The sequence below is a fragment of the Microbacterium sp. NPDC056052 genome, assembly GCF_042266785.1.
Classification (GTDB): Bacteria; Actinomycetota; Actinomycetes; order Actinomycetales; family Microbacteriaceae; genus Microbacterium.
Genome location: NZ_JBHJWV010000004.1, coordinates 1 through 55928 on the forward strand (window position 1 = coordinate 1; position 55928 = coordinate 55928).

General features: G+C 71.1%; 53 protein-coding genes (1 of these 53 running past the window's edge). 23 read left to right on the forward strand and 30 right to left on the reverse strand.

Annotated elements, in window-relative coordinates:
• Positions 1 to 323: 323 nt before the first annotated feature.
• Entirely contained in the window at positions 324 to 668 is a 345-nt protein-coding gene (locus tag ACFC1J_RS08940) for an ArsR/SmtB family transcription factor (RefSeq protein ID WP_375904498.1), read from the reverse strand.
• Between the two features lie 100 nt (positions 669 to 768).
• On the opposite strand from ACFC1J_RS08940, the gene ACFC1J_RS08945 reads away from it, so the two are divergent.
• Together ACFC1J_RS08945 and ACFC1J_RS08950 are read left to right on the forward strand one after the other, a co-directional pair.
• Entirely contained in the window at positions 769 to 2067 is a 1299-nt protein-coding gene (locus ACFC1J_RS08945) for an FAD-dependent oxidoreductase (RefSeq protein WP_375904500.1), read from the forward strand.
• A gap of 21 nt (positions 2068 to 2088) precedes the next feature.
• A complete protein-coding gene (locus ACFC1J_RS08950; protein WP_375904502.1) occupies positions 2089 to 2499 on the forward strand; it encodes an arsenate reductase ArsC in 411 nt (136 codons plus the stop codon).
• A gap of 29 nt (positions 2500 to 2528) precedes the next feature.
• Here the strand turns inward: ACFC1J_RS08950 and ACFC1J_RS08955 are convergent, their stop codons facing one another.
• From ACFC1J_RS08955 to ACFC1J_RS08970, 4 genes are all read right to left on the reverse strand, one after another.
• Positions 2529 to 3002: a DUF3237 domain-containing protein gene (locus ACFC1J_RS08955; RefSeq protein ID WP_375904504.1), complete on the reverse strand. Its 474-nt coding sequence runs from the start codon at positions 3000 to 3002 to the stop codon at positions 2529 to 2531.
• On the reverse strand, positions 2999 to 3487 hold the full coding sequence (locus ACFC1J_RS08960) for a MarR family winged helix-turn-helix transcriptional regulator (RefSeq protein WP_375904506.1): 489 nt from the start codon (positions 3485 to 3487) through the stop codon (positions 2999 to 3001). Before ACFC1J_RS08960 ends, ACFC1J_RS08955 begins: the two co-directional genes overlap by 4 nt.
• Complete coding sequence (locus tag ACFC1J_RS08965; protein WP_375904508.1) at positions 3484 to 4791, reverse strand: FAD-dependent monooxygenase; 1308 nt, start codon at positions 4789 to 4791, stop codon at positions 3484 to 3486. The genes ACFC1J_RS08960 and ACFC1J_RS08965 overlap by 4 nt, the downstream gene beginning before the upstream one ends.
• Positions 4792 to 4968: 177 nt before the next feature.
• Entirely contained in the window at positions 4969 to 5655 is a 687-nt protein-coding gene (locus ACFC1J_RS08970) for a TetR/AcrR family transcriptional regulator (RefSeq protein ID WP_375904510.1), read from the reverse strand.
• 141 nt (positions 5656 to 5796) lie between these two features.
• Here ACFC1J_RS08970 and ACFC1J_RS08975 point away from each other — a divergent pair, with 141 nt between their 5' ends.
• The 6 genes from ACFC1J_RS08975 to ACFC1J_RS09000 all read left to right on the forward strand — a co-directional run bounded on the left by ACFC1J_RS08975 (position 5797) and on the right by ACFC1J_RS09000 (position 13430).
• A complete protein-coding gene (locus ACFC1J_RS08975) occupies positions 5797 to 7536 on the forward strand; it encodes an amidohydrolase (RefSeq protein WP_375904512.1) in 1740 nt (579 codons plus the stop codon).
• Positions 7533 to 9200 carry an ABC transporter substrate-binding protein gene (locus ACFC1J_RS08980; protein ID WP_375904514.1) on the forward strand — a complete coding sequence of 556 codons (1668 nt, stop codon included), beginning with the start codon at positions 7533 to 7535 and terminating at the stop codon, positions 9198 to 9200. The genes ACFC1J_RS08975 and ACFC1J_RS08980 overlap by 4 nt, the downstream gene beginning before the upstream one ends.
• Positions 9201 to 9261: 61 nt before the next feature.
• Complete coding sequence (locus ACFC1J_RS08985) at positions 9262 to 10218, forward strand: ABC transporter permease (RefSeq protein ID WP_375904516.1); 957 nt, start codon at positions 9262 to 9264, stop codon at positions 10216 to 10218.
• The gene (locus ACFC1J_RS08990; protein ID WP_375904518.1) at positions 10215 to 11081 is read left to right on the forward strand and encodes an ABC transporter permease; all 867 of its coding nucleotides are present in this window, start codon (positions 10215 to 10217) and stop codon (positions 11079 to 11081) included. Before ACFC1J_RS08985 ends, ACFC1J_RS08990 begins: the two co-directional genes overlap by 4 nt.
• Entirely contained in the window at positions 11078 to 12763 is a 1686-nt protein-coding gene (locus ACFC1J_RS08995; RefSeq protein WP_375904520.1) for an ABC transporter ATP-binding protein, read from the forward strand. Before ACFC1J_RS08990 ends, ACFC1J_RS08995 begins: the two co-directional genes overlap by 4 nt.
• 43 nt (positions 12764 to 12806) lie before the next feature.
• Positions 12807 to 13430 (forward strand): histidine phosphatase family protein, encoded by a 624-nt coding sequence (locus ACFC1J_RS09000; RefSeq protein WP_375904522.1) that lies wholly within the window; start codon positions 12807 to 12809, stop codon positions 13428 to 13430.
• 159 nt (positions 13431 to 13589) lie between these two features.
• Here the strand turns inward: ACFC1J_RS09000 and ACFC1J_RS09005 are convergent, their stop codons facing one another.
• Both ACFC1J_RS09005 and ACFC1J_RS09010 read right to left on the reverse strand, forming a co-directional pair.
• On the reverse strand, positions 13590 to 14993 hold the full coding sequence (locus tag ACFC1J_RS09005) for an aspartate aminotransferase family protein (RefSeq protein ID WP_375904524.1): 1404 nt from the start codon (positions 14991 to 14993) through the stop codon (positions 13590 to 13592).
• Between the two features lie 21 nt (positions 14994 to 15014).
• Positions 15015 to 16514: a CoA-acylating methylmalonate-semialdehyde dehydrogenase gene (locus ACFC1J_RS09010; RefSeq protein WP_375904526.1), complete on the reverse strand. Its 1500-nt coding sequence runs from the start codon at positions 16512 to 16514 to the stop codon at positions 15015 to 15017.
• Between the two features lie 225 nt (positions 16515 to 16739).
• On the opposite strand from ACFC1J_RS09010, the gene ACFC1J_RS09015 reads away from it, so the two are divergent.
• Complete coding sequence (locus ACFC1J_RS09015; RefSeq protein ID WP_375904528.1) at positions 16740 to 18413, forward strand: PucR family transcriptional regulator ligand-binding domain-containing protein; 1674 nt, start codon at positions 16740 to 16742, stop codon at positions 18411 to 18413.
• 29 nt (positions 18414 to 18442) lie between these two features.
• On the opposite strand, the gene ACFC1J_RS09020 is transcribed toward ACFC1J_RS09015, so the two are convergent.
• From ACFC1J_RS09020 to ACFC1J_RS09035, 4 genes are all read right to left on the reverse strand, one after another.
• Complete coding sequence (locus ACFC1J_RS09020; protein WP_375904530.1) at positions 18443 to 18853, reverse strand: VOC family protein; 411 nt, start codon at positions 18851 to 18853, stop codon at positions 18443 to 18445.
• Positions 18854 to 18999: 146 nt separating this feature from the next.
• A complete protein-coding gene (locus ACFC1J_RS09025; RefSeq protein ID WP_375904532.1) occupies positions 19000 to 19344 on the reverse strand; it encodes a cupin domain-containing protein in 345 nt (114 codons plus the stop codon).
• The gene (locus ACFC1J_RS09030) at positions 19341 to 20735 is read right to left on the reverse strand and encodes an NAD(P)/FAD-dependent oxidoreductase (RefSeq protein ID WP_375904534.1); all 1395 of its coding nucleotides are present in this window, start codon (positions 20733 to 20735) and stop codon (positions 19341 to 19343) included. The genes ACFC1J_RS09025 and ACFC1J_RS09030 overlap by 4 nt, the downstream gene beginning before the upstream one ends.
• A gap of 113 nt (positions 20736 to 20848) precedes the next feature.
• Positions 20849 to 21316 (reverse strand): Lrp/AsnC family transcriptional regulator, encoded by a 468-nt coding sequence (locus ACFC1J_RS09035; protein ID WP_375904536.1) that lies wholly within the window; start codon positions 21314 to 21316, stop codon positions 20849 to 20851.
• A 100-nt stretch (positions 21317 to 21416) separates the two neighbouring features.
• Between ACFC1J_RS09035 and ACFC1J_RS09040 the strand changes: the two genes are divergently transcribed.
• Both ACFC1J_RS09040 and ACFC1J_RS09045 read left to right on the forward strand, forming a co-directional pair.
• Positions 21417 to 22865 carry a gamma-aminobutyraldehyde dehydrogenase gene (locus ACFC1J_RS09040; protein ID WP_375904538.1) on the forward strand — a complete coding sequence of 483 codons (1449 nt, stop codon included), beginning with the start codon at positions 21417 to 21419 and terminating at the stop codon, positions 22863 to 22865.
• A 157-nt stretch (positions 22866 to 23022) separates the two neighbouring features.
• Positions 23023 to 23799: an alpha/beta hydrolase gene (locus tag ACFC1J_RS09045; protein WP_375904540.1), complete on the forward strand. Its 777-nt coding sequence runs from the start codon at positions 23023 to 23025 to the stop codon at positions 23797 to 23799.
• 101 nt (positions 23800 to 23900) lie between these two features.
• Here ACFC1J_RS09045 and ACFC1J_RS09050 read toward each other — a convergent pair whose 3' ends face one another.
• The 11 genes from ACFC1J_RS09050 to ACFC1J_RS09100 all read right to left on the reverse strand — a co-directional run bounded on the left by ACFC1J_RS09050 (position 23901) and on the right by ACFC1J_RS09100 (position 34322).
• Positions 23901 to 24602, reverse strand: a complete 702-nt coding sequence (locus tag ACFC1J_RS09050; protein ID WP_375904542.1) for a type 1 glutamine amidotransferase domain-containing protein — start codon at positions 24600 to 24602, stop codon at positions 23901 to 23903.
• A 99-nt stretch (positions 24603 to 24701) separates the two neighbouring features.
• The gene (locus tag ACFC1J_RS09055; RefSeq protein ID WP_375904544.1) at positions 24702 to 25571 is read right to left on the reverse strand and encodes a LysR family transcriptional regulator; all 870 of its coding nucleotides are present in this window, start codon (positions 25569 to 25571) and stop codon (positions 24702 to 24704) included.
• A gap of 110 nt (positions 25572 to 25681) precedes the next feature.
• Complete coding sequence (locus ACFC1J_RS09060; protein WP_375904546.1) at positions 25682 to 26599, reverse strand: ABC transporter substrate-binding protein; 918 nt, start codon at positions 26597 to 26599, stop codon at positions 25682 to 25684.
• 71 nt (positions 26600 to 26670) lie between these two features.
• A complete protein-coding gene (locus tag ACFC1J_RS09065) occupies positions 26671 to 27405 on the reverse strand; it encodes an ABC transporter permease (protein WP_375904548.1) in 735 nt (244 codons plus the stop codon).
• On the reverse strand, positions 27402 to 28103 hold the full coding sequence (locus tag ACFC1J_RS09070; RefSeq protein WP_375904550.1) for an ABC transporter permease: 702 nt from the start codon (positions 28101 to 28103) through the stop codon (positions 27402 to 27404). The genes ACFC1J_RS09065 and ACFC1J_RS09070 overlap by 4 nt, the downstream gene beginning before the upstream one ends.
• Before the next feature lies 1 nt (position 28104).
• Positions 28105 to 28992 carry an ABC transporter ATP-binding protein gene (locus tag ACFC1J_RS09075; protein WP_375904552.1) on the reverse strand — a complete coding sequence of 296 codons (888 nt, stop codon included), beginning with the start codon at positions 28990 to 28992 and terminating at the stop codon, positions 28105 to 28107.
• Positions 28993 to 29006: 14 nt separating this feature from the next.
• Positions 29007 to 29339 carry a DUF427 domain-containing protein gene (locus tag ACFC1J_RS09080; protein ID WP_375904554.1) on the reverse strand — a complete coding sequence of 111 codons (333 nt, stop codon included), beginning with the start codon at positions 29337 to 29339 and terminating at the stop codon, positions 29007 to 29009.
• A gap of 133 nt (positions 29340 to 29472) precedes the next feature.
• On the reverse strand, positions 29473 to 30891 hold the full coding sequence (locus tag ACFC1J_RS09085; RefSeq protein WP_375904556.1) for a dihydrolipoyl dehydrogenase family protein: 1419 nt from the start codon (positions 30889 to 30891) through the stop codon (positions 29473 to 29475).
• Between the two features lie 103 nt (positions 30892 to 30994).
• Positions 30995 to 31609, reverse strand: coding sequence for a hypothetical protein (locus ACFC1J_RS09090; RefSeq protein WP_375904558.1), 615 nt, complete (start codon positions 31607 to 31609; stop codon positions 30995 to 30997).
• Positions 31610 to 31754: 145 nt separating this feature from the next.
• On the reverse strand, positions 31755 to 32915 hold the full coding sequence (locus ACFC1J_RS09095; protein ID WP_375904560.1) for a lactonase family protein: 1161 nt from the start codon (positions 32913 to 32915) through the stop codon (positions 31755 to 31757).
• A 120-nt stretch (positions 32916 to 33035) separates the two neighbouring features.
• Positions 33036 to 34322: an adenylosuccinate synthase gene (locus ACFC1J_RS09100; protein ID WP_375904562.1), complete on the reverse strand. Its 1287-nt coding sequence runs from the start codon at positions 34320 to 34322 to the stop codon at positions 33036 to 33038.
• Positions 34323 to 34518: 196 nt separating this feature from the next.
• Between ACFC1J_RS09100 and ACFC1J_RS09105 the strand changes: the two genes are divergently transcribed.
• Positions 34519 to 35355 (forward strand): hypothetical protein, encoded by an 837-nt coding sequence (locus ACFC1J_RS09105; RefSeq protein WP_375904564.1) that lies wholly within the window; start codon positions 34519 to 34521, stop codon positions 35353 to 35355.
• A gap of 106 nt (positions 35356 to 35461) precedes the next feature.
• Positions 35462 to 36421, forward strand: a complete 960-nt coding sequence (locus tag ACFC1J_RS09110) for a DMT family transporter (RefSeq protein WP_375904566.1) — start codon at positions 35462 to 35464, stop codon at positions 36419 to 36421.
• Positions 36422 to 36430: 9 nt separating this feature from the next.
• Here the strand turns inward: ACFC1J_RS09110 and ACFC1J_RS09115 are convergent, their stop codons facing one another.
• From ACFC1J_RS09115 to ACFC1J_RS09145, 7 genes are all read right to left on the reverse strand, one after another.
• Positions 36431 to 37858 carry a mechanosensitive ion channel domain-containing protein gene (locus ACFC1J_RS09115; RefSeq protein ID WP_375904568.1) on the reverse strand — a complete coding sequence of 476 codons (1428 nt, stop codon included), beginning with the start codon at positions 37856 to 37858 and terminating at the stop codon, positions 36431 to 36433.
• A gap of 1 nt (position 37859) precedes the next feature.
• Positions 37860 to 40007, reverse strand: a complete 2148-nt coding sequence (locus tag ACFC1J_RS09120; RefSeq protein ID WP_375904570.1) for an adenylate/guanylate cyclase domain-containing protein — start codon at positions 40005 to 40007, stop codon at positions 37860 to 37862.
• 130 nt (positions 40008 to 40137) lie between these two features.
• Complete coding sequence (locus ACFC1J_RS09125) at positions 40138 to 41442, reverse strand: acyltransferase (RefSeq protein WP_375904572.1); 1305 nt, start codon at positions 41440 to 41442, stop codon at positions 40138 to 40140.
• Between the two features lie 81 nt (positions 41443 to 41523).
• A complete protein-coding gene (locus ACFC1J_RS09130) occupies positions 41524 to 42195 on the reverse strand; it encodes a response regulator (RefSeq protein ID WP_375904574.1) in 672 nt (223 codons plus the stop codon).
• A complete protein-coding gene (locus tag ACFC1J_RS09135) occupies positions 42192 to 43445 on the reverse strand; it encodes a sensor histidine kinase (protein ID WP_375904576.1) in 1254 nt (417 codons plus the stop codon). Before ACFC1J_RS09135 ends, ACFC1J_RS09130 begins: the two co-directional genes overlap by 4 nt.
• 100 nt (positions 43446 to 43545) lie before the next feature.
• Positions 43546 to 44649 carry a heparan-alpha-glucosaminide N-acetyltransferase domain-containing protein gene (locus tag ACFC1J_RS09140; protein WP_375904578.1) on the reverse strand — a complete coding sequence of 368 codons (1104 nt, stop codon included), beginning with the start codon at positions 44647 to 44649 and terminating at the stop codon, positions 43546 to 43548.
• A gap of 224 nt (positions 44650 to 44873) precedes the next feature.
• The gene (locus ACFC1J_RS09145) at positions 44874 to 45335 is read right to left on the reverse strand and encodes a hypothetical protein (RefSeq protein WP_375904580.1); all 462 of its coding nucleotides are present in this window, start codon (positions 45333 to 45335) and stop codon (positions 44874 to 44876) included.
• A gap of 453 nt (positions 45336 to 45788) precedes the next feature.
• Here ACFC1J_RS09145 and ACFC1J_RS09150 point away from each other — a divergent pair, with 453 nt between their 5' ends.
• The 10 genes from ACFC1J_RS09150 (at position 45789) to ACFC1J_RS09195 (ending at position 55499) form a co-directional block, all read left to right on the forward strand.
• Complete coding sequence (locus ACFC1J_RS09150) at positions 45789 to 46754, forward strand: AAA family ATPase (protein WP_375905283.1); 966 nt, start codon at positions 45789 to 45791, stop codon at positions 46752 to 46754.
• A gap of 209 nt (positions 46755 to 46963) precedes the next feature.
• Positions 46964 to 47866: a DUF58 domain-containing protein gene (locus tag ACFC1J_RS09155; protein WP_375904582.1), complete on the forward strand. Its 903-nt coding sequence runs from the start codon at positions 46964 to 46966 to the stop codon at positions 47864 to 47866.
• Entirely contained in the window at positions 47850 to 48341 is a 492-nt protein-coding gene (locus tag ACFC1J_RS09160; RefSeq protein WP_375904584.1) for a hypothetical protein, read from the forward strand. Before ACFC1J_RS09155 ends, ACFC1J_RS09160 begins: the two co-directional genes overlap by 17 nt.
• Entirely contained in the window at positions 48332 to 49318 is a 987-nt protein-coding gene (locus ACFC1J_RS09165; RefSeq protein WP_375904586.1) for a VWA domain-containing protein, read from the forward strand. The genes ACFC1J_RS09160 and ACFC1J_RS09165 overlap by 10 nt, the downstream gene beginning before the upstream one ends.
• On the forward strand, positions 49315 to 50454 hold the full coding sequence (locus ACFC1J_RS09170; RefSeq protein ID WP_375904588.1) for a VWA domain-containing protein: 1140 nt from the start codon (positions 49315 to 49317) through the stop codon (positions 50452 to 50454). The genes ACFC1J_RS09165 and ACFC1J_RS09170 overlap by 4 nt, the downstream gene beginning before the upstream one ends.
• Positions 50451 to 51251, forward strand: a complete 801-nt coding sequence (locus ACFC1J_RS09175) for a hypothetical protein (protein WP_375904590.1) — start codon at positions 50451 to 50453, stop codon at positions 51249 to 51251. The genes ACFC1J_RS09170 and ACFC1J_RS09175 overlap by 4 nt, the downstream gene beginning before the upstream one ends.
• Before the next feature lie 236 nt (positions 51252 to 51487).
• On the forward strand, positions 51488 to 52408 hold the full coding sequence (locus ACFC1J_RS09180) for a hypothetical protein (protein ID WP_375904592.1): 921 nt from the start codon (positions 51488 to 51490) through the stop codon (positions 52406 to 52408).
• An 85-nt stretch (positions 52409 to 52493) separates the two neighbouring features.
• Positions 52494 to 53252 (forward strand): Pr6Pr family membrane protein, encoded by a 759-nt coding sequence (locus ACFC1J_RS09185; RefSeq protein WP_375904594.1) that lies wholly within the window; start codon positions 52494 to 52496, stop codon positions 53250 to 53252.
• Positions 53253 to 53328: 76 nt separating this feature from the next.
• Complete coding sequence (gene argG, locus ACFC1J_RS09190; RefSeq protein WP_375904596.1) at positions 53329 to 54777, forward strand: argininosuccinate synthase; 1449 nt, start codon at positions 53329 to 53331, stop codon at positions 54775 to 54777.
• An 89-nt stretch (positions 54778 to 54866) separates the two neighbouring features.
• Complete coding sequence (locus ACFC1J_RS09195; RefSeq protein WP_375904598.1) at positions 54867 to 55499, forward strand: SatD family protein; 633 nt, start codon at positions 54867 to 54869, stop codon at positions 55497 to 55499.
• 9 nt (positions 55500 to 55508) lie between these two features.
• Here the strand turns inward: ACFC1J_RS09195 and ACFC1J_RS09200 are convergent, their stop codons facing one another.
• A protein-coding gene (locus ACFC1J_RS09200) for a helix-turn-helix transcriptional regulator (protein ID WP_375904599.1) crosses the window boundary here: on the reverse strand, positions 55509 to 55928 show its 3' end. The gene runs 456 nt beyond the window's last position; the window shows 420 of its 876 coding nt (coding positions 457-876); its start codon lies off the right edge, out of view; its stop codon occupies positions 55509 to 55511.

A 55928-nucleotide genomic window follows, 5' to 3' on the forward strand; every position in this document is an offset into this window, starting at 1 on the left:
TGGACCAGCCCCACCGGCGCCACCTACACCGACCAGCCACCCACACCCGTCACCTTCACCATCGAAGACCCCGACCCACCCCCGGAACCCGACCCAGAAACACCCGGATTCTGACCAGCACGGTGTTCACCCCGACGTCGCCCGCGAGCGCGGCCAGCGCTGCGCGCCCGGATCCTCGAGGGCACGCGTCCTGAGCGGAGCTCAGATCAGCCGGAGCACGGCAAGAGCGTCCGGAGCACAGGCCAAGCCATTCCGAGCGCAGCCAGAGCGTCCGGAGCACAGGCCAAGCCATCCCGAGCGCAGCCAGAGCGTCCGGAGCACACTCAGAGCATCCGGAGCGAGGCCGCCGCCGCGTCCAGCGCACCGTCCGCGATCGCGAAGTACGCCCACTTGCCGCGCTGCTCCCGCGTGACGAGCCCGGCCTCCGCGAGCAGCTTCATGTGGTGCGAGACCGTGCCCTGGGACAGCCCGACCGGCTCGGTGAGATCGCAGATGCACGCCTCGCCGCCCTCGCCGGCGCCGATCAGGGAGAGCAGCTTCACGCGCGTCGGATCCCCCAGTGCCTTGAACACGCGCGCGATCCGCTCGGCCTCCTCGCCGCCGACCCGAGGCTCACGGCCGGTGGCGCAGCAGGCCTCGTCGGCGACGATGGTCACGGGGAGCGTCATGCATCCATCCTTTCACGTATTGACATTCGTCGATAGATGACCGACGGTAGTCACATTGAAGTCTCTCAATCTGAGACTGTTCCCGATCCGAGGAGTGCCGATGTCCGACCTGCCCGTCGTCGTCGTGGGCGCAGGCCCCCAGGGTCTCGCCGCCGCCGCCCATCTCGTCGAGCGCGGACAGGACGTGATCGTCCTGGAACGCGGCGAGACCGCGGCCGCCGCCGTGTCGGAATGGGGGCACGTGCGACTCTTCTCGGCATGGCCGGAGCTCATCGACGCCGCCGCACAGCGCCTCCTCGAACGCCGCGGCTGGGCCGCCCCCGCCGAGGGGTATCCGACCGGCCGCGAGTGGATCGACCTCTACCTCGATCCCCTCGCCGCAGCGCTGGGCGACCGCGTCCGCACCGGCACCACGGTGACCGGCATCACCCGAGCCGGACGCGATCGCGTCGTCGATTCGGGTCGCCACGACGCCGCCTTCACCGTCCGCACCGTGGACGCGGACGGACGGGAGGGGCGCATCGACGCACGGGCCGTCCTCGACGCGTCCGGCACCTGGGCGACACCGGGTCCGGCCGGTGCCGACGGCCTTCCGGCGCTCGGCGAGCGCGCGGCCGGCGACCGGATCTCCTACCGGATCCCCGACGACGTCTCGGCGCTCGCGGGGAAGCACGTGCTGGTCGTGGGCGCCGGCAACTCCGCCGCACACGCCGTGCTCCGACTCACCGAACTGGCGCGCACGGAACGGGAGACCAGGGTCACCTGGGTGCTCCGGCGCGGCGACATGGGCGCGGTGTTCGGCGGCGGTGACGGCGACGGGCTGCCCCAGCGCGCCGCGCTCGGCGTCCGCGCGCGACGGGCGATGGAGAAGGGCCTCGTCGAGGTGGTCACCGGGTTCCGTGTGGCAGAGCTCCGCCCGGACGCGGACACCCTCACCGTCGTGGCCGGCGACGGGTGCGAGATCCCCGGCATCGCCCACGTCTTCGCCCTGACCGGCTTCCGCCCCGACACGTCCTTCCTGTCCGAGCTGCGGATCCACCTCGACCCCGCCCTCGAGGCGGTGGCCGGCATCGCCGCGGAGATCGACCCGAACATCCACTCCTGCGGATCCGTCGGCGCGACCGGCGCGCGCGAGCTCGCCCAGCCGGAACCCGGGTTCTTCATCGTCGGGGCGAAGAGCTACGGCCGCGCGCCGACCTTCCTCGCCCTCACCGGCTACGAGCAGGTGCGCAGCGTCGCCGCGCACCTCGCCGGCGATCACGAGGCCGCGGCCCGCAACGAACTCGCCCTCCCGAGCACCGGCGTGTGCGGAGGATCCGGCGACTTCGACGCGTCCGGCGGAAGCTGCTGCGCCACCCCCGTCCTGCAGATCGGCGCCCGCCCGGTCGTCGTAGGCTGAACCCGAGACGAGGAGAGACGCATGACCGCCGAAGCCACCCCCGCCGTGCTGTTCGTGTGCGTGCACAACGCGGGCCGCTCGCAGATGGCCGCGGGCTTCCTGCGCGAGATCGCGGGCGACCGCATCGAGGTCCGCTCCGCCGGATCCCTGCCCGCCGAGCAGATCAACCCCGTCGCCGTCGCCGCGATGGCCGAGCTCGGCATCGACATCGCCGCGGAGCAGCCCAAGATCCTCACCACGGAGGCGGTGCAGGACTCCGACGTGGTCATCACGATGGGCTGCGGCGACGCGTGCCCGTTCTTCCCCGGCAAGCGCTACGAGGACTGGACGCTCGACGACCCCGCAGGCCAGGGCATCGAGGCCGTGCGGCCGATCCGCGACGAGATCCGCCGGCGGATCCAGCAGCTCGTCGGCGAACTCCTGCCCGCCTGAGGCGGGTCCTCGATCGCGCCGCGGGCGCCTCAGACGATCCGGTGCACCCGGTAGCGCACCTCCGACCCGTCGCGCCGGCACACGGCGACGAACAGGGTGCGCTGCAGCTCGGCGAGCCCGGGAGCGGCCGCCTCGACCTCGAAGGTCGTCCGGAAGTAGTACGCGCCCGGATCCACCGGCTCACCCCGCCCCAGCCGCGCGAGGACGTCGGCCGACCCGCTCCGCACCCCGCGCGTGCGGATGAGCAGAGGCCCCGCGGCGGCGACGGCCGAGTACTCGGCGTCGACGCCGATCGTGCCGTCGGGCGCGATGAGCTGGCGGTCGGATCCGCCGGCGAGGATCTCGGCGTCCAGGACGCCGGCGATGCGGCCGCCGAGGATCGGCACCACGCGTCGGTGCCCGGCCGAGGTGACGCCGTGATCGCGCGGAGGACCGACCTGCACCGTGACGTCGAACGCCGGCTCGAGCCGTGGCTCCGGGAGCTCTGCGAACAGGTCGCTCATCGCGTTCCCCCTCGCAGCGCGGCGGCGAGCTTCTCGAGGGCCGGGACCGCCGCGGTCACCGCCGCGCGATCGAGCGGATCCAGCGTCTCCAGCGCGTCCCGGAGGAGCTCGCCCGCGGCCTGGTCGAAACGGCCGAAGAGATCGAGCGCGCGCGGCGACAGGACGACGACCACACGGCGGCCGTCGCCGTCGGCCCTGCGCCGCTCGACCAGGCCGTCCGCCTCCATCGCGCCGAGCAGGTTGCTGACCGTGGAACGGTTCAGGTGCAGCGCCTCCGCGAGCTCGGCGGGACCGCGCTCCGCACCGCCCGGGGACGGCAGCAGCGCACGCACGACCTCGATCTGCGCATCGGGGATGTCGGGCAGCTCGCCGCGCTCGCGCGCCGCCGCCAGCAGGGTGCGCCGCAGCGGGGAGATGACCGCGGCGAGGCGGCTCTCGGCGTCGCCGGCAGCCGTGCCGGATCCGGCCTCGGAGCGGCCGCTCACGACGGAACCCCGACGCTGAGCGAGGCGCGCTCGTTGAGCGTCGACGGGGCGAACCCCGCGGCGCGCTTGTAGGCGTTCGCGATCTCCTCGCGCTCGGTCCGCGGGATCACATCGTCGATGCGCGCGAAGCCCCGCGGGGCGCGCTCGGCCGCGAGCAGCATGACCCGCTCCGGACCGGTCGCCCTGGTCCCGGCCAGCAGCGCGGTCATCGCGGGGCGGCGCGCGTCCTCATAGGCCGCGAGCGCCGCGTCGATCGCCGAGCCCCCGGCCGCACCGCCCCCACCATCGGCGGCTCCCGTCCGCACCGCCGTGCCGAGCTGGAAGGCGAGAGTGCGCGCATCCAGGATGGCCTGGGATCCGCCGTTCGACCCGTTCGGGTACATCGCGTGCGCGGCGTCGCCGACAAGGGTGGTGCGCCCGAAGGTCCACTGCGGCAGCGCATCGCGGTCGACCATCGGATACTCCAGGATCTCCTCCGCGTTCGCGATGATCGCGGGCACATCCAGGCCGTCGAACGTCCATTCCGCGAAGAGCTCGGCGATCGGCCCCGGATCCACGGCGCGATTCCAGTCCGCGCGGCCCTTAAGGCTCTCGAAGGGGCCGGCCCCGCGCTGCTCGGCGATGAAGTTCAGCCGCTGACGCCCGTTCTCAGGGGCGCCCAGCGGGTAGGCGACGAACTTCTGCTCGCCGTCTCCCGCCATGATCATCGTGCGTCCGTCGACGAGCACCGGCGCCTCGGCCACCCCGCGCCACAGCGTGAGCCCGCTCCAGGGCGGAGCCCCCTCGGCCGGATACCGCAGCGCCCTCAGCGCGGAGTGGATCCCGTCCGCCCCGACCACCAGGTCGTAGGACGCCGCGGTCTCGCCGTCTGCGGTCGCGAAGCGGACCGTCTCGGATCCGTCGTCCTCGCCCTGCACGTCCACGAGGCGATGGCCGAGCCGGATCACGTCGCCGAGGCGCTCCACGACCGCGTCGCGCAGCGCGAGCTGCAGGCGTCCACGGTGCACCGAGAGCTGCGGCCAGCGGTAGCCGGCCGCGAGTCCACGGGGTTCGCTCCAGATGCGCTGGCCGAAACGGTTCATGTAGACGAGGGTCGCCGGGGCGACGCCGAGCGCCTCGACGCGGTCACGCAGGCCGAGCTCGGTGAGCTCGCGGATCGCATGCGGAAGCAGGTTGAGCCCGACTCCCAGGCCGCGGATCCGGTCCGTCCGCTCATGCACCGTGATGTCGCGGAAGCCCGCAGCCTCCAGGCTGAGCGCGGTGGCGAGCCCGCCGATCCCCGCGCCGATGATTCCGATCCGCATCGATCTGCTCCTCTCCTCGGCGCCCTCGCCGTCGGGAACTAGTTTTGTCACAAAATTATCCTCCGCGCAAGCCGCGTTCTTCAGGACGCGGCGGTGGCGTCCCGGATGTTCCCGGCGAGACGGCGCCGGCGGACCGGATTCGGCGAGGTCGCCGGCCCGGGCCTGCGGACGACACGGTCAGCGGGTGGCGCGCTCGGCGGACTCCAGGACGAGGTCGACCCCGAGGAAGAACAGATCGCGGTCGCGCAGCGAGGCGAGTGCGACCGTGTGCGCGGCGATGCGGGGGTGACTGCGCGGATCCGCGAGCGGAGGCTCGTCGAACCAGGGGCCGTCGAGGTCCCCGTCGCCACGGTCGGCCCTGGCCCGCGCGATGCCCGCCGCGGTCGACAGCACGTGCGACGCCATCAGCGCGTAGTGGCGCACGATGTCGGCCTCACCGAGGCCCGCCGTGGTGAACGCCTCGAGCATGAGCTCGATCGCGCCGAGCTCGCCGGGACCGTGCGTGGTGAGCGTGGTCGCCTCCGCTCCCACAGCGGGATACTGGGAGTAGAGATCGAGCGTGGCACGCGCCAGACCGCGCAGCCGTCCCCGCCAGTCCTCGACGGGCAGATCCACGCTCCGGACCGCGCGCAGCGTGAGGTCGTCCAGCAGCGCCCGCATGAGATCGTCCTTGCTGCGGAAGTGCCGGTAGATCGCGGTCGGATCCGCACCGAGGCGCGTGCCGAGCTCGCGCACCGAGATCGTCGTCGCACCCGAGGCCGCCAACTCCAGCCCCGCGGACACGATCACGCCCGCGTCCAGACGCGGGCGCATCGGCACCGCCTCGTCGACGTCCCCGCCGCGGCGGGCCCTCTTCGATGGCATATCCCCTCCTGCCTCTATCGTGCCACGCCCGCAACGTCCTGTCATCGCTTTAGTCAACACTGTTGACATCGCCATTGACTCTGGCTAGCTTTGTCGCATCCCACGGCCGTTCGGCCCTGCTTCAACGACGAAAGGCGGATGATGACGACGCGCGTCTTCCACGGCGGATCGGTGTTCACCGGATCCGGATCCCCCCTGCTCGGTCAGGTCGTCATCGTGCGCGACGAGCGCATCGACCGGATCGCACCCGAGTCCGAGCTGGCCGGAATCCTGGACGCCGAGCCCGACGGATCCGTCGAGCTCATCGACCTGCGCGGCGCGCTGCTGAGCCCCGGCTTCCAGGACGCCCACATCCACGCCGTCGGCGGCGGGGTCGAGCTGCTGCAGTGCGACCTCAGCGGCACCGAGAGCGCCGAGGAGGCGGTCGCCGCCGTACGCGCCTACGCCGACGCGAACCCCGAGGAGGAGTGGATCCTCGGAGGCGGCTGGTCGATGGACAGCTTCCCCGGCGGCAACCCGACCCGCGACCTGCTCGATGCCGCGGCCCCCGGCCGTCCCGTGCTGCTGGCAAGCCGGGACCACCACAGCATCTGGGCCTCGACCGAGGCGATCGAACGCGCCGGGGTCACGAGCGAGACCCCGGATCCCGCCGACGGCGTGATCATCCGCGAGGCCGACGGCCACCCCGCCGGCACCTTCCACGAGGGCGCCGGCGAGCTGTTCCGCGACGTCCGCCCCGAGATCAGCGAGGACCTGCGCTACCGCGGGCTGCTGCGTGCCCAGGAGGAGCTCATCGCCCTCGGCATCACCGGCTGGCAGGACGCGATGGTCGGATCGAGCGCGATCGGGGTTCCCGATCCGCTCACGGCCTACGAGCAGGCCCTCGCCGAGGGAACACTTGCGGTGCATGTCACGGGCGCGCAGTGGTGGGAGCGCGACGGCGGCATCGAGCAGGTCGAGCGCATGGTCGCACAGCGCCACCGCATCGCCGCCCTCGGCTCCCCCGAGCGCCTCGAGCTCGGCACCACCAAGATCATGGTCGACGGCGTCGCGGAGAACCACACGGCCGCGATGCTCACGCCCTACCGCGACGCGCACGGCCACGACACGCACAACCACGGACTGAGCTTCATCGATCCGGAGCGCCTCCGCGCATACGTCACGGCGCTCGACGCGGCGGGCCAGCAGGTGCACATGCACGCGCTCGGCGACCGCGCGGTGCGCGAGGCTCTGGATGCGCTGCAGGACGCCCGCGACGCGAACGGCCCCACCGACGGCCGCCATCACCTCGCGCACCTGCAGATCGTGGCGGAGGAGGACGTGCCGCGCTTCGCGGAGCTCGGCGCGATCGCGAACCTCCAGGCCCTCTGGGCCACGCATGAGGACCAGCTCGACGAGCTCACCCTGCCCTTCCTGCAGGAAGGGCAGGAGGCGCGGCAGTACCCGTTCGGCGACTTCGTGCGCGCGGGCGTGCGCCTCGCGGCCGGGAGCGACTGGCCGGTCTCCAGCGCCTCCCCGATCGACGCGCTCCACATCGCCGTCAACCGCACGACCCCGGGATCCGACCGGCCGCCCCTGGCGGGCGCGCATCAGCGCCTCGACCTCAGGACCGCGATGGCCGCGTACACCTCCGGCTCCGCCTACGTGAATCACCGGGACCACGACACCGGCAGCATCGCACCCGGCTTCCGCGCCGACCTCGTGGTGCTGGATCCGTCGCCCTTCGACCTGCCGGTCGAGGAGATCTTCCGCAGCCGGGTCGTGCAGACCTGGATCGACGGACGCCGCATGTACGCCGCCGAGGGCGCCCTCGCCGCTGCAGAGGCCGCCTCCGCCACCGAGAGCACCGCCCGCACCGAGCTCGAAGGAGAGCTGTCATGACCCGAACCCGCCTCCCCCGCCCTGCCGCCCGCCGCCGTACCGCCGCTGCGCTGGGGGCCGCGGTCCTGATCGCCGTGACGTCCCTGACCGCCTGCTCCGGCAGCGCGAACGGCACCTCCACGGGATCCGCCGGGTCCGACTGGAAGCTGACCACGAAGACCGCGGCCGCCACCGGCGACATCGACTCCTACTCCTTCGCGCTGTACGCGGAACCGGCCACGCTCGACTACGCCTACGCGTTCGACTACCCCGACAACCAGGTGCTCGCCAACGTGTGCGAATCGCTGCTGCGGCTGAACCCCGACTACTCGCTGAGCCCGGGGCTCGCGAGCTCGTTCTCGAACCCCGACCCGCTCACCTGGGTGTACGAGCTCCGCGACGGCGTGACCTTCCACGACGGCACCCCGCTGACCGCCGCCGACGCGGTCGCCTCGATGCGGCGGATCATGGATCCCTCGGTCGGCTCCTCCTGGTTCTCCGTCTATCAGAACGTCGAATCGATCACGCAGACCGGACCGATGGAGGTCACAGTCAGGACGAAGGTCCCCGACTCCCAGTTCAACCTGGGGATGGGCGGATCCGCCGGTGTCATCGAATCGGCCGCCACTCTTGCCGCGAAGGGCAAGGACTACGGAAACTCGACCGGTGGGGTGAACTGCACCGGTCCCTTCCAGCTCCAGCAGTGGAAGTCGGGAGAGTCGCTCACCCTCACCCGCTACGACGGCTACTGGGACAAGGACCTGCGCGCCAAGTCGGCGACCATGACGTTCGCGATCATCCCGGACGCCACCGCACGCGTGAACGCCTTGAAGTCGGGCAGCGTCGACGGGTCCTGGATGATCCCCGTCGAGGCCGCCTCCCAGCTGCAGGCCTCCGGCAAGGGGGACGTCCTCTACGCGCCGTCCAGCGCCACGCGCGACCTCGTCGTGAGCAACATGAACGGCCCGCTCGGCGACAAGCGTGTGCGCCAGGCGCTCATGATGGCGCTCGACCGCAAGGGCATCCTGAAGGCGGCCGCCCAGGACATCGGCGACGTCAGTGATGTGCTGACGTCGAAACTGGTGTGGGGATCCGCCTCGGACACCGCGAGGAAGACCGCGTTCGACGACGTCACGCACTACCAGCAGGACATCGCGAAGGCCAAGAAGCTGGTGGAGGAGGCCGGAGCCACCGGCAAGGAGCTGGTCTACGTGACCGCCCCGATCGGCAACGACTTCTCCGTCGTGTCGCAGGCGACCCTGGCCGCCGCGCAGTCGATCGGCCTGAAGCTCACCATCAAGACCGTGACCCCCGCGCAGTACACAGCACTGTTCAGCGACCCGAGCGCCAGGGAGGGCGTGGATCTGTTCTACACGGTCTGGTACCTCTCCAGCCCGGACGCCTTGGAGATGTACTCGGTGCTCCGCACCGGCGACTTCAGCAACTACGGCGGCTGGAGCGACAAGGAGTTCGACGACACCGTCAATACGGCGATCGGCACCTTCGACCCGGCGGAGCGCGGCATGCTCACCGCGAAGGCGCAGCAGATCGCGAACGAGGAGCTGCCGTGGCTGCCGCTCGCCTCGGGCCCGCTGCCGCTGTTCCTGGGCAAGCGCATCACGGGACTCCAGCCGTCGATGGCGTTCCTCTACTACCCGTGGGCCGCTCAGATCGGCAAGCGATGACGCGGCCGGCGCGCACCGCGCACGCCGCGCACGACATCGAGAACAGGACAGCACCGATCCGATGAGCACCGTTCGTCGCGTCGCGGGGAAGCTGGGCGGGCTCCTGCTCACCCTCTTCCTCGCCTCGCTCCTCGTCTTCTTCTCCCGGTTCCTCGTACCGGGCGACCCGGTCCGGTTCCTCTTGCGCGGGCGCAAGCCCTCGCCCGAGGCGATCGCCGAGGTCACCGCCCAGTACGGCCTCGACCTGCCGCCGTGGCAGCAGTACCTGCGCTGGATCGGGGGAGTGCTGCACGGCGACTTCGGCCGTTCGCTGCAGTTCCGGCAGGACGTCACGGCCGTGCTCGGCGACCGGCTGCCGGTCACCCTCATGCTCGTCGTGATGGCCGGCGCGATCATCGCCGTCGTCGGCCTCGTCGGCGGCGCGATCGCGGCGCTGAACAAGGGACGCGCGGCGGACCGCGGCATCCTCATCGGCCTCACGGTGCTCGGCGCGATCCCGTCGTTCGTCGGATCCATCGTGCTCATCGCGATCTTCTCCGTGCAGCTGGGCTGGTTCCCCTCGTTCGGATCCGGATCCGGACTCGGGGACACGGCGTTCCACCTGGTGCTGCCGTCGATCGCCCTCGCGATCGTCTTCATCGTGCTGGTCGGCAAGGTCACCCGGTCCGCGATGGTGGAACAGCTGAACCGGGAGCACGTCGAGGTCGCCATCTCGCGCGGCGTCACTCGGATGGCCGTCGTGCGCCGGCATGTGCTGCGCAACGCGCTCGGCCCGATCCTCACGGTGTCCGGCCCGCTCGTGGCCGGACTCATCGTCGCGAGCTCGATCGTGGAGCAGGCCTTCGGGCTCTCCGGGATCGGATCCCTGCTGGTCGGCTCCGTCGACCGGCTCGACTTCCCCGTCGTGCAGGCGATCGTCCTGCTCGTGGTCACCGCGTTCGTCCTGGTGAACGCGATCATCGACATCCTCGAACCCTGGATCGACCCCCGATCCGCTGCCGGAGCAGGAGCACGATGACCTCCTCAGCCCCCACCCTCGCCGTGCGCGTGCTGCGCATGCCGAAGAAGATGCGCGGACGCGGCATCGTGATCACGAGCATCGTGGTGCTCGTGATCGTGACGCTCGCCGCGATCCTCGCCCCCTGGGTCTCGCCGTACGATCCCGATGCGGTCGACTTCACCGCGTTCTACGCCCCGCCGTCGGCCGCGCACCTGCTCGGCACCGACTCGCTGGGCCGGGACCTGCTCAGCCGGATCATCTGGGGCGGGCGCACGGCACTGCTCGGCCCGCTGCTCGTCGTCGTCTTCTCCACGGTCCTCGGCATCCTGCTGGGCCTGGTCGCCGGGTGGCGCGGCGGCTGGGTCGACGCCGTGCTGGCCCGCATCTTCGACGTGCTGTTCGCCTTCCCGTCGCTGCTCATCGCGATGATGGCCGTCGCCCTGTTCGGCAAGGGACTGATCGCGCCGGTGATCGCGATGAGCATCTCGTACGCGCCGTTCGTGGCGCGGCTGACCCGCTCGCTCGTGGCGGCGGAGCGCACCCGCCCGTACGTCGCCGCGTACCGCGTGCAGGGCTTCGGCGGCGCGTGGATCGCGCAGCGCAGAGTGCTGCCGAACGTGGCGCCGATCGTGGGCGCGCAGTCGACGCTGAACTTCGGCTACGTGCTCGCCGAGCTCGCAGGGTTGTCGTTCCTGGGCCTCGGGGTGCAGGCGCCCACGGCCGACTGGGGCGCGATGATCAACGAAGCCCAGGCCGGCGTCGCCGCCGGCCAGTTCCTCCCGGCGATCGCGCCCGCCATCGTGGTGGTGCTCGTGGTCGTCGCCGTCAACATCGTCGGCGAGGATCTCTCCGACCGCATCGGAGGGGAGATCCCCGCATGACCGGCTCCACGCTTCTCGACGCGTCCGCGCCGTCGTCCACGACCGCCCTGCTCGACATCCGCGACCTCACGCTCGACCTCGCCGACGGCACCCGGCTGCTGCATGGGATCTCGCTGTCCGTCGCGACCGGCGAGACCGTGGGCCTCGTCGGCGAATCCGGATCCGGCAAGTCGCTCACCGCACGCACCGTACTCGGCCTCACTCCCGGCCGGGCCGAGATCGGCGGATCCGTGACCGTCGACGGTCGCTCGCCGCTCGCGCCCGCGTCGCTGCGCTCGATCCGACGGTCGGACGCCGCGATGGTGTTCCAGGACCCGCGCGCCGGTATCAACCCGATGCGCACGATCGGCGACCACCTCACCGAGGCGCTGCGCCTGAACGAGGGATGGGGCCGGTCCCGCGCCAGGGCTCGCGCCGCCGCGTTGCTCGCCGACGTGCGATTGCCCTCCCCCGCCGAGCACCTGGACCAGCATCCGCACGAGCTGAGCGGCGGGATGCTGCAGCGCGTCATGATCGCGGGCGCCCTGACCACCTCGCCCCGTCTGCTCGTCTGCGACGAGCCCACCACGGCCCTCGACGTGACGACGCAGGCCGAGATCGTGCAGGTGCTGCGCGAGCTCTGCGCCGAGCGCGGCATGGGCATGCTGTTCATCACGCACGACCTCAACCTCGCCGGATCCCTGTGCGACCGCCTCGTCGTCATGAAGGACGGCGCCGTGGTCGAGGAGGGCCCTGCTCTCGAGGTGCTGCGCGCCCCGCAGGCCGAGTACACCCGCCGCCTCGTCGCCGCGACCCCCCGCCTCACCGACGACGCCGCAATGACCCCTGACCGCGAGACTGCAACTGGGCGACGAGACAGCACTCCAGAGCCGCAGTCTCGTCGCGGAGATGGAGTCTCGCGGTCAGAGGGGCGGGGCGTGGAGGTCAGCGGAGTCTCGAAGACGTACCGGGTGCGCGGGCGCGGCGAGGTGCACGCGGTGGCCGACGCCACGCTGCGGATCCCGGCCGGCGGCGCACTCGCGGTCGTGGGCGAGTCCGGATCCGGCAAGTCCACGCTCGCCCGCATGATCGTCGGACTGGAGCAGGTCGACACCGGCACGATCCGGATCGGCGGACGCGACGCCGGCGGCGTGCCGAAAGGTCGGGAGGAGCGCCTCGCCCGCGCGAAGAGCGTGCAGATGGTGTTCCAGGATCCGTATCTGTCCCTGGATCCGCGGATCCCCGCCGGGCGGGCCGTCGCCGACGTGCTGCGACTGCACGCGGGACTCGACAAGACCGCGGCGAACTCCCGCGCGCTCGAGCTGCTGACGGCCGTCGGGCTGGGCGAGGAGCACGCGGTGGCGCGCCCTAAGACGCTCTCCGGCGGGCAGCGGCAGCGCGTCGCGATCGCCCGCGCGCTCGCGATCGAACCCGACCTGCTCGTGATGGACGAGGCCACCAGCGCCCTGGACGTCTCCGTGCAGGCGCAGGTGCTGGACCTGGTCGCCGACATCCGCCGCCGTCAGGGCCTGACCCTGCTGTTCATCAGCCACGATCTGGCCGTGGTGCGGAGGGTCTGCGAGCAGACCCTCGTGATGCGCCGCGGCGAGATCGTGGAGCGCGGTGCGACGGCCGAGCTCCTCACGAACCCGCAGCACGAGTACACCCGCCTGCTGCTGGACTCCGTGCCGGTGCCGGCCTGAGTTTCCGTGCGATCGCACACCCGCACCTGCCTAGGCTGAAACCATGACGCGGATCTGGGTGGTGCGGCACGGGCAGAGCATGCTGGACGAGGCGGAGCGGATGCAGGGCTGGTCCGATGCGCCGCTCACCGCGCTCGGCCGCGAGCAGGCGACGGCGCGCGGATTCGACCTGGCCGCGGCCGGGATCCGGTTCGACGCCGCGTTCTCGGGCGACGGCATCCGGCACCGCGAGACCGCGGCCCGGCTTCTCGACGCGTCCGGATCCGACCTGCAGGCGCAATCGGATCCCCGGTGGCGGGAGCTGTGCTTCGGGCGGCTCGAGGCGGTGCGCGCCCGCAAATTCTTCCGGCTCATGCAGGCGCACGCGGCGGCGGACACCCCGTTCATCGCGACGCTGGAGGCCCTCGCCGCGAGGGATCCGCTCGCCGAAGCGCCCGCGGACGTCGCCCGGCGCGCGACCGCGGCGCTGCACGACGTCGCCGGCGCCGGATCGGAAGTGCTCGTGGTGACCAGCGGCATCACGATCCTGACCCTGCTGCACGGGCTCGGCGCCGACCTCGAGCACCTCGCCACCGGCCCCGAGAACCTGTCGGTCTCCACCGTGCACCGCCTCGACGACGGCTGGCGGGTCGACCGCGTCGCGGATCCGGATCCCGTCGCGGTCTGACAGCGGCGCTCATCCGTCGCGCTCTCCCCCGTCGCACTCTCCCCGTTCAGGTCGCAGAAAACGCCGCTGAAACCGCGTCTGAACGACAGATTCCGCGACCTGAACGCCACGGATCCCGCCCCCACGAGGGGACGGGATCCGGAGCAGTCTGCGCGCGGGTCAGTCGGTGTAGGAGTCCGCGACGTCGAGCGCCTCGTCGAGCACGGCGAGACCGCGGACCAGCTCGTCCTCGGTGATCACGAGGGGCGGCGCGACGTGCATGCGGTTGAAGTGCGTGAACGGCCAGACGCCGCCCTTCTTCGCGGCCGCGGCGAACGCGCCCATCGGCGCCGCGTCGGCCCCTGCCGCGTTGAACGGCACGAGCGGCTCGCGGGTCTCCTTCGAGCGCACGAGCTCGACGGCCCAGAACAGGCCCTGTCCGCGCACCTCGCCGATGCTCGGGTGCTTCTCGGTCCAGGCGCGGAGCGTCGGCTCCACGATCCGGGATCCGAGGTCGCGCACGCGCTCCAGGATCCCGTCGCGGCGGAACACCTCGAAGGTCGCGACGCCGGCCGCGCAGGCCAGCGGGTGGCCCGAGTACGTGAGGCCGCCCGCGAAGGAGACGTCGTCGAACGCCGCGGCGATCCGGTCGGAGATCACGACGCCGCCGAGCGGCACGTAGCCCGAGTTCACGCCTTTCGCGAAGGTGATGAGGTCGGGCTTCGCGTCGAACGCGTCGATGCCGAACCACTCGCCGAGGCGGCCGAAGCCGACCATGACCTCGTCCGCGATGTACACGATGCCGTACCGGTCGCACAGGTCGCGCACGCCCTGCAGGTAGCCCGGCGGCGGCACGAGCACGCCGTTGGTCCCCACGACCGTCTCGATGATGATCGCGGCGATGGTGTTCGGCCCCTCGAGCCGGATGGTCTGCTCGAGGTGCTCGAGCGCGCGCTGCGACTCCTCGGCGAGCGTCGTCGAGTGGAACGCGGTGCGGTACAGGTACGGGCCGAAGAATCGCACGGTGCCGTTGTCGACCGAGTCGTTCGCCCAGCGCCGCGGGTCGCCGGTCAGCGAGATCGCCGTCGCCGTGGAGCCGTGATAGCTGCGGTACATCGACAGCACCTTGCGGCGCCCGGTCGCGGTGCGCGCCATGCGCACCGCGTACTCGTTCGCGTCGGCGCCGCCGTTCGTGAAGAACACCTTCTCCATGCCCTCAGGGGCGACCTCGGCGATGAGCCGGGCCAGCTCGCCGCGCACGTCGTTCGCGATCGACGGCTGGATGGTCGCAAGGCGACCCGCCTGCTGCTGGATGGCGGCGACGAGATCGGGCTGCTGATGGCCCAGGTTGAGGTTGACCAGCTGGCTCGAGAAGTCGAGGTAGGCGTTGCCCTGGTAGTCCCAGAACGTGGATCCCTCGCCCGCGGCGACGGGGACGGGGTCGATGAGCGCCTGTGCGCTCCAGGAGTGGAACACGTGCGCGCGGTCGTCCGCGCGCACCTGCGCCTCCGCCTCGGCGTCGGGCAGCGCGTGCACGGCGCCGTGCCGGTCGGTGAAGCGAGCGGTGTCGGTGAGGGTGCTCATGGTCTCGGATCCTTTTCCGCGTCAGTGGTTGCTCGGGAAGCCCAGGTCGACCTGCGCCGGCGTGTTGTCGGGCCAGCGCGTGGTGACGACCTTGGAGCGCGTGTAGAAGTGGACCGACTCGGGGCCGTAGATGTGCGAGTCGCCGAAGAGCGACGCCTTCCAGCCGCCGAACGAGAACGCCCCCACGGGGACGGGGATCGGCACGTTGACGCCGACCATGCCGACCTCGATGTCGAACTCGAACTGGCGGGCGGTGCCCCCGTCGCGGGTGAAGATCGCGACGCCGTTGCCGAACTGGTGGGCGTTGACGAGCTCCACGGCCTCCGCGTAGCTGTCGACGCGGACGACGCCGAGCACCGGGCCGAAGATCTCGTCCTCGTAGAGCTTCATGCCGGGCTTCACGCCGTCGATCAGGCTGATGCCGGTGAAGAAGCCGTTCTCGTCGAGACGCTCGCCGGCGGCGATGCGCTTCGTGCCGTCGATGAGCACCGTGGCGCCCTCGGCCTCGGCACCCGTGACGTACGACTCGACGCGGTCGCGGTGCTCGCGCGTGATGAGCGGCCCCATCTCGCTCGCAGCGTCGGTGCCGTCACCGATGCGCAGGTTCTGCACCTTCTCGGTGATCGACGCGATCAGCGGATCCGCGATCTCGCCCACGGCGACCAGCACGGAGACTGCCATGCAGCGCTCGCCGGCCGAGCCGTAGGCCGCGGAGACTGCCGCGGCCGCGGCGCCGTCGATGTCGGCGTCCGGCATGACGACCATGTGGTTCTTGGCACCGCCGAGGGCCTGCACGCGCTTGCCGTTCGCCGAGGCCCGCTCGTAGATCGAGGTCGCGATCGGAGTGGATCCGACGAAGCTCACGGCCTTGACATCGGGCGCGTCGAGCAGGGTGTCGACCGCGACCTTGTCGCCGTTGACGACGTTGAGCACGCCGTCGGGGAGCCCGGCCTCCTGGAAGGCCTTCGCGAGCCAGATCGCCGCGGAGGGGTCCTTCTCGCTCGGCTTCAGCACGACGGTGTTGCCGCACGCGATCGCGGAGGCGACCATCCACAGCGGCACCATCACGGGGAAGTTGAAGGGGGTGATGCAGGCGACGACGCCGACCGGCTGCTTGACCGAGTGCACGTCGACGCCGCGCGCGACCTGCTCGGCGCGCTCGCCCTTGAGCAGGTGCACGAGGCCGGCGGCGAACTCCACGTTCTCGATGCCGCGGGATACCTCGCCGGCCGCGTCGGAGAGCACCTTCCCGTGCTCGCTCGTGACGATCGCGGCGAGCTCGGGCGTCCGCTCGGCGAGGATCTGACGGAGGCGGAAGAACACGTCGGCACGCTTGATGAGGCTCGTCGCACGCCAGGCCGGCAGCGCGGCCTTGGCCGCCGCGATAGCCTGCTCGACCTCGGCGGCGCTCGCGAACGCCACCGTGCGGTGGGCCTCGCCGGTCGCGGGGTTGTACACCGGGCCGGTGCGCTCGGCCTCAGCGATCTCGGCGCCGTTCACGAAATGCGGGATCAGGGTCACGATGGGCTCCTCGGGGAGTGGTCGGGCGGCGGTTGCGGGCGGCGGATCGGCGCGGCGGTTGCGGGCGGATGCGCGAGAAACCAGATCCGGCATGAAACACCACGGCAGGCGTGGTTTCTCATGCAGGAAGTGGTTTCTCGTGAAGCTCAGCGGCCGGGTCGGACACTCTGATCGGACGCGTCCGCGGGCTTGCCCTCTCATGCTGGCAAAGGGGAGGATGGATCCGTGGCCGCAGATCGTCTGGACTTCACCGCTGATCGGACAGATCGTCCGGACCGGCGTCCACGCGACGGGAGCGCCCGGCGCCCCCCTTCGCCCGCTCAGGACCCCGCGAAGGGCGACCCCGCGCTCCCGACGGTCGCCGACGCACTCGAGGTCGCCTCGCTGCAGGCGGGGATCCCCGAGGTGCTGACCGGATCCGTCGACGTGCCGGTGCGCTGGGTGCACGTGTCCGACAGCGAGCGGGTCGCCGCCCTGCTCGACGGCGGGGAGCTGCTGCTCACCACGGGCGCCGGCTGGCCGGGCGCCGCCGACGCCCTCGCCCGGCTCGTCGATGAGCTGGCCGACGCCGGCCTCGCCGGCATCGTGCTGGAGCTCGGCACGCGGTTCGCCGTGGTGCCGCCGCCCCTCGTCGCCGCGTGCCGCGCGCGAGACCTCGCGCTCGTGACCCTCGACCGCGAGGTGAAGTTCGTCGCGGTCACCGAGGAGGTGCACCGCCGCATCATCGCGGGCCAGGTCGAGGCGCTGCAGGAGCGGCAGCGGCTGCACGAGCTGTTCACCGGCCTGAGTCTGCGCGGAGCACCGGTCGAGGTGGTCGTCCGGGAGACCGCACGCGCGCTGCGCGCACCGGTCGTACTGGAGGATCTCGCGCACGAGGTCGTGGTCGCCGATCCGTTCGACCTCGCCGAGGCGGAGGTCCTCGCCGGCTGGGCGGGGCGATCGCGCCGCCTGCCGCCGGAGTGGACCCGCGTGCCGGTCGCCGCCCGCGGCACGCGCTGGGGAGAGCTGATCGCGTTGCCCGGTCCGCCGCACCCGGCGGGTCCCGCGACGGTGCTCGAGCAGGCCGCCACGGCGCTCGCGCTGTCACGGCTCGCGGACGGCGAGGGCGCCTGGGCCCGGCTGCGGGCGGAGGGGCTGATCGCCGCCCTGCTCGGCGAGCGGTACGTGACGGTCACCAACGTCGAGGCGCGCCTGGAGGCGTCGGGGTTCCCGGTGCACGGGCGCGCGCTGCACGTGGCCGTGTCGGCGGCGTCGTCCCCGCCGGCCCCGGCCCGCGACGATCTGCACACGACGCGACGATCCGCACACGGATCCGGCCAGATCGTCCGCGATTCGTCGCAGGCTGTGCAGATCGTCGCGGATCCGAGCCCGCCCTCGACGGGTGAGGCCCGCACCCTGACCGCCGAGGTCGGATCCGAGCGGATCCTGCTCCTCTCGCTCCCCGCAGGATCCCGGCTCCCGGAGCCGTTCCTGGACACGATCGGATCCGGTGCCGTCAGCGATCCCGCCGCGACGACGGCGGAGCTGCTCGCCGCGATCCCCGTCGTGCGCCGCCTCGCCCGTCAGGCCGCGCCCGGGTCCGTGCTGCGCGTCGCCGACCGCCCCCTCGCCCGCCTCGCCGCCGAGCTCAGCGGCGATCACCGGCTCCAGGAGCACAGCGCACGGCTGCTCGCACCGCTCATCCGCCACGACGACGCCACGGACGGCGACCTGCTCCGGGTGCTGCGCGCCGTGGTGGCGCACCCCGGCAATCGCACGGCGGCGGCGAGTGCCTCGCACCTGTCCCGCTCGGTGTTCTACCAGCGCCTCGCCCTCATCGCGGATCTGCTCGGCGCCGATCTCGACGACGGCGAGACGCTGTCGGCCCTGCACCTGGCGCTGCTCGCCCACGGGCGGTGACGGACCGAGGTCGCCGCCCGCGCCTCGACTCAGCCGGCCGCGCGCGCCCCGCCCATCACGCGCTCCATCATCTCGGGCGACGGTTCGCCGATCGCGATGATGTTGTCCTCGGTGTCGCTGAACCACGCACCGCGCTCGCCTCCCAGATCCGCGATCCCGTCGACGGTCTTCAACCCCGGGAAGTCGTACTCGTGGAACTCGACCCCGCGTTCGCGCAGCGCCGCCACGTCCCGGTCGATGTCGTCGGTCACGAGGTTGAGCGCGGTGTTCTTCGCCGTGCCCGCGAAGTCGGTGCGATACACCAGCACGACCGCGCCGCCGACGTCGTAGAACAGGTTCTCCGATTCGGCGTCCGTGTAGATCGGGTCGCGATCGAGCACGTCGTGCCACCATCGCTTGGCGCGATCGAGGTCCGTCACCGGAAGGACAGCCGTCGCCATGAGTTTCTCGAACATGATGAGCCCCAGCCCAGGGGGTTGTCATCCCCGCGTCGGTAGCACAACGCCGCGCCACCTGGGCGTGCGGATGAGGTCCCCGCGCTGAGTCTAATCCCGCACCCGCCGTCAGAGAAGGCCTCCCGGACGAGTCAGGCGATGTACACCTTGCGCAGGGTCTCGGTCACCGTCCAGGTGGTCCGCATGCCGTCGGCGAGACGCACGACGGAACCCGGCCCGACCTCGAGATCCGGCAGCGACGGATCCTCGAACGCGATCGTCGCACGCCCCGACAGCACCACGAACAGCTCGTCGGCCTCGGTGTCTGTCGCGACCCCCGGGGTCATCTCCCAGACGCCGATCTCGCGGTCGCCGGTGTCGTCGATCACAGCGATCGCGGTGGTGGGAGCCCCGGACACGACCTCGTCCGCGGGCAGCGGCTCGTGCACGAGGATGAGGTCGGCCACCGCGGTGCCGGCCGCGGGCAGGGCGGTCACGAGTCGAACCCCATGCCGACGGCGTCGAGCGCCTTCAGGAAGAGGTTGCGCCGGCCCCGGTTGTGGTCGGCCTGGTTCATCGCCGCGCGCACGAGGTTGACGCCGATCGAGGCCGCCGGCTCGGGCGGGAACGGGATCGGTTTCGCGCGCACCATCTCCAGTCGGGTGCGCTCCGTGGTGAGGCCCGCGAGTTCGTCGAGCATGACGTCGGCGGCGAACCGGGTCGCTCCCACGCCGAGGCCGGTGAAGCCGGTGGCGTATGCGACCCGGCCGCCCCGCGCGGTGCCGAAGAACGCGCAGAACCGGCTGCACGAGTCGATCGCGCCGGCCCAGCGGTGCGTGAAGCGCAGCCCCTCGAGCTGCGGGAACGTGGTGAAGAAGTGCGACGCGAGCCTCCGGAAGCTCTCCGGCCGCTCCTCGTACTCCTCGCGCACCTTGCCCCCGAAGTGGTAGACCGCGTCGTAGCCGCCGAACAGGATCCGGTTGTCGGCGCTCAGCCGGTAGTAGTGGAACTGGTTCGCGCTGTCGGCCAGGCCCTGGCGGTTCTTCCAGCCGATCGCGTCGTACTGCTCGGCCGTGAGCGGCTCGGTCATGAGCGCGTAGTCGTAGACGGGCACGGTCATGAGCCGGTTGCGCTTGAGCAGCGAGGGGAACACGTTCGTGGCGAGCGCGACCTGGTCCGCCACCACCGAGCCGTTCTCGGCCGTCAGGGTCTGTGCGCCCTTGCCGCTGATACCCGTGACGCGGGTGCGCTCGAAGATCCGCACGCCGAGCTCGGTGGCGACCCTGGCGAGCTCGAAGACGAGCTTGGCCGGATGCACCATCGCGCATCCGGTGCGGTCCCAGGATCCGGCGAGGTAGGTGGGCGAGGCGACCTCGGCCTGCACGGCGGCCTCGTCGAGGAAGTCGTCGCCCTCCATCCATTCAATCTGATGCGGTTCGACGGCCACGGCCATCTGGCCCGTGCGCTCCCAGTCCACGTCCATGCCGTAGCGCTCGACCGTGTCCTGGATGCCGTCGAGGTTCTCCAGCCCGAGGCGCTCCAGCTGCGCCATCTCGTCCGGCCAGCGGTTGAGGCCGTTCTCCTCACCATGCGTGAGGCTCGCCTCGCAGAACCCGCCGTTGCGGCCCGATGCCGCCCAGCCCACCCGGTTGGCCTCGAGCAGCACGACGGTGCGCTGCGGGTCGCGCTCCTTGGCGCGGATCGCGGTCCACAGTCCCGCATACCCGCCACCGACGATCGCGAGGTCGGCGCGCACCTCCCCCGACAGCGTCGGGTAGGAGGGGCGCTCGACGTCGTCGAGCCAGAAGGCGGCATGAACGGTGTTCTCGAGGGAGCGCTCGATGACCGAGGCGCTCGGCTGCCGTCGTTCGAAGACGGTCGTTCCCATGATGATTCCTTGTCCGGGAGAGGGGTGGTTCGTGGGGTTCGGGCCGCGGGCGCGACGCAGCGCCCCGGGTGCCGCGGTGCGGCCGGGTTCGGGAGAGCGACGGGCTCAGCGGATCAGCGCGTGCCCCAGTTGTAGAGGTCCTTGTGGAGCCCCGCATAGAGGAAGCACTCGGTGTGCGAGACGCCTTCGATGGTGCGGATCCGGGTCGCGATCAGCTCGAGCAGATCCTCGTCGCTCTCGCAGATGGCCTCGGCGAGGATGTCGAAGGATCCGAGGACCACATTGACATATGCGATCTCAGGAATATTCGCGATCGCCTCGGCGGCGACACGCGGATCGCCGTCGACGCGGATGCCCAGCATCGCCATGCGGGAGAATCCGAGTTGGCGAGGATCGGTCACCGCGACGATCTGCACCACGCCGCTGTCGGTGAGACGCTGCACGCGCTGGCGCACGGCGGCCTCGCTGAGCCCCACGGCGCGGCCGATCTCGGCGTAGGGTCGACGACCGTCCTCCTGCAGCAGTTCGATGATCCGCTTCGAGACGTCGTCCAGCACCGGAACCTTCGGCTTGTCGCTCATGTGACGATCTTGACATCCCCGACGGCACTCTGCAACTGATTTCGCAGAATTTGATCCCGATTTCTTCCGATTTCGTCGGTTCTCACCTATTCTTTTCACCATGCAGAGCACCCTGGCTGACACAGCACTGTTGCAGAACTTCATCGGCGGCCGCGCCGTCGCCGCCCGCGGCGAAGGCCGCATGGACCTCATCGACCCGGTCACGGAGCAGGTGTACGGCCAGGCGCCGATCTCGGATCAGGGCGACGTCGACGCCGCCTACGCCGCAGCGGCCGCCGCCTTCCCGCTCTGGCGCGACACCACTCCTGCCGCGCGTCAGCTCGCGCTGTTCCGGATCGCCGACGCGATGGCCGCACGCGCGGAGGAGTTCGCCGACCTGGAGTCGCAGGACACCGGCAAGCCCCGCGCGAACCTCGTCGCCGACGAGATCGACCAGTCGGTCGACCAGCTGCGCTTCTTCGCAGGCGCCGCGCGGAGCCTCGAGGGCCGCGCCGCCGCGGAGTACCTGGCGGGGCACACCTCGTACGTGCGGCGCGAGCCGATCGGCGTGATCGGCCAGGTCACCCCGTGGAACTACCCGCTGAACATGGCCGTGTGGAAGATCGCGCCCGCGCTGGCCGCCGGCAACACCGTGGTGCTGAAGCCCGCCGAGGCCACTCCGCTCACGACGCTGCTGCTCGCGGAGATCGTCGCCGAGCACACGCCCGCGGGAACGCTGAACGTCGTGCTCGGCGACCGCAGCACCGGCGCGGCGCTCGTCGCCCACAAGACGCCGCAGATGGTCGCGATCACCGGATCCGTCCGGGCCGGCATGGCCGTCGCCGAGTCCGCCGCGGCCGACGTGAAGCGCGTGCACCTCGAGCTCGGCGGCAAGGCCCCCGCCATCGTGTTCCCCGACGCGTCGATCGAGAAGGCCGCGGAGGGCATCGTGACCGGCGCGTTCTTCAACGCCGGGCAGGACTGCACCGCCGCGACGCGCGTGATCGTGCACGCCTCGGTGCACGACGCTCTCGTGAAGGCCCTCGTCGAGCGGGTGCGCACGCACGCCCGCACCGGGGCCCCGCACGAGGAGGGCGTGTTCTTCGGGCCGCTCTCGAGCGCCGCGCAGCTCGCCCAGGTGCAGGGCTTCGTCGACCGCCTCCCCACGCACGCGAAGGTCGAGACCGGCGGCAGGCGGCAGGGCGACGTCGGCTACTTCTTCGAGCCGACGATCGTCTCCGGCATGCGCCAGGACGACGAGGCCGTGCAGAGCGAGATCTTCGGACCGCTGCTGACCGTGCAGTCCTTCGAGGACGACGACGAGGCCCTCGGCTTCGCGAACGACGTGCCCTACGCGCTGGCCGCGTCGGTGTGGACGAAGGACCACACCCGCTCGCTGCGCTTCTCGCGGGATCTGGACTTCGGCTGCGTCTGGATCAACACGCACATCCCGTTCGTGTCGGACATGCCGCACGGCGGTTTCAAGCACTCCGGCTACGGCAAGGATCTGTCGCAGTACGGGTTCGACGACTACACGCGCATCAAGCACGTGATGAGCGCGCTCGACTGACGGCGGCGCGAGTGCTACTGTCTCCTACGCCGTGCTGGCCTGAGAAGAGGAGGTGATACCCATGAACGATTCGACGTGGGTGCTCCTCCTCGGGGTCACGGTCGGGCGATAGGTCGTCCGGGAGCGCCGTACAAGCGCACTCCCGAAAGGCACGACCATGAACATCACCCCCGAACTGATCTTCACCGCTGAGAAGCGCACCGCTTCTCAGCCACCGCTCGACGGCATCGTCGAGCGCGACTTCGCGCTGGACGGCATCGACGGCATCCTCTGGACGCCGGGATCCGCCTCCGCCGACCATCCCGTCCCCCTGATCCTGCTCGGGCATCCCAGCGGGCCGGGCCTCGCCCGGATGCGTCCGCGCCTGGAGGGGCGCGCCCGCGCCGCCGCCGAGCTCGGCTTCGCCTCCGTGGCGATCGAGATGCCCGGCAACGGCACACGACCGCCGATTCCCGGGCTGGAGAGCGCTCGCGCCGACCTGATGCGGGCGCTCGACGCCGGCGCGCGCCCGAGCGAGGACGTGATCGACCGCCTGGTGCTCCCGCTCGTCGACGAGACCGTGCCCGAATGGCAGGCCGCACTCGATGCGATGCTCGCCCTCCCGGAGATCGGCGGCCCCGTCGCCTACTCGGGCGGTGTGCTCGCGATCGGCATCCGGCTCGCCCTGGTCGATCCGCGGATCGTGGCCGCCGGCCTGTTCGCCGGCAGCTACGTGCCGCTGCGCATCCTGGACGAGGCGCGGCGGGTCACCATCCCGCTGCACCTGCTCCTGCAGTGGGACGACGAGGGCAACGACCGGCAGCGGTCGCTCGACGTGTTCGACGCGTTCGGATCCGCCGAGAAGACCCTGCAGGCCAACCTCGGCGGGCACACGGGCGTTCCGGCGCACGCCGGGGAGGATGCCGGGCGGTTCTTCGCGCGGCATCTCGGGTAGCCCCCGCGCCTCCGGGGTCGTCGAGCGAGCACGGCCGAAGGTCGAGCGAGACGAAACGCGGCGCTCTCGCCAGAACACCGCGTTTCGTCTCCGCGCGGCGCTCAGTCGCCGAGGACCTCGATCAGCGCCTTGGTCACCGCATCGCTCGACTGCGGGTTCTGACCGGAGATGAGGTTTCCGTCGCGGACGACGTGCGAGGTCCACGGTGCGGCGTTCTCGACGACGGCGCCGCGCTCTCGCAGTGTCGCCGCGACGAGCCACGGCGTGTTCTCGCCGAGACCCCCGCTCGCCTCCTCCTCGTCGCTGAAGGCCGTGAGCGTGCGTCCGGCGAAGGCGAATCCGCCGTCGGCCGTCGTCGCGCTGAGCAGTCCCGCCGGCCCGTGGCAGAACGGCGCGATCGGGAGCTCATCCGCATCCGCCTCGAGGAGGATGCGGCCCAGGTCCTCGTCGACGGCGAGGTCGGCCATCGGGCCGTGCCCGCCGGGCAGCACGACGGCCGCGAAGTCCGCCGCGGAGAGGTCGCCCAGAGTGGCCGGGTGATCGAGCTCGGCGCGGATGGCGTCGAGGTAGGCGCGGAACTCCTCGGCCCGCGCCGCATCCCCGACGACCTCGGCGCTCAGGGATCCCGGATCGACCGGCGGGACGCGACCGGCAGGCGTCGCGATCACGACGTCGTGGCCGGCGGCGGTGAGTTCGCGATGGGCGACGACGAGCTCTTCCGCCCAGAAGCCCGTGGGGTGCGCCGACCCGTCGGCGAGAGTGAGGGAATCGGCCGCGGTCACGACCATGAGGATCTTCGACATGTGGGTCCTTTCGACAGGTCCATGCTCCTCGGCGCGTCGCGGCCGCGGCATCGGGGAATCGAAGGCAGCCATCGAGAATCCGGGGTGCCCGGTCGGAGGTCAGGAGATGAGCCGCCGCAAGGCCTCTGCGACGGCGGCGATCGCCAGATGCCGCTCCGCGTCTCCGCTGCGCGTCGCGAGGTAGAGGGTGTTCAACGGGGCGACCTCGGGCTCGTCGAGAGCGATCAGACCGCCGGCGCGCAGGTCGTCCTCGACCATGTACGCGGGCAGCACCGACATCCCGACCCCTCCGAGCACGGCCTCCCGTATTCCGCGGAGGTCGGGGATCACCGCCGCGACCTTCAGCGCGGAGGGTGCGCGGCCGAAGACGCTGCGCCAGTACCGTCGCACGATGGGCAGGTTCTCGGCATAGGCGACGATGGGGACCGCCTCGGGATCGCAGCCCTCCCAGGTCGCCGCGGCGACGAGCACGAACTCCTCGTCATAGAACGGCACCGCCGTGACGCCCTCGCGCTGCGGCGGCACGGCGCTCACGACCACGTCGAGCGCACCGCTCGTGAGCGCGCCGAGCAGTTCCTGCGCGAGACCGAACGTCACCCGGATCGGCGCGTTCGCCGCCGCGATCAGCTCGGCGATCCGCGGGACGACCATGAGCGACAGGATCTCCGCGGGACCGCCCACGTGCACTGCTCGCTCCGTGTCGCCGACGAGCCCCGGGGGCGACACGGCGTCCTCGATGGCATCGAGGTGCGCCGCCACCTGGCGCGCCAGTTCGAGACCCTTCGGGGTCGTCGTCACCCCGTCGCGTCCGCGCTCGAACATCGGAGACCCCACGACCGCCTCGACCGCCTGCACGTGCGCGGAGACCGTCGCCTGCGAGAGCCCGAGCAGCTGTGCCGCCCGGGTGATCGATCCGGTCCGATGCACCGTGACGAAGGTGCGCAGGTGGTCGAGACTGGGAGCGCTCACCTCCGCCACTGTACGCGGCACCGGAGGGGCCGCGGCCCCGGCCCCTGCCCCTGAACCACGGAACGGCCCCGGGATCGGATCCCGGGGCCGTTCTGATCAGAGACCGAGCGTCAGCTCAGGCCCTGCGCGGCGAGCCAGGCCTTGGCGATCTCGGCGGCCTGCTTCTTGTCGACCGTGCTCTGCACGTTGAGCTTGACGAGCTCTTCCGTGGTCAGCTTGGCGCTGACGGCGTTGATCGCCTTGGCGATCTGGTCCGAGACGGTCGCGCTCGCGATCGGCACGACGTTCGAGGACAGGATCATGTTCTTCGGATCCTTGAGGGCGACCAGGTCGCCCTTCTCGAACGCGGGGTCGGCCGAGTAGATGTCGGCGACCTGCACCGTGCCGGCGCGCAGCGCCTCGAGCGTCGTCTGCCCGGTCGCCGAGAACGCCAGGTCGACGCCGTAGTCGGTCTTCGCCGCGGCGGGGCCGTAGGGACGCTTCTCGAACTCGGGCGCACCACCCACGGTGACCGTGCCGGTCATCTTGGAAAGGTCGGCGATGGAGTCGAGACCGAACTTGTCGGCGTTGGACTTGAGCACCGTGTAGGTGTCCTGATCCGCAGCCTTGGCGTAGTCGAGCGCGACGAGGCCCTCCGGCAGGGTCTTCTTGAGCGCCGCATAGACGTCGTCGGGGCTGTTCGTGTCGGCCTTGCCGCCCAGGTACTCGAGCAGGTTGCCGGTGTACTCGGGGAACAGGCTGATCGCACCGGACTTCACGTCGGGCATGTACGCGTCGCGCTGCCCGATGTTGAATTGGCGCTTGACGGTCATGCCGTCCTTCTCGAGCGCCTGCGCGTAGATCTCGGCGATGATCTCGTTCGAGTAGTAGGCCTGGGATCCGATCACGATCGTGTCGGAGGATCCGGATCCGCTGCTCTCGCTCGGCTTGTCGAGCGGGTTGCTGGATCCGCAGGCGCTCAGCGTGAGCGCGACGGCGACCGCGGCCGTTGCTGCGGCGGCGATCCGGGTGATGCGAGCGGTGAACATGGTGTTCCTCTCTTGGCGATCTGTGTTCTTGGCGATCTGTGTGTTCTGCGATTGCGGGACGACGGACGTGGTCAGCTGCGGGCAGCGCGGAGCGCGCGGGCGCGGCGACGGGGTTCGCCCTCGGTGCGCCCGCCGCCCGAGGCCCGCACTCCGGCGGGCACGGCGGCGCGCTGCGCGAGCGCGAAGAGGAGATCGGCGAGCAGGGCGAGGACGGCCACGAGGAGCGCGCCCGCGAGCACCTGATCGAACTGGTTCAGCTGGATGCCCTGGATGATCGGGAACCCCAGCCCGCCCAGGTTCACCCAGGCGGCGATCGTGACGGTGGCGATCACCTGCAGGGTCGCGGCGCGGAGCCCGCCGATGAGCAGGGGCAGGCCGAGCCGGAACTCGACCTTCCAGAACACCTGCCACGGCGTCATGCCCATCGCCTTGGCCGCATCGAGGACCCGGGGGTCGATCGCCTCGATGCCGGTGTAGGCGCCCGCGAGCAGCGAGGGGATCGCGAGCAGCACGAACGTCACCAGGGCCGCGGCGGGGACCTGCAGCACGCCGAACAGCAGCACGAGCAGGATCAGCAGGCCGAACGAGGGGATCGCGCGGGCCGCACCCGAGATCGCCACGGCGATCTCCCTGCCACGCCCGGTGTGGCCGATGATCCACCCGGCGGGCACGGCGATGACCGCCGCGAGGGCCACGGACAGCACCGTGTAGAGCAGGTGCTGGCCGAGCAGGTTGGGCAGCGCGTAGGTGCCCGTCCACTGAGCGGGATCGAGTAGCCAGCGGATCGCATCGACGAAGAGGTTCATGCGGCACCTCCCGTGGCGGCGCCTCCCGTGACGACGGCCGGCCTGGAGCCGACCACGGCCCGCTTCGGCGCCCGCTGCCACGGCATGAGCACGCGCCCCAGCAGCACCAGCAGCAGGTCGACGATGAGCGCGAGGACGACCACCGCGAGCACGCCCGCGAAGACCTCCTCGATGAGCCGGCGATCCAGCCCGTTGGTGAAGAGATAGCCGAGGTTCGTGACGCCGATCAGCGTTCCGACTGTCGCGAGCGCGATCGTGCTGACCGCGGCCACGCGGATGCCCGCGAGGATCACGGGCCCGGCGAGGGGCAGCTCGACGGTCCAGAACCGGCGACCGGATCCGTAGCCCATCGCGGTCGCCGCCCGGCGGACGTCGGCATCGACCGAGTCGAGCCCGTCGGCGACCGAACGCACCAGGATCGCGATGTTGTAGATCGTGAGCGCCGCGACCAGGTTCGGCTCGAGCGTCGCCCGATAGCCGAACAGGGCCGGCATCAGCATCAGCAGCGCCAGCGAGGGGATCGTGTAGAGCAGGCCGGTGAGCACGATGATCGGACCGCGCACCAGCCGGAACCGCCAGGCGATCCAGCCCAGCGGCACCGAGACGACCACCCCGAGCACGAGCGCGATCAGGCTCTGCCGCAGATGCGTTGCGGTCAGATCGAGGATGAGCCCGAGATTGTCGATGATCCAGGTCATGTCAGTCGACGGCCCCTGCGTCGACGGAGACCTCGTCCGCCGCCCTCGGCGGATGCGCGTCCAGCAGCGAGGCCGGGGACTGCACGAGGGTGCCCTGGGCGCGGCCGTCGGCGTCGACGATCAGCGTGCCGTGCGGCGTCTGCTTCAGGTGCAGCGCGCGCTTTCCGCGGTCGGCGCCGACGAACGCCGCGACGAAGTCGTCGGCCGGGGCGGAGAGGATGTCCTCGGGGGTCCCCTTCTGCACGACACGGGCCGACCGGTCCAGGATCACGATCTGATCGCCGAGCAGGAAGGCCTCCTCGATGTCGTGCGTGACGAACACCACGGTCTTGTCGAGCTCGCGCTGCAGGCGCAGCAGCTCCTGCTGCAGCTCCGTGCGCACGATGGGATCCACCGCCCCGAAGGGCTCGTCCATGAGCAGGATGTTCGGATCCGCGGCGAGCCCTCGCGCGACGCCGACGCGCTGCTGCTGCCCGCCCGAGAGCTGGCTGGGATAGCGGTCGGCGAGGGCTTGGTCCAGCCCGACGGTGTCGAGCAGCTCCCGCGCGCGGACGTGCGCGTCGCGGCGGGGGACCCCGTTGAGGCGCAGCACCGTGGCGACGTTGTCGATCACGGTGAAGTGCGGCATCAGCCCCGAGTTCTGCATCACGTAGCCGATGCTGCGGCGCAGTGCCACGGGATCCTTGTCCAGCACGCTCTCGCCGTCGATCTCGACGGCGCCGGAGGTGGGCTCGACCATGCGGTTGATCATGCGGAGCAGCGTGGTCTTGCCGGATCCGGACGAGCCGACCAGGACGGTGGTCTTCCGGGCGGGGATGACCAGGCTGAAGTCGTCGACGGCACAGGTGCCGTCGGGGAAGGTCTTGGTGACGGAGCGGAATTCGATCATCGGCGGTCCGCCCCTCAGGGGAGCGCCCCCTCCTGCGGAACGACGCCCTGGCGCACCGTCACGGCCGGGGCGAATGCGACGCACCAGGAGAAGTCGACGCCGGCGTGCTCGATGGCCTCCGGAGACGGATGGAGGGGGGCCCAGGCCAGATCCTCGTGGTCCTGCTCGCCCACCCGGATCGCGTAGGACTGGCGCTCGCCCTGCCCCGAGGGCGAGTCGGAGGTGGAGCCGGCCCGCAGCACACCCTCCGTGATCGAGGTCGGCGGGAAGTACCGGTCGCCCTCGATGACCACCACATCGGCGTCATCGGCGTTCGCGATGACGGTTCCTTCGAATACTGCTTGCATGCTCGTCCCTCCGGGGAATCGATGCGACTCGCTTCTTCTCGGCTGCGGCGTGGCGACACGGCGCCTTACCGACAGTACGCGGGGCCTCCGACATCGGGAACAGCCATGCCGTCCTTCGGATTCCCTGAGGCCGTCAGGCCGACGCGCGGCCGTAGGCCTCCAGGAGACGCAGCCAGACCTCGCTCATCGTCGGATACGACGGCACCGCGTGCCAGAGCCGGGCGAGCGGGACCTCTCCGGCGACCGCGATCGCTGCGGCGTGGATGAGCTCGGCGACGTCGGGCCCGACCATCGTCACCCCGAGCAGCACCTGCCGGTCCTCGTCGACGACCATGTGGGCGCGGCCCGTGTAGCCGTCGGCGTGCAGCGCGGCGCCGGAGACCGAGGAGAACTCGGCCTCGACCTCCCTGATGCGATGGCCGGCCTCGCGTGCTGCCGCAGCGGTGACGCCGACGGCGGCGACCTCGGGCTCGCCGAAGACGACCTGCGGCACCGCGACATGGTCGGCCGTCGCGACGTGGCGGCCCCAGCGGTCGTCGTCGACGGGCTCGCCCTTCGCCCGCGCGGCGATCACGTCGCCCGCGGCGCGGGCCTGGTACTTGCCCTGGTGCGTGAGGAGCACCCGGCCGTTCACGTCGCCGACCGCGTAGAGCCAGTCCACGCCGGGCACGCGCAGGGTGTCGTCGGTGCGGATCGAGCGGCCCGCGGGGAGCCCCACGGTCTCCAGGCCGATGTCGCCGCTGCGGGGCGTGCGTCCGGTCGCGACGAGGATCTCGGCGGCGCGCACGTCGCCGCCGTCCGTGGTCACGGTCACCCCTTCGGCATCCCGCGAGACGCTCTTCGTCGCGACGCCCGTGCGCACGTCGACGCCGAGCGCACGGAGCCCCTCGGCGACGAACTCCCCCGCGAACGGCTCGACGGATCCGAGCAGGCCGCTGCGGGCGAGGACCGTGACCTCCGCGCCGAGCGAGGCGTACGCGGTGGCCATCTCGACCGCGACCACGCCGCCGCCGATCACGACCAGCGACGCCGGGATCTCCTCGGCGCTCGTGGCCTCGCGACTCGTCCACGGGTTCGCCTCGTGAAGGCCGGGGATCGGCGGGATCGCGGCGTCGGATCCGGTGCTGACCGCGACCGCGTGCCGGGCGGTGAGGGTGCGCACGCCGCCCTCGGGCGTGGTGACGGCGACCTTCCGCTCGCCGCTCAGGCGCCCGTGGCCCCGCACGAGGTCGATTCCGGCGGAGTCGAGCCAGGCCACCTGGCCGTCGTCCTTCCAATGGCTCGTGAAGGAGTCGCGCCGGTCGAGCACCGCGCGCACGTCGAGATCGCCCGTGATCGCCTCGGCCGCGCCTCCCACATGCCGCGCCGCCCGCAGGGCCTGCGGCGAGCGCAGCAGCGCCTTCGACGGCATGCACGCCCAGTAGGAGCATTCGCCGCCGACGAGTTCGCTCTCCACGATCACCACGGTGAGCCCGGCCTGCACCGCGCGGTCGGCCACGTTCTCTCCCACCGGGCCTCCGCCCAGCACGATCAGGTCGTATTCGTCGGTCATGCGATCCGCCTCTCGATCACGGGTGGTCGCAGGGCACAGCGCCCCCCGACCTCGTCCACCCTTCCAGAACAGCCGGGATCCGGCGGGGATTCCTGAGGAATCGTCAGGCGGGATCCGCCGCGGGCGTCACCACCGACGGATCCCTGACCTCGATCACGAGCGGAGCGTCGGCATCCGCATCCCTGATGCGCCAGACCCGCGCCCGCGCGCCGACCCCGGGCACCTGCGTCTGGAGGAGCATCGGCGACCGCGCCGTCGCGCGCTCCCACGTCGCGAGGAGCGGTCCCGCGGCGGTGTCGACCGCGAGCTCGAAGCGGTCGACGCCGCCGTCCTCGATCGTCGACACCGTGCGCGCACGGACCGTGCCGTCGAGCCGCTCGATGCGGCCGGCCGCTCGACGCCAGCGCGCGTGGGCGCGGACGCGCTCGGCGCTGTGCACCAGGGAGCCGATGAAGACCGCCCAGAGCACGACGACGAGGACCGCGATGAACACGGTGAAGAGGAGCGAGAACCAGACGCCGGGGGTCGTCATCGTCCAGAGCGGGACGATCGAGCCCGCACCCACGACCGTCGCGAGCACGAGCAGCACCACGAACACCGCCCTGGCGCCGGGGCGCATCGCACCCCGCAGCGGCAGCTCCGCCGGTGGAACCGGATCCGGCCAGCGCTCGACGAGCACCACGACCTGGCCGACGGACGCCGAGGACGGAGGGGTCATAGCCGGGAGTCTAGGGCGTGGAGGAGAACGGTCTGGGCGTCCGTTCGGCAGGAGATCTGCAACTCCGCAGGAGGATCCGGGTCGAGATCACCTGCGGAGTTGCAAAGATCCTGCGGAGTTGCGTTGCGGAGCGCCGCGACCCGGCTCAGCGCACCAGCAGCAGGTGCGTCGGCGCGGGGGCGGGAGTGCGGTGCCGGACGCGACCGGGGGCGCCGGTGCGGTCGTCGAGGTCGAGCACGCTGATCTCGTCCGAGCGCTGGCCCGCGACGAGCAGCGCGCCGTCGTGCACGAGGTGGTGGCGCGGCCAGTCCACGCCGGTGTCGGCGAGAGCGAGGGGCTCGACCCGCTCGCCGGATCCGCGCACGCGGAGTGCGGCGATCGTGTTGCTGCCGCGCACCCCGGCGTAGAGCGTCTCGCCGTCGCGGGAGCGGCTGAGCTCGGCCGGATAGTCGTGGCCCGGCGTCACGATCGCGGAGACCGGAACACCGGAGACCAGGCCCCAGCGGCCCTCGCGGTCGGCGGCCAGCGTGAACAGCTCGCACGAGTACTCGGTCACCACATGCAGGTGCCCGCTGGGGTGCACGACCATGTGCCGAGGACCGGATCCGCGCGGCAGCACCACCTCGTGATCGAGCGTCAGCGCGCCCGAACCGGTTGCTGAGCTCGCCGACGCACGCCAGATCCGCACGAGGTCGTAGCCGAGGTCGGTCGTCGCGATCCGGCCGTCGGGCAGGAACGCCGCGGCGTGCGCGTGCGAGACGCGAGGATCCCCGTTCGGATCCAGGCGGTTCGGATCCCCGGCATAGGGGTCCTCGGCGGCCATCGGATCCGCACGGTCCTGGGACTCGTCGGCTCCCTCGCGCTCCTCGGCGTCGCGGTCGCCGAACAGCGCCGCCCGCAGCTCTGCCGCCTTGTCGCGCGCACCGGGGACGAGGCCGCCGTCCGCGCCCAGCCCGATCCGCACCACCCGGCCGTCGCCGTAGCAGCTCGCCACGAGGAAGCGCCCGTCGGGCGCGACCGTGAGGTGGCACACGGACTGCCCCGCTGCGATCGGCCGCCCGAACGGGCGGAGGGCGTTCTCGCCCGTGCGCGCGAACGCGGCGACCTCCCCGGATCCCTCGAGCGCCGCATAGACGACGTCGAGCGTCGGATGCTGCGCGAGCCAGGACGGCGACGGAGCAGGAGCGACGGCGCCGCGGTACGCGAGCGTGGTCGGCCCGTGTCCCTCATCCACCGCCAGCATCCCGATGCCGTCGGCATGCCCACCCATATCGACGCCGTAGCCGCCGACCCAGAATCGCGTCATCGCATCCTCACTCTCTCGTCGGGTGCACGCCCTGCTGCCGAGTGCACGGGACATACACGCCGATAGCCTGTGCGCTCGGCAGCATCCCGTGCACTCGGCACGCGGACCGCCCCGCAGGCGTCAGTCGACGAGGTCGTGGCGCACGACGACCTGGTCGCGCTCCGGGCCGACGCCGATCACCGAGATGCGGGTGCCGCTCATCTTCTCCAGCGCGAGCACGTAGTCCTGCGCGTTCTTCGGCAGTTCCTCGAACGTGCGCGCGGAGGAGATGTCCTCCTGCCAGCCCGGGAAGTACTCCAGGATCGGCTTCGTGTGGTGGAAGTCGCTCTGGTTCACCGGCACGTCGTCAAAGCGCACGCCGTCGACGTCGTAGGCGACGCACACCGGGATCTGGTCAAGCCCGTCGAGGATGTCGAGCTTGGTGAGGACGAGATCGGTGATGCCGTTCACGCGGGTCGCGTAGCGGGTGATCGGTGCGTCGTACCAGCCCACCCGGCGCGGACGCCCGGTGGTGGTGCCGAACTCGAAGCCGCGTGCGCGCAGCCAGTCGCCCTGCTCGTCGAAGAGCTCGGTGGGGAACGGACCGGATCCGACCCGCGTCGTGTACGCCTTCACGATGCCGACGATGCGGTCCAGACGGCCGGGGCCGACGCCGGATCCGGTCGCCGCGCCTCCGGCGGTCGCCGAGGAGGACGTCACGAACGGGTAGGTGCCGTGGTCGACGTCGAGCATGGTGGCCTGGCCGCCCTCGAACACGACGACCTCGCCGCGCTGCAGCGCGTCGTCGAGCAGGTGGCCGGTGTCGGCGACCATCGGACGCAGCCGCTCGGCGTACGAGAGCAGGTCTTCCACGATCTCGTCGCACGTGATGGCACGGCGGTTGAAGACCTTGACCAGCAGGTGGTTCTTCTGGTCAAGGGCGCCCTCGACCTTCTGGCGCAGGATGTTCTCGTCGAAGAGGTCCTGCACGCGGATCCCCACGCGGTTGATCTTGTCGGCATAGGCCGGGCCGATGCCGCGGCCGGTGGTGCCGATCATGCGCTTGCCGAGGAAGCGCTCGGTGACCTTGTCGAGCGTGCGGTGGTACTGGGTGATGATGTGCGCGTTGGCGCTCACCTTGAGGCGCGAGGTGTCGATGCCGCGGGATCCCAGGGCCTCGAGCTCGTGGAACAGCACCTCGAGGTCGATCACGACGCCGTTGCCGATCACGGGGGTGACGCCGGGCGAGAGGATGCCGGAGGGCAGCAGGTGCAGGGCGTACTTCTCATCGCCGACGACGACCGTGTGCCCCGCATTGTTGCCGCCGTTGAACTTGACGACCCAGTCGGTGCGCTCGCCGAGCAGATCCGTGGCCTTGCCCTTGCCCTCGTCGCCCCACTGGACGCCGACGATCACGATTCCTGGCATGGGTGCATCCCCCTTGGGTGCGGCCGGTGGCCGCCGTGCTTTCGCCGGGTTTGCACCGGCTGATGAGCTGGCCCGATCGGGCGGAGCCAGTCTATCGGAGGGGATGGACGGACCGCGGGGCAGCCGGGGCGGACGGACGTTCGGATATCGTGAGGCGCACGCCCCGCCGGGGCGCACCGCCGAACGGGATGAGGACATGACGCAGGAGACGGATCCCGGATCCGCGACCCAGGGCGCACCGCCCGCGGGGTCCTCGCGTCGCGCCGCCCGGCTCGAGCAGCAGCCCACGGCGGTCCTGCCCGCGGCGGCACCGGTCGCGCACGCCGGAGCCGGATCCCGGGGCCTCGGCCGGCAGAGGACCCTCCTGCTCGCCGGCGGAGCGGCCGTGGTCCTGCTCTGTGCGGCAGCGGGCACGCTCATACTGGGACTTCGGAATGCCCCGACCGACCGCACGGGGACCCCGACCTCGGACATCTCGGTCGACGCCGGCACCCGGAATCCGGCGAACGCCCTGCTCGGCGAGGGCGGCGGCTCCCCCGGCCCCCTTCCCCGCACCGACCCGACCGCGCAGCCGACGGCACCCATGACACCCGCACCCGCGACGCCGGCCGACGAACAGCTCGCGCCTCCCTCGACCGGCGACGGCACGACGCCGGGCACCCCGGTCGCCGAGCCCGGCACGCCGTCCGGCGCCTCCGCGCCGTCCGGCCCCGGAGCGCCTTCGGGACCGCCCCCGGCGCCCGCCGCGCCGAAGCCGCTCGCCTTCGCCGGCCTGACGCGGAACTCCACGATCGGCTTGCTCGGCATCAGGATCTTCTCGAGCGACACCCTGTCGCTCTCCGGAGAGCCGGGCGCGACGGCGTCCGTGAGCTACGGATCCTCGCCCACCGGATCCGTGACCTTCGACGAGTCCGGCCGCGCGACGCTCACGGTCGGCGGATCGCTGATCGACCTGGGCGACCCCGTGATCACGGTCGCCTACTCGGACGGCACCGCGGGCACCGCCATCCACGCCCGCCGCAGCGCTCTCTGAGCGCCGACGGGGGCCGCCGCGCCGGGCCCCGTCGTGGCGGGATCTCGGCGAGGGATGGCGGTCGTCGTTCTCGACCGATGTCCGCGGCCCCTGCGACGATCGAAGAATGACCGAGACCACGCCGGAACGGACCAGCCTGCCTGCATCGGGCAGCGGCGCGACCACGCCGACCCCGCGGCGTCACGGCGCCCTGGTCCTGATGGCGGCCGTGGTGACGGTCGTGCTCTGGGCCTCGGCGTTCATCGGCATCCGCGGCGCGGGCCCCCACTTCGACCCCGGCGCGCTGGCGCTGCTGCGCATGGCCGTCGGAACGATCGCCCTCACCGCCATCGCGCTCCGGCGCGGCATCCGCCTGCCGGCACGGCGGCACTGGCTGCTGGTCGCGGTGTGGGGCGTCGGCTGGTTCTGCATCTACAACCTCGCGCTCAACGCGGCGGAGCACACCCTCGACGCCGGCACCGCCGCGATGGTGGTCAACCTCGCGCCGCTCATGGTCGTCGTCTTCAGCGGGCTGTTCCTGCGCGAGGGCTTCCCGAAGCCGCTGCTGATCGGGGCTCCGATCGCGTTCGGGGGCGTGGTGCTCATCGGCCTGAACTCCTCGACGAAGAGCGGCGCCATCGATATCGCGGGCCTCCTGCTCGCGCTGCTCGCCGCGATCATGTACGCCGGATGCACCCTGCTGCAGAAGCACCTGCTGAGCGCCGGCACCGATGCGACCACGCTCACCTGGCTGGGCGCCGCCGTCGGGACGATCGCCCTGCTGCCCTGGACGGGCAGCCTCGTGGGGGCGCTGCAGACCGCGCCGCTCGATGCGACGCTGTGGGTGGTCTACCTCGGCGTCTTCCCGACCGCGATCGCCTTCACCACCTGGGCCTACGTGCTGCAGCGCAGCACCGCGGGGCAGACCTCGGCGACCACCTACGTGGTGCCGGCGATCGCGATCCTGCTGTCATGGCTGATCCTCGGCGAGGTGCCGACACCGCTCATGTTCCTCGGCGGCGCACTCTGCCTGCTCGGGGTGCTCGTCACGCGGCTGCGGTGGCGGCGGCGCGACCGCGCAGCCTGACGACGGACCTCAGCGCGGGCGGATCTCCCCTCGGGGAAGGCCGAGGGCGGCGAGCGTCTCGGCGGCTGCGGCGCGCTTGAGTTCGAGCGACTCGCCGATCTCGGCAGCGAGTCGCGGATGCGCCCGGATCAGCTCGTCGATGACGGCGAGCGGGATCCGCAGCACGGTCAGCACCTCCGCCGCGGAGATCGTCACCGTGGTGCGCTCACGGGTGAGCGCCGTCTGGCCGATCAGCTCGCGCGGACCGGCCTCGCCCACCGGGATACTCGCGTCCCCGGTCTCGAACTGCATCACGACGCGGCCGGACAGGATCAGGCGCACCTCGTTCGGAACGATGCCGGCGGGCAGTACGACCTCACCGACGCCGTACCGCTGCAGCTGCGCGCCGGCCCGCACCAGCCCTCTGCCCGCCTCGTCGAGATGCAGCGCGGGCGCGGCCTCCTCGATCGCGGCATCGAGCATCGCAGGCTCGGCGATCGGATCCGTCGCGTCGCCGTCGAGGGCGAAGCCGCGCCGCCGCGCGGCGTACCAGAGCCAGGAGAGATAGAGGGAGAGCGCACCGGAGGCCTCGGCCGGTGCGGCGATCGGGATCGAGACCGTGTACTTCGCGGAACCTGCGTATTCGGCGGTCGCCCGCTCCTCGTGCCACCGCATGGGCAGTCCGTCGGCGAGCTGCACGAGCAGCGCCATGACCTCCTGCGGCGGGTCGTCGGTGCTGAAGGACATCGACGCGGTCGCGTAGTACGGGCCCGCCGGCTCGCTCAGGTTCGTGAACGAGGCGCCGGAGAGCGTCGAGTTCGGGACGATCTGGATCCCGGATCCGGTGTCGATGTGCACCGCCCGCCAGTTGACCTCGACGACCCGTCCCTTCACCCCGCCGGTGTCGAGCCAGTCGCCGATCTTGAACGGCTGCTCGAACAGTAGCAGCAGCCCCGAGACGACGCCGCCCGCCGCGTTCTGCAGCGCCAGGCCGATGACGATCGAGGTCACGCCCAGGGCGGTGAAGAGCCCGCCCACGTCGGCGTCCCACACCCAGGAGAACAGCATCGCGAGACCCACGACGACCAGCACGAGCCGCGCGATCTCGACGAAGATCGACGGGACACGACGCCGCCAGGATCCCTCCTCCGCGTTCGCGAACAGGACGACGTTGAAGGCGGAGAGCACGAGCAGGATCAGCAGGAAGCCGAAGACCGTCGCGACGACCCGCACCCAGACGTAGCCGTCGTCCTTCCGACCGATCGCGAAGACCAGCAGCGCGAACAGCGCCCCCGCGGGGACGACCGCGTTGCGCAGCAGCGCGACCGGCTTGGCCAGCGGGTTGCCGCGGCGGCGGAGCGCTCCGAGCAGCTCGGTCAGCCCCACGAGGAGCACGGGCACGCCGACGGCGAGCCCGATCAGCCACCAGGTCCAGCCCTGCTGGAACAGGCCGCCCATCTCAGGCCACCTTCCACACGGTCTCGGCCTTGCCGCGCACCTCGACGGTCCCCGCCTCGATGTACTCCACGAGCTCGGCGGTGCGGTCGCGCACCTCCTGGCTGACGTAGATGCCGGGATCGCCGCTCACCGAGCGCACCCGGTAGGCGAGGTTCACGGCATCGCCCCAGAGGTCGTAGGCGAGGCTCGTGCGCGCGACCAGGCCGCTCGTCACGGCGCCGGTGTCGACGCCGGCGCGCAGCCCGATCGCCGTACCGTTCTGCGCATTGAACCGCTCCAGCACCTCGCGCAGGCTGCGGGCGAACTCGACCGCCCTGCGCACGTTGTCGACGCGGGGGACGATCAGTCCAGAGGACGCCAGGTATCCGCCGTGCAGCGTGCGCACCTTCTCCACCCCGGCGCGTTCCGCGGCCTCGTCGAAGCCGCGCATGAGCGTGTTGAGCTGCGCGATCTCCTCCTCGGCCGTGAGGCTCCTGCTGTGGTCGTCGAAGCCGATGAGTTCGGCGAAGACCACCGACACGTTGTCGTGCGCCTCGGTGATCGCCTCGTCGCCCTTCTTGTACCGCTCCGCGACGCTCTGCGGCATGAGCGTGTGCATGAGGCGCTCGTTCTCCTCGCGCTGGTCTTCGATCAACTGCTGCTTGATCCGCAGGCTCGACGCCATGTCGTTGAACGCGCTGCCGAGATCGCCGAACTCGTCGCGGGATCCGGCGGGCACCTGCACGTCGAGATCGCCCTCGGCGACCTGGTGCACCGCGGTGACGAGGCGGTTGATCGGGCGGGTGAACACCTGGGCCAGCAGGAGGGAGAGGAGGGCGACCGCGAGCATGATCCCGAGCAGCGAGATCAGCACGATCCGCGTGAAGTCGTCCACCGGCGCGAAGGCCTCGCTCGAGTCGATGCGCGCGATGACGACCCAGTCCAGGCCCTCCACGTCGAGAGGGCCGTAGCTGACGACGCTCGACCCGCTGATGTAGTCGGATCCCTCGAGCGTGCCGCTCTTCCCGCTCTGCGCCCTGGCCACCGCATCTCCCGTGATCGGCTGGATCAGGACCGTGCCGCCGACCTCCGCGGCGCGCTTCGCCGCCGCCGGGGGCGTGCCGTGATCGATGACCGTCTGCACGTACTGCTTCGGGTGCTCGACCACCTCGCGCGAGATGCTGCGCATGAGACCGTCCCGCCCGACGAGGTAGACCTCGCCCGTGGTGCCGAGTCCCTGGCCCTTCCAGCCGTTGCTCCCCGTCATCACGTTGTTGACGAACGACAGCGGGAGCTGGATCGCGAGCGCGCCGGTGATGCCCTCGTCGTTGCCGATCGGCGACACGATCCACATGCTCGGGGTGCCCAGGGACGGCGCCCAGCGCTCGAAGTCGGTCATCACGACGGTGTCGACCGAGTTCGTCGCGATCGCCTTGCGGTACGCGTTGGCCAGCTTGGAGTCACGGAGCGGTCCGGTGTCGAGGTTGCTGCCCAGCTCTGGCCCCTTGTACGCCGAGTAGACGACGTCCCCGGTGAGGTTGAGCAGCAGCACGTCCTCATAGCCGGCCTGCGTCACGAGCCGGGAGAAGTAGTCGCCGTAGCGCGCCGCGGCCGCGGAGTACGTCGTGCCGTCGCCGCCGTCGTCGGTCCTCAGCATCTTCTCGTAGCCGGCATCGTCGAGAGTCGTGTTCCGGGCCGTGTAATGGGCCTGGATCCATCGGCCCGCGGCGGACTCCGGCACGAGCGCACCGGATCCGTAGTGGTCGCCCGTCCTCTTCTCGAGCGCGGGGACGAAGCGGTCCGCGTAGAAGCCGTCGAGCGCCGCCTCCTGGGCGGCGGGCAGCGTCTGGCTCTGCAGCTCGTCGAAGCCGGCGTTGAGCGCCTGCGACATGTTCTGCGCACTGAGGTTCCGCGAGTTCAGCGACGCCGTGCGCTGAACGTCCTCGAGCGCGACCTTCATCTCATGCGCGCGCATCTCGCGGATCGTGGTGAGCTGGTCGATCGAGCTCGCGTGCAGGGAGTTGCGCCCGTTCACGAACCCGATCGCGCCGATGATCAGCGCGGAGATCAGGCTCACGCCGAGCAGCATGATCAGCAGCTTCGACTGGATGCCGAGCCCTGCGCGGCCCCTGCTCCTGCCCCGGCGGATCCCTTTCGCTTCCGGTGACATGCTCTGCATCGAAACCCCCTTGATCCGGACACGACACTGCGAACGTAGCGGTATACCGGTATCCACGGGAAGAACGGGAGCTGTCGTTTCGTCATTCGGGGCGTCGGCGTCGTGCGCCCCGCCCCGCGGATCAACCGGCCCGCAGACTCCCGCCGGCCACCCGAAGCGCGGCGAGCACCACGGCCGCACCGATGACCCAGGCGGCGGGGGCGGATCCCGCGACGAGGATCGTGACGACGCCGGCCACGCCGAGCAGCGCGGACACCGTGGCGCGGCCCGCGCCGACCGAGATCATCGCGGACTCGCGGGCGGCCTCGCGCCGTCCGACGCGGGCGACGACGAGCGCCACCGCGATGAGCACGGCCGCGAACCACAGGGGCCGGCCCGCCCACCATTCGGTGCTCAGCGGCACGGGCAGGACGAGTGGGGAGAGCAGCATCGCTCCGGCGATCGCGATCACCACGAGCATGTGCCACGAGTAGATCGTCATCGCCCTGGCGTTGATCCATCCCACCGCGACGGCCGTCCTCGGGCCGGCGGCCCAGGCGCGCAGCCGCGGGCGCAGGACGAGGAACAGGGCGGTCTGCGCGATGCCGGCGACCACGAGGATCGCCATCGGCGGGTTGAGCGCCGTGATGAGGTCGGCCGGCGCGGCGCCGGTGAGGATCAGCACGCCCGCGACGGCGACCGCGGCGCCGGCGATCGCGAGCAGCGGCGCACGGCGGAGGCGGTCGAGCGATCCGTCCGCGACCGCGAAGCCGATCTGCTGCAGCAGCAGCCAGACGAAGGCCATGTTCACCAGTCCGATCGCGGTGACGCCGGTCGCGCCGCGCACGATGTCGACCGCGACGACCCCTGCGGCGAGCGCGACGACGGTGAGTATCCGGTGCCGCTCGTGCAGGCGCACCATGAACGGCACGAGCGCCGAGCAGCCGAGGTAGACGCCCAGGAACCACAGCGGCTGGCTGATCCGGAATCCGGCCGTGGCGACGACGTCCGCCGGCACTCCGGCGATCACGAGACCGGCCAGCAGCACCGCGGTCGCCAGGATCGCGCCGGATGCGGGGATCAGCAGCCGGCGCATCCGCGCGGCCACGTAGTCGCCGGTCGTGGCGCCTCGCGCCCGCTGCCGCGTCCACTGCGTGTACGACGCGAAGCCGCCGAGCACGAAGAACAGCGGCATGATCTGCAGGACCCAGGTGAGCGGGGCGAAGCCGTCCCAGCCCTCCATCGCGTTGCGCAGGATCGGGGATCCGTCAGCGGCGACGCTCACCCCGACCATGAGGGAGTGCAGCAGCACCACGACGCCCAGCAGGATCGCCCGCACGCCGTCGACGGCGGTGTCGCGGGTCGTCTTCGCCGGAGCGGAACCGGGGGCGACGGGCCGCGCAGGATGCACCGGCGCGGGGGCGAGGACGGGGGTGAGGAGTGCCATGTCCCTACGGTCGCGGTCAGGTCGCCCCCTCCGCGTCCCGCTGCGGTGCTGAGTACACCCCCTACCGGGGTATCATCCGGCTCAGCCCGCGGGAGCGACCAGTCCGGCGTCGTAGGCGAGGATCACCGCCTGCACCCTGTCGCGCAGATCGAGCTTGGAGAAGATGCGGCTGACATGCGTCTTGACGGTCTGCTCCGCGAGGAACAGCTCGGACGCGATCTCACGGTTCGAGAGCCCCCGCCCGATCAGCACGAGGATCTCGTGCTCCCGCTCGGTCAGGCCCTTCAGGCGCAGTTCCGTGCTGTTCGAGCGCGGGCGGCTCTCCGCGAAGCGCTCGAGCAGGCGCCGGGTGATGCGCGGAGCGAGCAGGGCGTCTCCGGCCGCCACCACGCGCACCGCCTGCACGAGCTCCTCGGGCAGGGCGTCCTTGAGCAGGAATCCGCTGGCACCGGCCTGCAGGGCCTCGTGCACGTACTCGTCGGCGTCGAACGTGGTCAGCACCAGCACCGCCGGCGGGGTGCGGCCGTCGCGCTCGGCGGCCGCGATGATGCGGCGGGTCGCCTCGATCCCGTCGAGGTTCGGCATGCGCACGTCCATGAGCACCACGTCGGGGCGCAGCCGTCGCGCCTCGTCGACGCCCTCGCTCCCGTCCGAGGCCTGCCCGACGACGTCGAGCCCGTCCTGCGCCTGCAGGATCGCGGCGAAGCCGGCTCGCAGCATCGCCTGGTCGTCCACGATCAGCACCGTCGTCATGCCTGCTCCTCCCGGGGGATCCGCACCTGCAGCACATACCCGCCGTCGCCCGTGACGGCGGCCGCGACCGTACCGCCCATCGCCTCGACGCGCTCGCGCATGCCGCGCAGCCCGTGCCCTCCGCCGTCCGCCCGCGGGGCGATCGGCCGCGTCGGAGGCGCGTTGCGGATCCGTATCCCCCGCTCCGCGGGCGTCTCGGTCCAGGCGATCTCCGTCGCCGCGCCGGGAGCGTGCCGGGCGACGTTGCTCAGCCCCTCCTGCACGACGCGGTAGGCGGTGAGGCCGAGGAGCGGATTGCTCCGCTCCGCAGCGGTGAGCTGCCAGGATCCGGTCTCGGTGACGGGCGCGAGGTCGTTCGCCCTGGCGAGAAGCGCGGGAAGGTCTGCGAGCCCGGGTTGCGGGGCGTGGTCGGCCTCGCCCTCCTCGTCGCGGAGCAACCCGAGGATCACCCGCATCTCCTTCATCGCCGACCGCGCGGTGGCGGCGACCTCGTCGAACTCCGCGGCCGCATCCGCGGGCAGATCGGGCATCCGGTAGCGCGCACTCGCCGCACGGACCTGGATCGCGGACATGCCGTGCGCGACGACGTCGTGCAGCTCGCGGGCGATGCGCGCCTTGTCCTGCACGGCTTCGCGGCGGGCGAGCTCCGCCGCGGTCGCCGCGCGCTCCGCGCGCAGCTGGACGCGCAGCAGCGACCAGTTGCGGATGCCGGCCCCGATGGCCGCGGCGACGAGCGTGACGGCGGCGAACACGATCAGGTCCGCGATCACAGGGCCGCTGCCGACATCGCCCTTCGATTCGGTGGCGATCATGATGGCCACCAGCACGCTGAACGCCCAGCCGGCGACCGGGATCCACCAGCGCGCCCGCAGGGCGACGCCGATCCAGACGAGCGCGTACGCGACGATCGTGGAGGCGGCGATCGGCCAGGGCTGATCAGGGCCCGCCACGGCGAGCCCCGAGAGCGCGCTGCCCGAGATCAGCGCGAGCACGGTCGCCCAGACCGGCGCGAACAGCGCGAGCACGATGGCCGCCGCCTGCACGAGCGACAGGATGAGCGCCGCGGCGAGCGGGATGCGGTAGACCGTGACGCTCAGCGATGCCGCCACCGCGAGCTGGGTGATCGCACAGGCGACGGCGAACGCCCAGATCGCGAGGTTGCCGCGCCCCGGCACGACGCGCAGCGGCAGGATCCCGAGGCGGCGCAGCCCCGGACGTGCCGCAACGGCCTGCGGGCCTGGATCGGCCATGCGGAGTCCTCTCCACGATCGGCGGGTGGTCTGTTCCACCGTACGGGGTCGGGCCCGGGCGCCACATCTTCGCGTTCGATGGCTTATCGCCGGCACTCCGTCAGTGCGCGGTGTTGTTCCTCTGTGGCTTTTGACGTTGTCCAAGATCTGAGTGCGCGAATACGGCACCTGGCACGACTCGACGGCGCACGATCAGGGGCTTGGGGCGGCCCGAGACCGCGCCCATCAGCCACTCGACCGGGCCGGTGCCGACGAACCGCCCCCAGAGCCAGGCGACCGCGAGCGGCACCAGCACCACGCTCCCCCAGGCGACCGGCATGTTCGAAGCCGGCCAGCCGATCGATCCGGCCCAGAGCGACACGATCCAGACGTGCAGCAAATAGAGGCTCAACGCCAGCTGCCCCCAGATGCGCAAGAGGGCGAATGGCCCCGCCACCACAGCGCCGCCCCGCGGAAGGCTCGCGAGCAGCACAATCACCGCGTAGGCGACGAAGACGAGACCGACGTCGTGCAGCGTGTCCGGGTAGCTCCCCGAGACGGGGGTGGGCTGGTGCAGGCCCTTCTCGAGCACCGGACGCACCGCATAGGCGAACGGGGCGACAGCCAGCATCACCCACATCGTGCGATTGCGACGCAGTCCGTTCCGCAGCAGGAGGGCGCCGAGCAGGAAGAACGGCAGCAGATTCGTGAGCCGGTAGGAATGCCCCAGCGCCGTCCAGTCGGCCAGGTGCTGCACCAGGATGTTCGAGGAGAGGATCTGCCCGGCCTGCCCGCGGGCGAGCTCGTTGAGCGGGGCCCCGACCACGACGACGATCGCGAGCACCACCGCGAGCACGCGCGATCCGAGCAGGAGGAGCGGCACTCCGACGATCAGCAGCAGCCCGAGGTAGGAGAGGACGACCGCCACCCACGAGCCCCAGGTCGCCACCCACAGTCCGAGTGCGACGAGCACGAGCCCTCGGATCGCCTGCTGCAGCAGCGTCGCGCCCACCCGTCGAGACGTATTCCACACGAGCTGCGCCGACATCCCCATGACCAGCGCAAACAACGGAGAGGCGAGGTCGTTGACGTTGGCGATCACGAACTGCACCACTCGCGGCAGCTGCGGGAGGAGAGGATTCGCGTGCGCGATCAGCATCGCCACGATCGCGATACCCCGGAGCGCATCGGGGACGATCAGCCTTTCCGAGCGCGCCACCGCCATCCCGATCCTCTCGTCGCCAGAAAACTATCGCATCGCGGTGACTCGATGTGGCCCAGGAGAGGCCTCTGGCCTACTTCGCTTTCTGGACCTCACTCGCAGCATCCGTCTCCAAGCCCGACCGGTTCCCGGACGTCGACGTGGCCGCCCTAACACTCGACCAGCTACCGCGCCGCCGTCCTCATCCACACCGCCATCGCGTGGACCATCCAGTTGTCAGACATGCCCTAGAGCCCTCTCATCCGCAGAAGCCGGCTCACGAGTCCCGGCCTCCTTTCGCCTCTCCCCATCAGCCGGTCGGCGACCGCGGGCGTCTCCGGCGGAAACATCTCTCGCACGTTCTCGGCACCGATCCTCACCGTCCGGCCTTTCTCCGCGGCGCGTGCGGCGGGTGCCCACCCCGTGACATGGAGATACCACCCGACGCCCACGCCCGGGATGTCATCGGGCAGACGCACCTCGAACTCGACACCCTCATGTTCGAGCCCCGCGACACCCGAGGCCAGCCAGGCGACACGGACGACCCTGGCCGTGCGATCGGCATTCCAGATCACGGCCTTGTTCCACCGTCGCACCAACTCCGCCTCTCGGCGTTCGCGCACATCCTGCCGCCACCAGAAGACGCACAGGGCGAGCAGCAGCAACGCGGTGGTGCTCCACAGGACGACCTGGAACATGTCCACGCTCATCGATGGCATCCTTCCCGAGGCAGAACTTCGGTTCAGCATACGGAGGGGGCGGTTCCTGCGCCCCTCCGCGCAGAGGTCCGACTCCACGGATGGGCAGTCCTCCCCATCCGCTCCGCGTCACGCGATCGGCCTCGGCGGTTACGCTGGCAGGGTCGCGCGCGGCAGGATCGTGCGACAGCAGAGTCACAGGGGGATCCGCACGTGAGCCAGAACAACGACACCGCCGCGTTCGCCGCGCAGACCCCGCCGCCGCCCGCGGGCATCGTCACTCCCCCGCCTGCGATGCCGCCGGCGCCGCCGATGCCGCCCGCGCCGAGCCTCCGGCGGGAGCAGCCCGTCGTGCAGCCCGCTGCAGCGACGGCTCCGCGCGCAGCGCCCGTAGCTACGGCGGCCCCGAACGGACAGAGCAGCCCCGTCCCCGGCGACACCAAGCCCGCCCCGACGGAGGCGGAGATGGCGCGCGCCCGCCAGATCCTCGACACGGTGTCGACGGCGTACTCCGCCCGCATGGTCGGGCAGGAGCGCCTGCGCACGAGCCTGCTGCTGGCGCTCATGGCCGGTGGGCACATCCTGCTGGAGTCGGTGCCCGGCCTCGCGAAGACCACGGCGGCGAGCACCCTCGCCGACACGGTCAAAGCCGACTTCAAGCGCATCCAGTGCACGCCCGATCTGCTCCCGAGCGACATCACCGGCACCCAGATCTACGACGCGGCGAGCGGCACGTTCCGCACCGTGCTCGGCCCCGTGCACGCCAACTTCGTGCTGCTCGACGAGATCAACCGATCGAGCGCCAAGACCCAGTCCGCGATGCTCGAGGCGATGCAGGAGCGCCAGACGACGATCGGCGGCGAGATCCACCGGGTCCCGCGCCCGTTCCTCGTGATCGCGACGCAGAACCCGATCGAGCAGGAGGGCACGTACGAGCTGCCTGAGGCGCAGATGGACCGCTTCCTGCTCAAGGAGATCGTCGAGTATCCGAGCCCGGCCGACGAGCTCGAGGTGCTCGCGCGCATCGACTCCGGCGCGCTGGATCCGGACCGGCACACCACCACCGCGATCTCGCTCTCGGACGTCGAGCAGCTGCAGGACATCTCCTCGCGCGTCTACGTCGACCCCGCGATCCGCAACTACATCGTCTCCCTCGTGTACGTCACCCGCAATCCGGTGCCCTACATCGGCGAGACGCTCGGCGGCTACATCAAGTACGGAGCCAGCCCGCGCGGATCCATCGCCTTCCTGCAGGCGTCGCGCGCGCTCGCGCTGCTCGCCGGGCGCTCGTACGTGATCCCCGAGGACGTGCGGAACCTCCGCCACCTCGTGCTGCGCCATCGCGTGCTGCTCACATTCGAGGCCGAGGCCGAGAACGTCCGCAGCGAAGACGTCATCGACGCCGTGTTCGGCGCCGTGCCCACCCCCTGACCATGTCGACCTTCGCCCCCGCCTTCCGCCTCGGAGATGGATATCGCACCTTTGAGCCGGCTGCGCGCGGCGTTTTCCCTCTCGACGCCGTCCGCCGCTCGGCTCAGAGATGGATTTCGCTGCTCCCGGGCACCGCGAAGCGACGTTTTCCATCTCCCACCGGTTGCTGAGCCCCAGGGCCAGAAGCCGAACGAACCGAGGAACCAGTCATGGCCAGCCTGCTGACGCCGGTGAAGGGCAAGCTCTTCATCGACTCGACGCGCAAGTCGACCCACGCGCTCGACGGCGCGTACGCGTCGCTGCTGCGCGGGCACAGCCTCGACTTCGACGACCTGCGCGCCTATGAGTACGGCGACCAGATCCGCGACATCGACTGGAAGGCCACGGCCCGGCTCGGCTCCCCCGTGGTGCGCCGCTCGCTCGCGACCCGCATGCACACGGTGCTGTTCGCCGTCGACACCGGCCTCGCGATGACCGCGCTCGCGCACGACGAGAAGCCGAAGAAGGATCTGGCGATCCTGACGGTCGGTGTGCTGGGGCTGCTCGCACTCCGGCACGGCGACGACTTCTGCCTGGTCAGCGGTGATTCCTCCGGCGTCCGTCGTCGCGAGATCGGCCGCAGTGAGGCCGCCCTGGAGCACACCCTGCGTCAGATCGACCGCGCGGTCGACGCCGCCTCCGCTCCGAGCGATCGCGACGCGCTGCTGTCGTACATCGCGCGCACGATCGCCCGGCGCATGATCGTCGTCGTGGTGACCGACGACGCCCCTGTCTCCGACGAGACCGAGCGGCTGCTGCGACGCCTGCGCGTGCAGCACGACGTGCTGTGGATCACGCTGCGCGACGCCGAGCCGGTGCTCGAATCGCGTCCGGCAGGCGCCGGCGCGAAGGCCCGCCGCGACGTCGCCACGCGCTGGGCGGTCCCCGAGTTCCTGCAGGGCGACGCCGAGCTGGCCGCCGAGCTGCACGCGGCCGACGCGGCGGACATCGCGCACACCGAGGCGCTGCTGCGCCGGCTGGAGATCACGCACGTCCCCCTCGCCGAGCAGGACGAGGCGGTCGGCGCGCTCCTGCGGATGCTGGATGCGAGGTCGCATGTCCGGCGCGGATGAGCTGTACCCGCCCGCCCAGTACGGCTGGGGGTGGATCCTGCTCGCGATCGGGGTGCTGGTGCTGATCGCCGGGCTCGCCTGGCTCGTCGTCGTGCTGACCCGGCCGCGCCGCACGATCGCGGTCGCCGCCGCCCCGCCTCCGGTACCGGGTCTCACGGCCGACGTCGCGACCGTGCTGCGTCAGGAGTACCTCGGCGCGATCGCACAGATCGAGGCCGACTACCGTTCAGGGGTCACCGACGCCCGCCGCGCCAACCTCGACCTCAGCCGCGTGGTGCGCGGCTTCGTGAACGAGTACAGCGGCATCGAGGCGCCCGTGCTCGCACTCGACGACCTCGTGCGCATGGGCGTCCATCCCTCGCTCATCGACGCGGTCGGCCGCAACTACTACCCGAGCATCTTCCGGCGCACCGCCCCGGTCGACCCGCTCGTCGGCGCCGACGCCGCCAGGACGGTGGTGACGACGTGGTACTAGCCAGCATCTGGATCCTGCTCGCCGTCGTCGGCGCCCTGATCGTCGCGATCGTGCTCGGAGTGCTGCTCGGGCTGCGCCGGCGGGACTCCGGATCCGCCACGAGCGGCGCACCGATCGCGCGCGCCGAACGGATCCGCTCGCTTCCGGCGTTCCAGCGCGCGGTGCGCCGGCGCCAGGCGGCGCTCGCGGGCATCGTCGCGCTCGGCGTGCTCGCGGGCGTGCTGGGCGGCGTGGTGGCGGCCCGTCCGATCGCCCAGAAGACGATCCAGCCGGTGTCCACGAACCGCGACATCATGCTGTGCCTGGACGTCTCCGGATCCATGACCGACGTCGACAAGGAGATCGTCTCGATCTTCGACAAGCTCGCCGACGGCTTCAAGGGCGAGCGCGTCGGACTCACGATCTTCAACAGCTCGGCCGTGCAGGTCTTCCCCCTGACCGACGACTACGCCTTCATCCAGGAGCACCTGCGCAGCCTCATGAAGGGCCTCGACTACTCGACCGACATCCCCGAGCAGTGGGTCGGCACGATGAACGGGGTCGGCGCCTCGCTCATCGGCGACGGCCTCGCATCCTGCGCCCTGCGCTTCGACCACGCCGATCAGCAGCGCGCCCGCTCGATCATCCTCGCGACCGACAACGAGCTGAACGGATCCCCGATCGTCACGCTGCAGGAGGCCGCCGACTACGCGGCCTCGAAGAAGATCCGGCTCTACACGATCAACCCGGTCGACGGCATCGACCAGCCCGACAGCAAGACCCTCGCCGATGCCGCCGCGGCGACGGGCGGCAAGGCCTACGCGCTGCGGGAGACCACGACCGTCGGCGACATCGTCGGCCAGGTGCAGAAGCAGGAGGCGACCCAGCTCAAGGGGCAGGCCACCGTGATCTGGGCCGATGTGCCGCAGCTGTGGATCGCGGCGCTCATCGTCGTCGCGCTCGGCTTCGTCGTGCTGCTGTGGAGGGTGCGCCTGTGATCCTCCAGCCCGTCCTCGCACCGCTCCTGGTGATCCTGATCGTGCTGCCCGTGCTGGGCGCGGCGGTGTGGATGCTCGTGCGCGCCGTCCGCACCCCGGCCGTTGAGCAAGCCGAACGCCACCACCCCGCGGTCGTTGAGCGAGGACGCGCGCAGCGCGACCGAGACGAAACGCGACGCCCTGCCAAGGCCGGCGCCGGCGCCGTGATGTGGATCCTCCGGATCCTGCTCGTGCTCGCGTGCGGTGTGCTGCTGCTGCGACCCGGCGTGCCCGGCGGGCAGGTGCGCACGCTCGCCTCCGCCACCGACGTGGTGATCGCGATCGACACCACCGCGAGCATGGTCGCCGAGGACTGGGACGGCGCGAAGACCGCATCCGGCGGCAGCGGCGACAGGACCCGCATGGCCGGCGTCCGCGAGGACGTGCGCCGCATCGCGGAGACCTATCCCGGGGCGCGGTTCGCGCTCATCACCTTCGACGCGAACGCGGTGCTGCGGCTCCCGCTCACCACCGACACGGGTGCGCTCATCTCGGCCGTCGAGGTGCTGCAACCCGAGGTGACCCGGCAGTCCAAGGGCAGCTCGATCGGCATCGCGAATCAGCTGCTCGCGCAGACCCTGCAGAACGCGCAGAAGGCCTCACCGGACCGGGCGCGGATGGTGTTCTACCTGGGCGACGGCGAGCAGACGGTCTCCACCGAACCCGAGCCGTTCGACAGCGCGAAGAAGCTGCTCTCCGGGGGCGGGGTGCTCGGCTACGGCACCAGCCAGGGTGGGCCCATGCGCGAGACGACGGGGGCGTTCGGCGACACCGCGTCGGGCTCCGGCGAGTACATCCAGTACCAGGGATCCGATGCCCTCAGCCGCATCGACGAGAAGAACCTGCAGCGGATCGCGGCCGAACTCGGTGTGACCTACGAGCACCGCACAGCCGACGCGAAGACCGTACTCCCGCCCGCGCCGACCTCGACCACGGCGTACCGCGAGGACGACCCGCTCACCCAGCCGACCGATCTGAGCTGGATCGTGGCGCTCGTGATCGTCGCGCTGCTGTGCGCCGAGATCGCCCGCGCGACGATGATGATCGTGCGGATGCGCGCCCTCTCGGTGAGACCGACGTCGGGAGGTGACGCATGACCGTCATCGACAGCCCCCGCCTGGAGTCGTCGAACGAGGACGCCGCGCACGCGCTGCTCGCCGGGAACCGGCGCCGCCGGGTCGTGCGCCGGTGGATCGCGTGGGGCTCGCTGCCACTGCTGCTCGTCGCCGCCCTGTTCGTCGGCAAGCTCGTGAGCCTGTACGCCTTCGCCTACCAGTCGATCGTCACATACGTCGCCGGCGACTACACCGGATCCGTGAGCGCCGCCGAGGGGCTGAACCCCGCGAACTGGTTCGAGCCGTACAAGGCCCCCTTCGACCAGGGCGTGGGCCTCGCCGAGTCCGGAAAGCTCGCCGCCGGGCAGAAGAAGTTCGAGGAGTCGCTGAAGCTCGCGCACGGCCTCGAGGTGTGCGCGGTGCGGTTCAACCTCGCCCTGGTGCTCGAGCGTGAGGGAGACGCCGCCGCCGACACGCAGGATCACGTCACCGCGCTGGAGTTCTACGCGCAGGCGCTGCAAGTGAACGGCGACCGGCCGAAGGAGTGCGACAGCAAGCAGGCTCAGGAGCAGTCGCCGGATCCGCAGCGCGACATGAGCCAGTCGAACAAGGACCAGCAGGACCGGCTGCAGCAGAAGCAGCAGGATCAGCAGCAGCAGCAGAACAGCCAGCAGAAGCCCGATCCGCAGAAGCCGGACCAGCAGCAGCCGCCGCAGCCCGACCAGGGCAAACTCGACGAGCTGCAGAAGAAGCTGCAGCAGGGCGAGCAGGAGCGCCAGCAGAACCAGCAGGGCGGCCAGGACGACGGCGGCAGCAGCGGGACGGACAAGCCATGGTAGAGCGCAACGACCCGCCCCGGTACGTGTCGGATTCCGCCGGCGCCCCGCCTGTGCCGCCGCCCGGGGGATACCGCGGCGCCCGGCGTGCGCTGCTCGGACAGGTGCCACTGCCCTCCACTGGGGTCGTCAAGCGAGCACCGACGAAGGAGGCGCGAGACGAAACGTGGTTTCCCGAGGAGAACGGCGTTTCGTCTCGGTCGTCGCTCGCGCTCCGTCCTCGCTCAACGACCCCGTCGGTGCTCGGCTGGATCGCTCTGTGCGCCGCGATCGCCTTCGCGGTGCTCATGGTGATCCTGCTCGCGATCGGCGCCGCCGACGCGTTCTTCGGGGCGACCATGCTGGTGCTGCAGCTCGTGGTGCTGGGCCTCGCGATCGCCGCGCTGGCGACGAAGGCCGGGCGCGTGCTGGGCGCCGTCGCACTCACGATCGCGCTCGTCCTGAACGTCGGGACGATGGGAGCCCTGAGCGCGATCCGCGTCGCCGCGACCGGATCCTACGACGGGCACAAGACCGACAAGCAGAAGCTCTGGGAGGCCTACCCCGGCATCAAGGACCAGGATCCGAACCAGTATCTGCACCAGCAGTCCCTCGAGCAGCTGCAGCTGCTGGCCGACGAGACCATGGCGGATGTGCGCGCGCGGCTGACCGCCGAGTACGGCCTGCAGTGGGTGAAGTCCGCGGACGCGCAGGAGCGTCCGGAGCGCAACGGCTACGGCGGCGAGTCGATGCTGGTGCGGTTCACCTCCGACACCTGGGCGACGACGACGCCGGTGACCGGCTACGCGCACAAGCTCGAGGTCATGCAGACCGTCGAGTCGGTCATCGCCCAGCACGGCTGGCGAGGAATGGTCGCGTTCAACGACCCGGGCAGCGGCGTGGATCCTGCGATGATCTCGAGGATGTACGGCGGCGCCACCCCTGAATCCCAGGTGGACTGGGAGTGGTTCAGCGACGACCAGCCGGATCCGGGCTGGTTCTACGCGGACATCACCGATCTCGCGAACGACACGACGGGCGAGTACCGCACCTCGCGGGAGCAGACCGCGCAGCGCACGGGCGAACCTCTCGAGGGCCTGCGGCTCACGGTCGTCGGGCGCTACCTGCTGAGCGAGCAGAAGGCCGACGACTTCGCCAAGGCGCTGACCCGCTACCCCTGAGCCGAGGACCCTCCGGGCCGGGGGGATGCGTCGATCGTCGCCGCACCCGCTTCTGCTCGGGCGGGCGCGCCGATATCTTCGAGGAATGCACACGCCTCTGCCGGAGCAGACCCTGACCCGCCCCGCCCGCTTCGCGATCGACACGAGGACGTGGGCGGTCGTTCGCCTGGTCGGAGCGGTCGCGATCCTCGCCGCCGTCGCCAACCAGCTCGCCATCACCATGGACGTGGCCCTTCGGGCGACCACCTCGTACGGCTCGCATCTGCCGACCGTGGTGACGAACTTCCTCAGCTTCTTCACGATCGAGTCGAACGTGTCGTCCGCGGTCGCGCTGATCCTCGGTGCGATCTGGGGACTGCGTGTCGCCGCCTCCTCCGCGGGCGCGGGGAACGAGGTCGTCGAGCCGCGATGGCTGGCGATCCTGCTCGCCTGCACCTCGGCCTACATGATCGTCACCGGCATCGTCTACAACACGCTGCTGCGCGGGATCGAGCTGCCGCAGGGCTCCACGGTGCCGTGGGCGAACGAGATGATGCACGTCGTCGGACCGCTCATCCTGCTCGCCGACGTGCTGCTCGCCCCTCGTCGGCGCCGCCTCGGCTGGGGTGCGCTGGGAATCGTCGCCGCGTTCCCCCTCGTGTGGGCGGTGTACACGCTGATCCGCGCGAACCTCGTGATCAGCCCTCGCACGGGCGAGACAGGCTGGTACCCCTACCCGTTCCTGGATCCCGGTCTCGTCCCGGGCGGGTACCTCGGCGTGGCCGGCTACATCGTCGGGATCGCCGTCGCGATCCTCGCCGTGGGCGCCGGGGTGATCTGGGTCTCCCGCAAGCGCGGGAGCTGACCGGGCGGCGCGGGCCGCTCCGCCGACCTCGACCCCCCGTCGAAACCCGCGAAACGCCGCCGATAGACTGGATCCCATGTCCAAGGTCCTCCAGTCCCTGCCCGTCGGCGAGCGCGTCGGCATCGCCTTCTCGGGAGGGCTCGACACCTCCGTGGCCGTCGCGTGGATGCGCGACAAGGGTGCGGTTCCGTACACGTACACGGGCGACCTGGGCCAGCCCGACGAGGACGACATCGCCTCGATCCCCGGGCGTGCGCTGGAGTACGGCGCCGAGGACTCGCGCCTGATCGACTGCAAGACCGCGCTCGTCGAGGAGGGCTTCGTCGCCCTGTCCTGCGGCGCGTTCCACATCCGCTCCGGCGGCAAGACCTACTTCAACACGACGCCGATCGGCCGCGCGGTCACGGGCACGCTGCTGGTGCGCGCCATGAAGGAGGACGGCGTCGACATCTGGGGCGACGGCTCCACCTACAAGGGCAACGACATCGAGCGGTTCTACCGCTACGGTCTGCTGGCCAACCCGCGCCTGCGCATCTACAAGCCCTGGCTCGACGCCGACTTCGTCACCGAGCTCGGCGGACGCCAGGAGATGAGCGAGTGGCTCGTCGCACACGGCTTCCCCTATCGCGACTCCGCCGAGAAGGCCTACTCGACCGACGCCAACATCTGGGGCGCGACGCACGAGGCGAAGACCCTCGAGCACCTGGACGTGTCGCTCGAGACCGTCGACCCGATCATGGGCGTGAAGTACTGGGATCCCTCCGTCGCGATCGAGACCGAGGACGTCACGGTGACCTTCGCCGGCGGTCGTCCCGTCGCGCTCAACGGCGTCGAGTTCACGGATCCGGTGGAGCTCGTTTTCGAGGCGAACCGCATCGGCGGCCGGCACGGCCTGGGCATGAGCGACCAGATCGAGAACCGGATCATCGAGGCGAAGTCGCGCGGCATCTACGAGGCCCCCGGCATGGCGCTCCTCTTCATCGCCTACGAGCGCCTCGTCAACGGCATCCTCAACGAGGACACCCTCGCGACGTACCACGAGCAGGGCCGGCGCCTGGGCCGCCTGATGTACGAGGGCCGCTGGCTCGAACCGCAGTCGCTCATGCTGCGCGAGTCGATCCAGCGCTGGGTCGGATCCACGATCTCGGGCACCGTCACGATCCGCCTGCGCCGCGGGGACGACTGGACGATCCTCGACACCGTCTCCCCCAACCTGTCCTACGGCCCGGAGAAGCTGTCCATGGAGCGCGTCGGCGACGCCGCTTTCGGTCCGGTCGACCGGATCGGCCAGCTCACGATGCGCAACCTCGACATCGCGGACTCCCGTGCGCGCCTCGAGCAGTACGCGGGCCTCGGCCTCGTCGGCGGTGCGACGGGCGAGCTCGTCGGTCGTGTGACGGCGGGCGAGTCCGGCGAGATCGCGTCCGCGGTCGAGGGCACGACCCTCGCCGACACCGAGGAGGCCCTGGCCGACGCGGTGGACGCGGCGAGCGAGGGCGCGGCGTTCGACTCCGGCACGGACTGACGGCCGGGGGCGCATCAGCCCTCTTCGAAGGGACCCAAAGGAGAAGCAAAAAACTTATCTTCCCAAAAGATCAGTGATACGCTTTTTCAATGATCGCCGTGATCCTCGATATCGTCGGCTCCCGCAGCCTCGACGACCGTTCGGACGCCCAGCACACGCTCGATGACGCCATCGCGCGCGTCGAGACCGACAGGCCCCTCGCCGCGAGTCCGCTCCGGCCCACCGTGGGCGACGAGCAGCAGGGTCTCTACCCCACGCTCGACGCGGCTCTCGCGGCGCTGATCCTGCTGCGGCTCGCACTGCCGGAGGGTATCGACTGCCGCTTCGGCGTAGGCATCGGCCCCGTCGAGGAGATCGCCACCGCGAACGGGGGCCTGCCGGAGGGGCCCGGCTGGTGGGCGGCACGGGCCGCGATCGAGCACACGCACGCGCTCCAGCGCCGCACCGTGCCCGGTGCGCGCACCTGGGTGGTCGCGCACGACGCCGAGCCCCAGGCGACGCACCTCCTCGCCCGCCAGGCGAACATCGCGCTGCTGACCCGCGACCAGCTCATCACCGATATGAGCGCCCGCACCCGCCGGCTCGCCTACGGTCGCTCCCTGGGCGTCAAGCAGCGCGAACTCGCCGCCGCCGAGGGCATCACCCAGCCCGCGGTCTCGCAGGCTCTCGCCTCCTCCGGGGCGGGCGCCGTGCTCGAGGGGCTCCGGCTGCTCCTGGCCTGAGCACCCACCTCAGGGACCGCGTGTCTCTTCGCGTTCGCCACCCCGGAACGCTCCTGGCGTGGTTCCGGTGCGGTGGCGGAAGTACTTCGAGAAGTTCGCGGCATCGTCGAAGCCGAGCCGTGCGGCGATCGCGGCGACCGCGATCTGTTCATGGGCCAGAAGGCGTTTCGCCTCGAGGATCACACGACGGTCGATGAGACCCTTCGCGCTGGTTCCCGCGTGCGCCCGCGCGAGTCGGTTGAGCGTGCGCTCCGAATAGCCGAGGCGCCGCGCATACCAGGCCGTCGTGCGATGCTCCGCGAAGCTGCGCTCGACCTCGTCGAAGAACCAGTGGAATGCCTCCGGTGGCTCCGCCTCCGGCACGGCGCGAGTCGTGGTCGTACCGGCGAGGGCGAGCAACGCCGCTGCGAGCGTGTGCCTCGCGGCGTG

Bases quoted from the DNA above. Each gene is read 5' to 3' on its own strand.
- ACFC1J_RS08940 (WP_375904498.1), bottom strand. From the start codon at position 668: ATGACGCTCCCCGTGACCATCGTCGCCGACGAGGCCTGCTGCGCCACC.
- ACFC1J_RS08945 (WP_375904500.1), top strand. From the start codon at position 769: ATGTCCGACCTGCCCGTCGTCGTCGTGGGCGCAGGCCCCCAGGGTCTC.
- ACFC1J_RS08950 (WP_375904502.1), top strand. From the start codon at position 2,089: ATGACCGCCGAAGCCACCCCCGCCGTGCTGTTCGTGTGCGTGCACAAC.
- ACFC1J_RS08955 (WP_375904504.1), bottom strand. From the start codon at position 3,002: ATGAGCGACCTGTTCGCAGAGCTCCCGGAGCCACGGCTCGAGCCGGCG.
- ACFC1J_RS08965 (WP_375904508.1), bottom strand. From the start codon at position 4,791: ATGCGGATCGGAATCATCGGCGCGGGGATCGGCGGGCTCGCCACCGCG.
- ACFC1J_RS08970 (WP_375904510.1), bottom strand. From the start codon at position 5,655: ATGCCATCGAAGAGGGCCCGCCGCGGCGGGGACGTCGACGAGGCGGTG.
- ACFC1J_RS08975 (WP_375904512.1), top strand. From the start codon at position 5,797: ATGACGACGCGCGTCTTCCACGGCGGATCGGTGTTCACCGGATCCGGA.
- ACFC1J_RS08980 (WP_375904514.1), top strand. From the start codon at position 7,533: ATGACCCGAACCCGCCTCCCCCGCCCTGCCGCCCGCCGCCGTACCGCC.
- ACFC1J_RS08985 (WP_375904516.1), top strand. From the start codon at position 9,262: ATGAGCACCGTTCGTCGCGTCGCGGGGAAGCTGGGCGGGCTCCTGCTC.
- ACFC1J_RS08990 (WP_375904518.1), top strand. From the start codon at position 10,215: ATGACCTCCTCAGCCCCCACCCTCGCCGTGCGCGTGCTGCGCATGCCG.
- ACFC1J_RS08995 (WP_375904520.1), top strand. From the start codon at position 11,078: ATGACCGGCTCCACGCTTCTCGACGCGTCCGCGCCGTCGTCCACGACC.
- ACFC1J_RS09000 (WP_375904522.1), top strand. From the start codon at position 12,807: ATGACGCGGATCTGGGTGGTGCGGCACGGGCAGAGCATGCTGGACGAG.
- ACFC1J_RS09005 (WP_375904524.1), bottom strand. From the start codon at position 14,993: ATGAGCACCCTCACCGACACCGCTCGCTTCACCGACCGGCACGGCGCC.
- ACFC1J_RS09020 (WP_375904530.1), bottom strand. From the start codon at position 18,853: ATGGCGACGGCTGTCCTTCCGGTGACGGACCTCGATCGCGCCAAGCGA.
- ACFC1J_RS09030 (WP_375904534.1), bottom strand. From the start codon at position 20,735: ATGGGAACGACCGTCTTCGAACGACGGCAGCCGAGCGCCTCGGTCATC.
- ACFC1J_RS09035 (WP_375904536.1), bottom strand. From the start codon at position 21,316: ATGAGCGACAAGCCGAAGGTTCCGGTGCTGGACGACGTCTCGAAGCGG.
- ACFC1J_RS09040 (WP_375904538.1), top strand. From the start codon at position 21,417: ATGCAGAGCACCCTGGCTGACACAGCACTGTTGCAGAACTTCATCGGC.
- ACFC1J_RS09045 (WP_375904540.1), top strand. From the start codon at position 23,023: ATGAACATCACCCCCGAACTGATCTTCACCGCTGAGAAGCGCACCGCT.
- ACFC1J_RS09050 (WP_375904542.1), bottom strand. From the start codon at position 24,602: ATGTCGAAGATCCTCATGGTCGTGACCGCGGCCGATTCCCTCACTCTC.
- ACFC1J_RS09060 (WP_375904546.1), bottom strand. From the start codon at position 26,599: ATGTTCACCGCTCGCATCACCCGGATCGCCGCCGCAGCAACGGCCGCG.
- ACFC1J_RS09065 (WP_375904548.1), bottom strand. From the start codon at position 27,405: ATGAACCTCTTCGTCGATGCGATCCGCTGGCTACTCGATCCCGCTCAG.
- ACFC1J_RS09070 (WP_375904550.1), bottom strand. From the start codon at position 28,103: ATGACCTGGATCATCGACAATCTCGGGCTCATCCTCGATCTGACCGCA.
- ACFC1J_RS09075 (WP_375904552.1), bottom strand. From the start codon at position 28,992: ATGATCGAATTCCGCTCCGTCACCAAGACCTTCCCCGACGGCACCTGT.
- ACFC1J_RS09080 (WP_375904554.1), bottom strand. From the start codon at position 29,339: ATGCAAGCAGTATTCGAAGGAACCGTCATCGCGAACGCCGATGACGCC.
- ACFC1J_RS09085 (WP_375904556.1), bottom strand. From the start codon at position 30,891: ATGACCGACGAATACGACCTGATCGTGCTGGGCGGAGGCCCGGTGGGA.
- ACFC1J_RS09090 (WP_375904558.1), bottom strand. From the start codon at position 31,609: ATGACCCCTCCGTCCTCGGCGTCCGTCGGCCAGGTCGTGGTGCTCGTC.
- ACFC1J_RS09095 (WP_375904560.1), bottom strand. From the start codon at position 32,915: ATGACGCGATTCTGGGTCGGCGGCTACGGCGTCGATATGGGTGGGCAT.
- ACFC1J_RS09100 (WP_375904562.1), bottom strand. From the start codon at position 34,322: ATGCCAGGAATCGTGATCGTCGGCGTCCAGTGGGGCGACGAGGGCAAG.
- ACFC1J_RS09105 (WP_375904564.1), top strand. From the start codon at position 34,519: ATGACGCAGGAGACGGATCCCGGATCCGCGACCCAGGGCGCACCGCCC.
- ACFC1J_RS09110 (WP_375904566.1), top strand. From the start codon at position 35,462: ATGACCGAGACCACGCCGGAACGGACCAGCCTGCCTGCATCGGGCAGC.
- ACFC1J_RS09115 (WP_375904568.1), bottom strand. From the start codon at position 37,858: ATGGGCGGCCTGTTCCAGCAGGGCTGGACCTGGTGGCTGATCGGGCTC.
- ACFC1J_RS09120 (WP_375904570.1), bottom strand. From the start codon at position 40,007: ATGTCACCGGAAGCGAAAGGGATCCGCCGGGGCAGGAGCAGGGGCCGC.
- ACFC1J_RS09125 (WP_375904572.1), bottom strand. From the start codon at position 41,442: ATGGCACTCCTCACCCCCGTCCTCGCCCCCGCGCCGGTGCATCCTGCG.
- ACFC1J_RS09130 (WP_375904574.1), bottom strand. From the start codon at position 42,195: ATGACGACGGTGCTGATCGTGGACGACCAGGCGATGCTGCGAGCCGGC.
- ACFC1J_RS09135 (WP_375904576.1), bottom strand. From the start codon at position 43,445: ATGGCCGATCCAGGCCCGCAGGCCGTTGCGGCACGTCCGGGGCTGCGC.
- ACFC1J_RS09140 (WP_375904578.1), bottom strand. From the start codon at position 44,649: ATGGCGGTGGCGCGCTCGGAAAGGCTGATCGTCCCCGATGCGCTCCGG.
- ACFC1J_RS09145 (WP_375904580.1), bottom strand. From the start codon at position 45,335: ATGAGCGTGGACATGTTCCAGGTCGTCCTGTGGAGCACCACCGCGTTG.
- ACFC1J_RS09150 (WP_375905283.1), top strand. From the start codon at position 45,789: ATGGCGCGCGCCCGCCAGATCCTCGACACGGTGTCGACGGCGTACTCC.
- ACFC1J_RS09155 (WP_375904582.1), top strand. From the start codon at position 46,964: ATGGCCAGCCTGCTGACGCCGGTGAAGGGCAAGCTCTTCATCGACTCG.
- ACFC1J_RS09160 (WP_375904584.1), top strand. From the start codon at position 47,850: ATGTCCGGCGCGGATGAGCTGTACCCGCCCGCCCAGTACGGCTGGGGG.
- ACFC1J_RS09175 (WP_375904590.1), top strand. From the start codon at position 50,451: ATGACCGTCATCGACAGCCCCCGCCTGGAGTCGTCGAACGAGGACGCC.
- ACFC1J_RS09185 (WP_375904594.1), top strand. From the start codon at position 52,494: ATGCACACGCCTCTGCCGGAGCAGACCCTGACCCGCCCCGCCCGCTTC.
- argG (WP_375904596.1), top strand. From the start codon at position 53,329: ATGTCCAAGGTCCTCCAGTCCCTGCCCGTCGGCGAGCGCGTCGGCATC.
- ACFC1J_RS09195 (WP_375904598.1), top strand. From the start codon at position 54,867: ATGATCGCCGTGATCCTCGATATCGTCGGCTCCCGCAGCCTCGACGAC.